56 protein-coding genes are annotated in these 56,078 nt (G+C 67.7%); 6 read left to right on the forward strand and 50 right to left on the reverse strand.

The features are described from left to right. Positions 1-7 precede the first annotated feature (7 nt). The 40 genes from flhB to ACT6SE_RS09825 form a co-directional block, all read right to left on the reverse strand. The gene (gene flhB / locus ACT6SE_RS09630; protein ID WP_046430444.1) at positions 8-1,138 is read right to left on the reverse strand and encodes a flagellar biosynthesis protein FlhB; all 1,131 of its coding nucleotides are present in this window, start codon (positions 1,136-1,138) and stop codon (positions 8-10) included. 206 nt (positions 1,139-1,344) lie between these two features. Continuing rightward, positions 1,345-3,477: a putative bifunctional diguanylate cyclase/phosphodiesterase gene (locus ACT6SE_RS09635; protein ID WP_046430446.1), complete on the reverse strand. Its 2,133-nt coding sequence runs from the start codon at positions 3,475-3,477 to the stop codon at positions 1,345-1,347. Between the two features lie 275 nt (positions 3,478-3,752). Next, the gene (fliR, locus tag ACT6SE_RS09640) at positions 3,753-4,544 is read right to left on the reverse strand and encodes a flagellar biosynthetic protein FliR (protein WP_046430450.1); all 792 of its coding nucleotides are present in this window, start codon (positions 4,542-4,544) and stop codon (positions 3,753-3,755) included. Between the two features lie 13 nt (positions 4,545-4,557). Beyond that, positions 4,558-4,827 carry a flagellar biosynthetic protein FliQ gene (locus tag ACT6SE_RS09645; RefSeq protein WP_005413254.1) on the reverse strand — a complete coding sequence of 90 codons (270 nt, stop codon included), beginning with the start codon at positions 4,825-4,827 and terminating at the stop codon, positions 4,558-4,560. Positions 4,828-4,893: 66 nt separating this feature from the next. Beyond that, positions 4,894-5,673: a flagellar type III secretion system pore protein FliP gene (fliP, locus tag ACT6SE_RS09650; RefSeq protein WP_014647039.1), complete on the reverse strand. Its 780-nt coding sequence runs from the start codon at positions 5,671-5,673 to the stop codon at positions 4,894-4,896. A 1-nt stretch (position 5,674) separates the two neighbouring features. Further along, positions 5,675-6,094 (reverse strand): flagellar biosynthetic protein FliO, encoded by a 420-nt coding sequence (gene fliO, locus ACT6SE_RS09655; protein WP_014037105.1) that lies wholly within the window; start codon positions 6,092-6,094, stop codon positions 5,675-5,677. Further along, complete coding sequence (gene fliN, locus ACT6SE_RS09660) at positions 6,091-6,426, reverse strand: flagellar motor switch protein FliN (RefSeq protein WP_005409543.1); 336 nt, start codon at positions 6,424-6,426, stop codon at positions 6,091-6,093. Before fliN ends, fliO begins: the two co-directional genes overlap by 4 nt. Next, positions 6,423-7,427 (reverse strand): flagellar motor switch protein FliM, encoded by a 1,005-nt coding sequence (gene fliM / locus ACT6SE_RS09665; RefSeq protein WP_014647040.1) that lies wholly within the window; start codon positions 7,425-7,427, stop codon positions 6,423-6,425. The genes fliN and fliM overlap by 4 nt, the downstream gene beginning before the upstream one ends. A 9-nt stretch (positions 7,428-7,436) precedes the next feature. Next, positions 7,437-7,952: a flagellar basal body-associated FliL family protein gene (locus tag ACT6SE_RS09670; protein WP_046430453.1), complete on the reverse strand. Its 516-nt coding sequence runs from the start codon at positions 7,950-7,952 to the stop codon at positions 7,437-7,439. A 192-nt stretch (positions 7,953-8,144) separates the two neighbouring features. After that, positions 8,145-9,311, reverse strand: coding sequence for a flagellar hook-length control protein FliK (locus ACT6SE_RS09675; RefSeq protein WP_046430455.1), 1,167 nt, complete (start codon positions 9,309-9,311; stop codon positions 8,145-8,147). Further along, positions 9,311-9,778 (reverse strand): flagellar export protein FliJ, encoded by a 468-nt coding sequence (gene fliJ / locus ACT6SE_RS09680; RefSeq protein ID WP_046430456.1) that lies wholly within the window; start codon positions 9,776-9,778, stop codon positions 9,311-9,313. The genes ACT6SE_RS09675 and fliJ overlap by 1 nt, the downstream gene beginning before the upstream one ends. Positions 9,779-9,781: 3 nt before the next feature. After that, entirely contained in the window at positions 9,782-11,167 is a 1,386-nt protein-coding gene (locus ACT6SE_RS09685) for a FliI/YscN family ATPase (RefSeq protein WP_014647044.1), read from the reverse strand. Next, positions 11,164-11,805 carry a FliH/SctL family protein gene (locus ACT6SE_RS09690; RefSeq protein ID WP_014647045.1) on the reverse strand — a complete coding sequence of 214 codons (642 nt, stop codon included), beginning with the start codon at positions 11,803-11,805 and terminating at the stop codon, positions 11,164-11,166. Before ACT6SE_RS09690 ends, ACT6SE_RS09685 begins: the two co-directional genes overlap by 4 nt. Beyond that, entirely contained in the window at positions 11,802-12,788 is a 987-nt protein-coding gene (fliG, locus tag ACT6SE_RS09695; RefSeq protein WP_024958226.1) for a flagellar motor switch protein FliG, read from the reverse strand. The genes ACT6SE_RS09690 and fliG overlap by 4 nt, the downstream gene beginning before the upstream one ends. A gap of 7 nt (positions 12,789-12,795) precedes the next feature. Continuing rightward, on the reverse strand, positions 12,796-14,442 hold the full coding sequence (gene fliF / locus ACT6SE_RS09700) for a flagellar basal-body MS-ring/collar protein FliF (RefSeq protein ID WP_014647047.1): 1,647 nt from the start codon (positions 14,440-14,442) through the stop codon (positions 12,796-12,798). Between the two features lie 13 nt (positions 14,443-14,455). Beyond that, entirely contained in the window at positions 14,456-14,821 is a 366-nt protein-coding gene (gene fliE / locus ACT6SE_RS09705; protein WP_014037113.1) for a flagellar hook-basal body complex protein FliE, read from the reverse strand. A 461-nt stretch (positions 14,822-15,282) separates the two neighbouring features. Beyond that, positions 15,283-15,699 (reverse strand): hypothetical protein, encoded by a 417-nt coding sequence (locus tag ACT6SE_RS09710; protein ID WP_046430457.1) that lies wholly within the window; start codon positions 15,697-15,699, stop codon positions 15,283-15,285. 185 nt (positions 15,700-15,884) lie between these two features. Then, positions 15,885-17,390 (reverse strand): sigma-54 dependent transcriptional regulator, encoded by a 1,506-nt coding sequence (locus ACT6SE_RS09715; RefSeq protein WP_046430458.1) that lies wholly within the window; start codon positions 17,388-17,390, stop codon positions 15,885-15,887. After that, entirely contained in the window at positions 17,387-17,764 is a 378-nt protein-coding gene (locus ACT6SE_RS09720) for a response regulator (RefSeq protein WP_010485922.1), read from the reverse strand. The genes ACT6SE_RS09715 and ACT6SE_RS09720 overlap by 4 nt, the downstream gene beginning before the upstream one ends. 14 nt (positions 17,765-17,778) lie before the next feature. After that, positions 17,779-19,188, reverse strand: coding sequence for an RNA polymerase factor sigma-54 (gene rpoN, locus ACT6SE_RS09725; protein WP_046430459.1), 1,410 nt, complete (start codon positions 19,186-19,188; stop codon positions 17,779-17,781). Positions 19,189-19,509: 321 nt separating this feature from the next. Then, positions 19,510-20,142 carry a response regulator gene (locus ACT6SE_RS09730; protein WP_032959406.1) on the reverse strand — a complete coding sequence of 211 codons (633 nt, stop codon included), beginning with the start codon at positions 20,140-20,142 and terminating at the stop codon, positions 19,510-19,512. A gap of 92 nt (positions 20,143-20,234) precedes the next feature. After that, entirely contained in the window at positions 20,235-20,813 is a 579-nt protein-coding gene (locus tag ACT6SE_RS09735; protein WP_014647052.1) for a PilZ domain-containing protein, read from the reverse strand. Beyond that, a complete protein-coding gene (locus ACT6SE_RS09740) occupies positions 20,810-21,103 on the reverse strand; it encodes a hypothetical protein (RefSeq protein WP_046430460.1) in 294 nt (97 codons plus the stop codon). Before ACT6SE_RS09740 ends, ACT6SE_RS09735 begins: the two co-directional genes overlap by 4 nt. After that, the gene (gene fliS / locus ACT6SE_RS09745; RefSeq protein WP_005416447.1) at positions 21,100-21,516 is read right to left on the reverse strand and encodes a flagellar export chaperone FliS; all 417 of its coding nucleotides are present in this window, start codon (positions 21,514-21,516) and stop codon (positions 21,100-21,102) included. Before fliS ends, ACT6SE_RS09740 begins: the two co-directional genes overlap by 4 nt. Positions 21,517-21,644: 128 nt before the next feature. After that, positions 21,645-23,060 carry a flagellar filament capping protein FliD gene (gene fliD / locus ACT6SE_RS09750; RefSeq protein WP_046430461.1) on the reverse strand — a complete coding sequence of 472 codons (1,416 nt, stop codon included), beginning with the start codon at positions 23,058-23,060 and terminating at the stop codon, positions 21,645-21,647. Positions 23,061-23,501: 441 nt separating this feature from the next. Further along, the gene (locus ACT6SE_RS09755; RefSeq protein ID WP_014647055.1) at positions 23,502-24,680 is read right to left on the reverse strand and encodes a flagellin; all 1,179 of its coding nucleotides are present in this window, start codon (positions 24,678-24,680) and stop codon (positions 23,502-23,504) included. Between the two features lie 86 nt (positions 24,681-24,766). Continuing rightward, positions 24,767-25,951: a flagellin gene (locus tag ACT6SE_RS09760; RefSeq protein WP_005413266.1), complete on the reverse strand. Its 1,185-nt coding sequence runs from the start codon at positions 25,949-25,951 to the stop codon at positions 24,767-24,769. 72 nt (positions 25,952-26,023) lie between these two features. Continuing rightward, positions 26,024-27,241 (reverse strand): flagellin, encoded by a 1,218-nt coding sequence (locus tag ACT6SE_RS09765; protein WP_032961916.1) that lies wholly within the window; start codon positions 27,239-27,241, stop codon positions 26,024-26,026. Between the two features lie 399 nt (positions 27,242-27,640). Then, positions 27,641-28,843, reverse strand: coding sequence for a flagellar hook-associated protein FlgL (gene flgL / locus ACT6SE_RS09770; RefSeq protein WP_014647057.1), 1,203 nt, complete (start codon positions 28,841-28,843; stop codon positions 27,641-27,643). After that, a complete protein-coding gene (gene flgK, locus ACT6SE_RS09775; RefSeq protein WP_032961912.1) occupies positions 28,840-30,720 on the reverse strand; it encodes a flagellar hook-associated protein FlgK in 1,881 nt (626 codons plus the stop codon). Before flgK ends, flgL begins: the two co-directional genes overlap by 4 nt. An 8-nt stretch (positions 30,721-30,728) precedes the next feature. Then, on the reverse strand, positions 30,729-31,928 hold the full coding sequence (gene flgJ, locus ACT6SE_RS09780) for a flagellar assembly peptidoglycan hydrolase FlgJ (protein WP_046430468.1): 1,200 nt from the start codon (positions 31,926-31,928) through the stop codon (positions 30,729-30,731). Between the two features lies 1 nt (position 31,929). Further along, positions 31,930-33,066: a flagellar basal body P-ring protein FlgI gene (locus ACT6SE_RS09785; RefSeq protein ID WP_041863393.1), complete on the reverse strand. Its 1,137-nt coding sequence runs from the start codon at positions 33,064-33,066 to the stop codon at positions 31,930-31,932. Between the two features lie 2 nt (positions 33,067-33,068). After that, on the reverse strand, positions 33,069-33,761 hold the full coding sequence (gene flgH / locus ACT6SE_RS09790) for a flagellar basal body L-ring protein FlgH (protein ID WP_014647061.1): 693 nt from the start codon (positions 33,759-33,761) through the stop codon (positions 33,069-33,071). Between the two features lie 22 nt (positions 33,762-33,783). Next, positions 33,784-34,569, reverse strand: a complete 786-nt coding sequence (gene flgG, locus ACT6SE_RS09795; RefSeq protein ID WP_005409571.1) for a flagellar basal-body rod protein FlgG — start codon at positions 34,567-34,569, stop codon at positions 33,784-33,786. A 103-nt stretch (positions 34,570-34,672) separates the two neighbouring features. After that, the gene (locus tag ACT6SE_RS09800; protein ID WP_032961905.1) at positions 34,673-35,422 is read right to left on the reverse strand and encodes a flagellar basal body rod protein FlgF; all 750 of its coding nucleotides are present in this window, start codon (positions 35,420-35,422) and stop codon (positions 34,673-34,675) included. Positions 35,423-35,454: 32 nt separating this feature from the next. Then, on the reverse strand, positions 35,455-36,678 hold the full coding sequence (flgE, locus tag ACT6SE_RS09805) for a flagellar hook protein FlgE (RefSeq protein ID WP_014647063.1): 1,224 nt from the start codon (positions 36,676-36,678) through the stop codon (positions 35,455-35,457). Positions 36,679-36,710: 32 nt separating this feature from the next. Next, complete coding sequence (locus tag ACT6SE_RS09810) at positions 36,711-37,394, reverse strand: flagellar hook assembly protein FlgD (protein WP_014647064.1); 684 nt, start codon at positions 37,392-37,394, stop codon at positions 36,711-36,713. A 23-nt stretch (positions 37,395-37,417) separates the two neighbouring features. Then, positions 37,418-37,825 carry a flagellar basal body rod protein FlgC gene (flgC, locus tag ACT6SE_RS09815; protein ID WP_005416461.1) on the reverse strand — a complete coding sequence of 136 codons (408 nt, stop codon included), beginning with the start codon at positions 37,823-37,825 and terminating at the stop codon, positions 37,418-37,420. Positions 37,826-37,828: 3 nt separating this feature from the next. After that, positions 37,829-38,224, reverse strand: coding sequence for a flagellar basal body rod protein FlgB (flgB, locus tag ACT6SE_RS09820; RefSeq protein WP_005409576.1), 396 nt, complete (start codon positions 38,222-38,224; stop codon positions 37,829-37,831). Between the two features lie 151 nt (positions 38,225-38,375). After that, a complete protein-coding gene (locus ACT6SE_RS09825) occupies positions 38,376-39,320 on the reverse strand; it encodes a chemotaxis protein (protein ID WP_014037130.1) in 945 nt (314 codons plus the stop codon). A 259-nt stretch (positions 39,321-39,579) separates the two neighbouring features. On the opposite strand from ACT6SE_RS09825, the gene flgA reads away from it, so the two are divergent. The 4 genes from flgA (at position 39,580) to ACT6SE_RS09845 (ending at position 42,264) form a co-directional block, all read left to right on the forward strand. Then, on the forward strand, positions 39,580-40,236 hold the full coding sequence (flgA, locus tag ACT6SE_RS09830; RefSeq protein ID WP_032961903.1) for a flagellar basal body P-ring formation chaperone FlgA: 657 nt from the start codon (positions 39,580-39,582) through the stop codon (positions 40,234-40,236). A gap of 75 nt (positions 40,237-40,311) precedes the next feature. Continuing rightward, positions 40,312-40,617 carry a flagellar biosynthesis anti-sigma factor FlgM gene (flgM, locus tag ACT6SE_RS09835; protein WP_014647067.1) on the forward strand — a complete coding sequence of 102 codons (306 nt, stop codon included), beginning with the start codon at positions 40,312-40,314 and terminating at the stop codon, positions 40,615-40,617. After that, positions 40,614-40,952 (forward strand): FlgN family protein, encoded by a 339-nt coding sequence (locus ACT6SE_RS09840; RefSeq protein ID WP_014037132.1) that lies wholly within the window; start codon positions 40,614-40,616, stop codon positions 40,950-40,952. The genes flgM and ACT6SE_RS09840 overlap by 4 nt, the downstream gene beginning before the upstream one ends. A 91-nt stretch (positions 40,953-41,043) precedes the next feature. After that, positions 41,044-42,264: an ATP-binding protein gene (locus tag ACT6SE_RS09845; RefSeq protein WP_014647069.1), complete on the forward strand. Its 1,221-nt coding sequence runs from the start codon at positions 41,044-41,046 to the stop codon at positions 42,262-42,264. A gap of 414 nt (positions 42,265-42,678) precedes the next feature. On the opposite strand, the gene ACT6SE_RS09850 is transcribed toward ACT6SE_RS09845, so the two are convergent. Together ACT6SE_RS09850 and ACT6SE_RS09855 are read right to left on the reverse strand one after the other, a co-directional pair. Continuing rightward, positions 42,679-44,451 (reverse strand): EAL domain-containing protein, encoded by a 1,773-nt coding sequence (locus ACT6SE_RS09850; RefSeq protein ID WP_014647070.1) that lies wholly within the window; start codon positions 44,449-44,451, stop codon positions 42,679-42,681. A gap of 4 nt (positions 44,452-44,455) precedes the next feature. Beyond that, entirely contained in the window at positions 44,456-46,558 is a 2,103-nt protein-coding gene (locus ACT6SE_RS09855; RefSeq protein WP_032961901.1) for a sensor histidine kinase, read from the reverse strand. 130 nt (positions 46,559-46,688) lie between these two features. Here ACT6SE_RS09855 and ACT6SE_RS09860 point away from each other — a divergent pair, with 130 nt between their 5' ends. Beyond that, positions 46,689-49,448 carry a bifunctional diguanylate cyclase/phosphodiesterase gene (locus ACT6SE_RS09860; protein ID WP_014647072.1) on the forward strand — a complete coding sequence of 920 codons (2,760 nt, stop codon included), beginning with the start codon at positions 46,689-46,691 and terminating at the stop codon, positions 49,446-49,448. Between the two features lie 124 nt (positions 49,449-49,572). Here ACT6SE_RS09860 and ACT6SE_RS09865 read toward each other — a convergent pair whose 3' ends face one another. The 7 genes from ACT6SE_RS09865 to ACT6SE_RS09895 all read right to left on the reverse strand — a co-directional run bounded on the left by ACT6SE_RS09865 (position 49,573) and on the right by ACT6SE_RS09895 (position 54,556). Then, positions 49,573-50,079, reverse strand: a complete 507-nt coding sequence (locus tag ACT6SE_RS09865) for a hypothetical protein (protein WP_032961898.1) — start codon at positions 50,077-50,079, stop codon at positions 49,573-49,575. Between the two features lie 67 nt (positions 50,080-50,146). Beyond that, positions 50,147-50,362, reverse strand: a complete 216-nt coding sequence (locus ACT6SE_RS09870) for a hypothetical protein (RefSeq protein ID WP_014647074.1) — start codon at positions 50,360-50,362, stop codon at positions 50,147-50,149. Between the two features lie 98 nt (positions 50,363-50,460). Then, positions 50,461-51,651, reverse strand: a complete 1,191-nt coding sequence (locus ACT6SE_RS09875) for a methyl-accepting chemotaxis protein (protein WP_005416472.1) — start codon at positions 51,649-51,651, stop codon at positions 50,461-50,463. 218 nt (positions 51,652-51,869) lie between these two features. Continuing rightward, positions 51,870-52,484: a high frequency lysogenization protein HflD gene (gene hflD / locus ACT6SE_RS09880; RefSeq protein WP_032961893.1), complete on the reverse strand. Its 615-nt coding sequence runs from the start codon at positions 52,482-52,484 to the stop codon at positions 51,870-51,872. Continuing rightward, entirely contained in the window at positions 52,481-53,623 is a 1,143-nt protein-coding gene (gene mnmA, locus ACT6SE_RS09885; protein WP_046430472.1) for a tRNA 2-thiouridine(34) synthase MnmA, read from the reverse strand. Before mnmA ends, hflD begins: the two co-directional genes overlap by 4 nt. Beyond that, positions 53,620-54,081 (reverse strand): NUDIX hydrolase, encoded by a 462-nt coding sequence (locus tag ACT6SE_RS09890; RefSeq protein ID WP_014647078.1) that lies wholly within the window; start codon positions 54,079-54,081, stop codon positions 53,620-53,622. The genes mnmA and ACT6SE_RS09890 overlap by 4 nt, the downstream gene beginning before the upstream one ends. Position 54,082: 1 nt before the next feature. Further along, entirely contained in the window at positions 54,083-54,556 is a 474-nt protein-coding gene (locus ACT6SE_RS09895; protein ID WP_444811149.1) for a hypothetical protein, read from the reverse strand. Between the two features lie 112 nt (positions 54,557-54,668). Here ACT6SE_RS09895 and clpS point away from each other — a divergent pair, with 112 nt between their 5' ends. Then, positions 54,669-54,995, forward strand: a complete 327-nt coding sequence (gene clpS, locus ACT6SE_RS09900; RefSeq protein WP_005416477.1) for an ATP-dependent Clp protease adapter ClpS — start codon at positions 54,669-54,671, stop codon at positions 54,993-54,995. 161 nt (positions 54,996-55,156) lie between these two features. On the opposite strand, the gene ACT6SE_RS09905 is transcribed toward clpS, so the two are convergent. After that, complete coding sequence (locus ACT6SE_RS09905) at positions 55,157-55,969, reverse strand: APH(6) family putative aminoglycoside O-phosphotransferase (RefSeq protein ID WP_046430475.1); 813 nt, start codon at positions 55,967-55,969, stop codon at positions 55,157-55,159. Positions 55,970-56,078: the final 109 nt, after the last annotated feature.

The following is a 56,078-nucleotide window of genomic DNA, read 5'->3' on the forward strand; positions in this document are numbered from 1 at the left end:
TGGGCGCTCACGGGCGGCCTCCCTTGCCGAATTCATCCACCTGGATGTGCGGGGCGTCCGGCATCGGGCCAGTGCGCCAGGCGCGCAGCTGGTAGACGTAGGACAGGACCTGGGCGACGGCCGAATACAGTCTCACGGGGATTTCCTTTCCGAGTTGGCCTTCCCGATACAAGGCGCGTGCCAAAGGCGGGGCGGAGACGATCGCCACCTTGTTGCCGTCGGCCACTTCACGGATGCGCAGGGCGGTTTCGTCCACGCCCAGCGCGACCACGGTGGGGGCGTTCATGGCGCCGCCCTCGTACTTCAGGGCCACCGCGTAGTGGGTGGGGTTGACCACCACCACGTCGGCAGTGGGCACCGCCTCCATCATCCGGCGGTTGGCCATCTGCTGCTGCAGCTGGCGGATGCGGCCCTTCACCTCGGGGCTGCCCTCGCTTTCCTTCATTTCCCGGCGCAGTTCCTCGCGGGTCATCTTCAGCTTGCGCGTCCAGTTCCAGCGCTGGTACGGCGCATCGATGGCGGCCAGCACCAGCATCGCGCCGGCGGTGGCCAGCAGCAGGCGCAGGGTGAAGCCCAGGCCATCGGTGATGGCGGTTTCCAGCGGGTGGTGGATCAGCCCGCGCAGGGTGTCGAAGCCGGTCCAGACCACCAGCCCGGCGGCGACGCCGACGAAGGCCACGCGCAGCAGCGATTTGGTGAATTCGGCAATCGCCTCCGGGCCATACAGGCGCTTGAGCCCGCTCATCGGGTTCATGCGGTTGATGTCGGGCAGCAACGCCTTCTGCGACCAGCGCAGGCCGCCCATCACCAGCGGGGCGACGAAGCTGGCCAGCAGGCAGACCAGCACCAGCGGTGCGATCACCAGCATGAACTGCAGCAGCAGGTCGCCGAAGTGGCCGAACAGTTCCTTCGGGTTCTGCCGCAGGCTCTGTTCGGGGCTGAGCGCGTGCTTCATCCAGGCCGTGGCGCCACGGCCGATCGAGCCGCTCATGGCCATCACCGCCAGCACGCCGGCGCCGAACACGGCGGCGGTGCCAAGTTCGCGCGAGCGCGGCAGGTTGCCCTGTTCACGGGCATCGCGCAGGCGTTTTTCGGTCGGTTGTTCGGTCTTTTCGCCGGCGGATTCGTTCTCGGACATCACGGGCACTGCGGCAGGGGGTGCCGGGGTGCGTGCAAGAACCGTTCCACGCCTGGCGTGGATCTACCGACGGCCCGTTCTGTAGAGCCGAGCCCACGCTCGGCTACGGTTGGGGCCAGGCGCGAAGCACAGCCGGGCATGAGCTCGGCTCTACAGGAGAGTGCCGCAGGAATCGTTCCGTGATGGCGGGCGCGCGTGGCCCGGTGTCAGCCGGGCGGGTATTGCGGCGGTGGGCTCTGCGCCAGTTCCACCCGCGGCCGGGGCAGGTCGTGCAGCTGCATGAAGCGCGCCGCATCCACCGGGCGGCCCAGCAGGTATCCCTGCAGGAAGTCGCAGCCCAGGCGCTCCAGGTAGGCGCGCTGCGCGGCGGTCTCCACGCCCTCGGCGACGATGTCCATGTCCAGCGCATGGCCCAGCGCCACGATCGCCGAGACGATCACCACGTCTTCGGCACTGTGTTCCAGGTCGCGCACGAACGCATGGTCGATCTTGATCTCGGTGGCCGGCAGCCGCTTCAGGTACAGCAGGCTGGAATAGCCGGTTCCGAAATCATCGATGGAGATGCCCACGCCCAGCGCCGACAGCGCCTGCAGCAGGCGAAGGCTGGTATCGGTATCGCGCATGACGGTGCTTTCGGTGATCTCCAGCACCAGGTGGCGCGGGGCAATGCCATGGCGCTCGATCACCTCGCGCACATCCTGCAGCAGGTGCGGCGAACTGAACTGCACCGGCGACAGGTTCACCGACATCGACCAGCTTTCATGCCCGGCGTCGTGCCAGCGCCGCAGCTGCTGGCAGGCCTGGTCCAGCGCCCAGCGCCCGATCTCGTTGATCGCACCGCTGCGCTCGGCCAGGCGGATGAAGCGGTCGGGGGGAATCAGGCCGTGTTCCGGATGGCGCCAGCGGATCAGCGCTTCGGCGCCGGCCACCTTCTGCGTGGCCACGCGGATCTTCGGCTGATAGTGCAGGAACAGCTGCTCGCTGCCGATGGCGCGGCGCAGGTCGGCCAGCAGCCGGAACTGCTGCTCGGCACTGTCGTTCATCCAGTCGGAGAACAGCACGAAGGCGTTGCGACCGGACTCCTTGGCCTGGTACATCGCCGCGTCGGCGAAGGCCATCAACTGGCGCTCGCTGGCGGCGTGGTCCGGGCAGATCGCCACGCCGATGCTGGCGGTCACCTGCAGTTCGTTGTCCGGCAGCAACGGGCCGCTGCCCACCGCCTGCAGGATGCGCCGGGCCAGGGTCGGCAGGTCCTCGTCGTGCTCGATGCGCACCACCAGCACGAACTCGTCGCCGCCCAGCCGTGCCAGCATATCGTGCGGGCGCAGCAGCTGGCGGGTGCGTTCGGCCACCGCCACCAGCAGCGCATCACCGGCCTGATGGCCATAGGCATCATTGACCTGCTTGAAGCCGTCCAGGTCCATGAACATCACCGCGAAGCGGTTGCCGCCCTGTTCGGCCTCGGCCAGTGCCTGCACGATGCGCCGCTGCAGCAGCAGGCGGTTGGGCAGGCGGGTGAGAGGATCGTGCAGCGCGGCCTGGGTCAGTTCCTGCTGCGCGTCGGTCAACGAGGTGCTCAGCATCGAATTGCGCAGCCGCAGCAGTTGCGCTTCCACGCGCTGGTCCAGCCATGAGACCACCAGCACCACGGCCAGGATCGCCACGGTCAGCACTACCACCAGCATCGCCAGCCACTCGTTCTGCAGGCCATCGCCGACCGCCGCGCCGCAGACGCTGCCTTCCGGGAAGCGCGCAGCGGCCATGCCGGTGTAATGCATGCCGACGATGGCCAGGCCGAGCAGGCCCGCCGCCGCCAGTCGATCACCGATGCGGGTGCGCTGGGCGCGCAGCCGGAACGCCACGTACAGCGCGGTCCAGGAGGCAGCCACCGCCACCATCAGCGAGAACAGCAACCAACCCGGGTCGTAGTCGATGCCCGGCTGCATGCGCATTGCAGCCATGCCAACGTAATGCATGCCGGCGATGCCGGTGCCCATCAGCAGGGCGCCGACCGCCAATCGCGGGTGGGGCAGGGTGCGCAGCGAGACCAGCCACAGCGCGAACACCGATGAGGCGATGGCAAGCGCAAGCGAGAGCAGGGTGATGGGAAGGTCGTAGCCCAATGGAATGGGCAGGTCGAAAGCCAGCATGCCGATGAAATGCATCGACCAGATGCCCAGGCCCATGGCGAAGCCGCCGCCCAGCCGCCACCACCAGGCCGCGCCCCTGCCCGGGGCGGTCACCGTGCGCCCGGCCATCGCCAGCGCGGTGTATGAAGCCATCACGGCGACCAGCAGCGAGATCGCCACCAGCCACGGGTTGTACGTGCCTACCAGCATTCGTCAGTCTCCCGGACCTGCCTGTCGACGGAAACCACGGTGGGGCATGCATGAGGCAGGCCGACGCACGACGCCGGCCATGTGCGGCATCCCCCCGGTTGCCGCGCATTCACTCTAACGCGCAGACCGGGGGGGACTTCAAGCGGCAATACGTGAAATTGCGCCTCTGTAGAGCCGAGCCCATGCTCGGCTGCCTTCGGCAGGAACGGCAGCCGAGCATGGGCTCGGCTCTACAGAAACAAATGCATGGCAAGCAGTAGAACGTGATGATCGGGTCAGTGTGTGACCGCGTCCGCAGCCTGGAAGGCGGCGTCGAACAGGCGCTGTACCGGCGGCCCCATTTCCCCGGCCAGCAGGGCCAGCAGGAACAGGCCCAGCAGCAGCGAGACCGGCAGGCCCAGCTGGATCGGATTCAGCGCAGGGGCGGCACGCGCCAGCACGCCGAAGGCCAGGTTCACCGCCAGCATCGCCACGGTGAGCGGAATGGCCAGGCTCAGCGCGCCGCGCAGCACGGTCAGCAGGAAGGTCGGGGCGATGCTGAAGAAGGCGTGCGGATCGGGCAGTGGAGCACCGATCGGCAGTGCGCGGTAGCTGTCGACCAGCAAAGAGATCAACGCCAGGTGGCCGTTGGCGGTGAAGAACAGCAGGCCGAACAGCAGGTAGAACCACTGGCCGATCACACCTGAAGTGCCACCGCGCAGCGGGTCGCTCATCTGCGCGAAGGCCAGGCCGGTGCCCTGCGCGATCAGTTCGCCGGCCATCGCACCGGCTTCGAATACCAGCCGCAGCATGAAACCGATGGAAACGCCGATGGCCAGTTCGCGCGCGATGGTCAGCACCGTAGCCGCGTCGAAGCCGGTCCAGTCCGGTACCGGTGGCAGCAACGGCGCCAGTGCAATGGCCAGGGTGCCGGCCAGTACCACGCGCACCCGCGACGGCACCGCACGCGTGCCGACCATGGGCATGGCCATCGCCACTGCGCCGATGCGCAGCATGGTCCACAGCACCGTGCCGATCATGCCGAAGGCCTGCAGGCCGTCGGCCGCCATCTGTGTCGCGGCGTCCATCGAAGCGCGTGCCCTAGCCGATCAGGTGTGGGATGCGCTGGAACAGCAGCGTGGTGAATTCAACCAGGTGGCCGATCAGCAGGCTGCCCAGCGCGAACAGCACCGCGGTCAGCGCTGCCGCCTTGGCGACGAAGGCGATGGTCGGTTCATTGAGCTGGGTCGCGGCCTGCACCACGCCCACCACCACGCCCACCACCAGCACGGTGAGCAGCAACGGGCCGGCCACCCACAGCACGGTGATCAGGCCGCCACGCAGTTCGGTCAAGGCAAGTTCGGGAGACATTCGGGTTCCACCTTCTTATATAGAGTCGAGCCATGCTCGACTGTCTTTCAATCGCGCCGGATCGCGTCACGCGGGATTGAAGCTGGCCGCCAGCGTGCCCACGGTCAGCACCCAGCCATCCACCAGCACGAACAGCAGGATCTTGAACGGCGCCGACACCAGCATCGGCGACAGCATCATCATGCCCATGGACATCAGCACGCTGGCGACGACCAGATCGATGATCACGAACGGAATGAAGATCAGGAAGCCGATCTCGAAAGCGGTTTTCAGTTCGCTGGTGACGAACGAGGCGACCAGCACCGGGAACGGGATCGCATCGGGGCTGGCGTAGGTGCCGTGCCCGGCGATGCCGGCGAAGGTCATCAGGTCGGTCTCGCGGATCTGCGCCAGCATGAACCCGCGCAGCGGCTGCGTGGTCAATGTCCAGGCGGTCTGGAAGTCAATGTCGCCGTTGAGATAGGGCGCCATGCCCGTGCTCCACGCCTTGTCCCAGGTCGGCATCATCACCATCGCGGTGAGGAACAGGGCCAGGCCCAGCAGTACCTGGTTGGACGGCGTCTGGCCGGTACCCAGTGCCTGGCGCAGCAGGCCCAGCACGATGATGATGCGGGTGAACGAGGTCAGCACCAGCAGCATCGACGGGATCAGGGTGATCGCGGTCATCAGCAGCAGGGTCTGCAGCGGCAGGCTGACCGGCTGGCCGCCGATCTTGCCGACGTTGACGTCCGGCAGCGGGGTGGCCGGGGCGCCGGGCGCGGCGAACGCCAGCACCGGCAACAGGCACAGGGCAAGCAACAGCAGCCACGGCATCAGGGTGGCAACACGGGTACGGGTGACACGCATGTCAGGGGTCCTTGCGCAGCCGCTGCTGCAGCAGCTGGGCGAAATTCGGCAGGTTCTTGAAATCCGGCACGCGCACCGGCGCCGGTGGCGGCAACGGTTCGGGCAGGGTATGCAGGGTGTTGATGCCGCCGGCAGTGACGCCCAGCAGCAATTGCTGGCCGTTGACCTCCACCACCACCACGCGCTCCTTGGCGCCGACGCTGAGGCTGGCCACCAGCTTCATGCCTTCGGCCGGGCGGAAGCCGCTGCCGGGCATGCGCTTGAGCAGCCAGCCCAGGCCGATCACCAGCGCCAGCACCGCCAGCAGCGCCAGCACCGCACCGAACAGGCTGGGTGCGGCGGCCGCGTGCTGGCCGACCTGCGGGCCGATCGGCGCTGCGGTCTTGCCGACCGCCAGCAGGGTGGAGGCCAGCAGGCTCAACGCAGTCTCCGGATCCGCTCGCTCGGGCTGACCACGTCGGTCAGGCGCACGCCGAAGCGGTCATTGATCACCACCACTTCGCCGTGGGCGATCAGGGTGCCGTTGACGAACACGTCCAGCGATTCGCCGGCACCGCGCTCCAGTTCCACCACTGAACCCTGGTTGAGCTGCAGCAGGTTGCGGATCGGCAGGCGGGCACGACCGACTTCCAGCGACAGGGTCACCGGCACATCGAGGATCACGTCCAGGTTCAGGTCCGGACCGTTGGCCTCGTCGGCCTGCAGGCTGCTGAACTGGGCCGGGGTCGGTTCGAGGGCGTCGATATCGTTCATTGCGGGTCTTCCTGGATGACGGGTACGCGCGGGCGGGTGCCCGGCGGATGGGTAGCGGTGATCTTCACGGCGTTCATGCCGTTGGCGATGCCGAACTCGCCGGTGAACACCGGAATGTTCTCCACGCACAGCGGCACCTGCGGGCTCAGCTCGATCGGCAGGATGTCGCCGACCTTCAGCTGGGTCAGGTCGCGCAGGGTCATGCGCTTGCTGGCCAGTACGCTGGACAGGGTGACTTCGGCGATGTTGAGCTGCTCGCGCAGGGTCTTGCCCCAGCTCTCGTCGCGGTCGTTGCGGTCGCTCTGGATGCCGGCGTCGAGCAGTTCGCGGATCGGTTCCAGCATCGAGTAGGGCAGGGTGACGTGGATGTCACCGCCGCCGCCGTCGAGCTCGACGTGCAGGCGGCACACCACCACGTACTCGCGCGGGGTCACGATGTTGGCGAAATGCGGGTTGATCTCCGAGTTGATGTACTCGAAGTCGACGTCCATCACCGGTGCCCACGCTTCGCGCAGGTCGGCGAAGGTCTGCTTCAGCAGCAGGTGGATCACCCGCATTTCGGTGGCCGTGAATTCGCGGCCCTCGATGCGGGTCGGGTAGCGCCCGTCGCCGCCGAAGAAGTTGTCGACGATGGCGAACACCAGGGTCGGCTCGAACACGATCAGGCCGGTACCGCGCAGCGGCTTGAAGCGGATCAGGTTCAGGTTGGTCGGCACATACAGCGAGTGCATGTAGTCGTTGAACTTGATCAGTTCGATGCCGCGCACCGACAGCTCGGCCGAGCGCCGGATCAGATTGAACAGGCCGATCCGCCACAGGCGCGCGAAGCGCTCGTGGACCATTTCCAGGGTCGGCATGCGACCACGGATGATGCGGTCCTGGCTGGCGAAGTCGTACGAGCGCGCTTCGCCTGACGGGGGTTCCGCATCGGTCTCGACCGCGCCGCTGTCCACGCCGTGGAGCAGGGCATCGATCTCGTCCTGGGACAGCAGATCATTCATCGGGGGGCCTTACTGGGTCACGAAGCTGGTGAACAGCAGATCGTCGGCGCCGTTGCTGCCGGTCTCGGCCTTGAGCACCTTCTGCACCTCGACCAGCGAACTGGCCTGCAGCTTCTGCTTGCCGGCGACATCGGCGATCTGGTCCGGGCTGACCTGCGAGAACAGCATCAGCAGGCGCGCGCGGATGGCCGGGGCATGGGTCTTGATCGCTTCCAGCGCGGCCGGGTCGCGGGTCATCAGCTGGACCTCCAGCTGCAGGTAGCGCGGGCCGTCGACCGGGCCATTGAGGTTGACCACGAACGCCGGGTCCAGCGCGAAGTACTGTGCCGGGGCCGGGGTCGCGCTCTTCTTCGGCGCCTGCGCGGTCTTCTCTTCGTGCTTGGACTGGGTGAAGAACCACACGCCGCCACCAGCGGCAGCGGCGGCCAGTACGGCCACCAGTGCGGTGATCAGGATCGGACTACGCGGCTTGGCGGCCTTGTCCTTCTCGGCGGTCTTCTTGGTTTTGTCAGCGGCTGCGGCCACGGGGTGAAGCTCCTGAGGGTTGCTTCACCGGGATATGCAAGGGGTGTGCCGAAGGCTGGGCCCGCAGGGTGCGACGGAATTCCGTCGGGGTGCAGGTAGGGCCGTGCGGAGCAAGCTCAGCACCCACCAACGCAATACGGGGAGGTGCCGACCGCCTGCCCTGGTGGGTGCCAACCTTGGTTGGCACACCTGTCAGGCGTAGGCGTCCAGCAAGCCGCGCTGGCGGATCAACTGCGCGGACGACACGCTGGCATCGCCCGGCGTCGGTTCTCCGTCGCCGGTCATGCCGCCGCCACCGGGTTGTCCCGACGCATTGCCGTCACCACCAGACGCGTGGTGGCCGACATCGGCGTGAGCCAGCTGGAAGCCCTGTTCGCCCAGCAGCTCGCGCAGGCGCGGCAGGCTGCTTTCCAGTGCCTGGCGCACGTCCACGTGCGGGCTGCTGAAGCTGGCATGCACCTTGTCGCCGTTCAACTGCAGGCGCACGTCGACCGGCCCCATGTCGTCCGGGCTCAGGCGGATGTGGGCATGGCCGATCTTCTGGTCGGCCAGCCAGCCCAGGCGTGCGCCGATGGCCTGGTCGAAGCCATCGTCACCCAGAACGGGCTTGGGCGTGGGTTCGCCATTGAAGATCGCGTTGCCGGTGGCGAGCGCCGCCTTCAGGTCCTGCACGGCGGCCGCTGCCGGTGCGTGCAGCAACGGTGTACCTGCGCGGTCGCCAACGGCGGCCACGTCACTGCCTTCGCCGCGCTCGCTGCGCTTGCCGGGCAGGCTCATCTCCGGCAATGGCAGCGCGGTGGCATCCTCCGCGCTGGTCGCCGCCGGTTTGCCGTCGGCCGCCACGGGGGCTGCGGTTGCCGCTGCCGGCGCGGCTGCAGGCAGTGTCGGGGTCGCGGCGGGGGCAGTGGTGGGTAGCGCCGTACCGCTGGCCAGTGACGGTGCAGCGCTGCCCGCCAGAGCGACGGCCGGATCGGCAGGCGTCGGCATCGCCAGCACCAGGCCGGCCAGGCCGATCGGTGGCCACGGGGCGTCCTCGGTCGCGGCGGGCTTGTCCTTGTCGGTGCCGGGTCCAGCCGGGGGCAGGGCAACGGGCGGTAGCGGCGGCGTTTCGGCAGTTGCCGCTTCCGCGTCCGCGCTGCGTTCGCCCGGTGCCTGGCCATTGCTGTCGGCGGTCGATGGCTGGCTGGGCGGGGACGGCGTCGGTGCGGTAGCGCTGCCGGCAGGCGCGGGCGCGGAGGGCGCACCGCCCTGCAGCAGCTGGCTGAAGTCCTTTGCGCCTTCGCTGCGCGCGGCGCGTGCGGCACTGTTGCTGGTGGCGGGCGTGGCCGGGTTGGCGCTGCTGGCGAGCGGGGCGGGCATCACGGGCGGCCTCCCTGCTCGGCGCCGTCCTGGTCTTCGGCCTGCACTAGGCGCGCGCGCCGCACGCCAATGTCGTCCATCTCGCGCTGGTCGCGGCGGTCGGTCACCACCTTTTCCTGCGCGCGGTAGCTGGCGGCCAGCTGCTCCAGCACCGCCTTGTCACGGCTGGCCAGGATCAGCCGCGCGCGCTCGGCCTCCACTTTTTCGCGGTTGCCGTTGACCGTGGCCTGCTGCTGCTCGACCGCACTGTCCAGGCGATCAAGGAAGGCGCGGCGGTTCAGCAGCTGTGCCGGGCTGGTCGCTGCCATTTGGGCGTTGGCGTACTCCTCGGCATAGCGGCGCAGTTCGTCCAGGCGCGACAGATGGGTGTCGAGCACGCGCTGGCGTTCGGCCAGGTCGCGGGCGACCGCGTCCTCGTGTTCCTGGGCCCGCTTGAGCAGGGGATCGATGCGCTTGGACTGGTTCATGGCTTAACTCTCTTGTTCCACCAGGCGCTGCAGCGCCGCCTGGCTGTGCGGGAGATCTGCGGCCTTGGCAACGTCCTGGCCGAGGAACTCCATGATTTCCGGCCAGCGTTCCAGGGCTTCGTCGGTGGCCGCGTCGTTACCACGCTGGTAGGCACCGATCGCGATCAGGTCACGGTTGGCCGAGTAGGCCGAGACCAGTCGCTTCAACTTGCGGATGCGCAGGCGCCACGGCTCGTCGGCGATTTCCGTGACCACGCGGCTGACCGACGATTCGACGTCGATGGCCGGGTACAGGCCGCTGTCGGCCACCCGGCGCGAGAGCAGGATGTGGCCGTCGAGGATCGCGCGCGCGGCGTCGGCGATCGGATCCTGCGGATCATCGCCTTCGGTCAGTACGGTGTAGAACGCGGTGATCGAGCCGCGGCCCTTTGCGCCGTTGCCAGCGCGTTCGACCAGCGCCGGCAGCTTGGCGAACACCGAGGGCGGGTAACCGCGGGTGGTCGGTGGTTCACCGACCGACAAGCCGATCTCGCGCTGCGCCTGGGCGAAGCGGGTCAGCGAGTCCATCAGCAGCAGCACGTTCAGGCCCTGGTCGCGGAACCACTCGGCGATGGCGGTGGCACGGTAGGCACCGTGCAGGCGCGCCAAGGGTGGCCGGTCGGCGGGGCTGGCCACCACCACGGCGCGGCGCAGGCCTTCCTCGCCCAGCGTGGTCTCGACGAAATCGCGTACTTCGCGGCCTCGTTCACCAATCAGGCCGACCACGATCACGTCGGCAGCGGTGTAGCGGGTCATCATGCCCAGCAGCGTCGACTTGCCGACGCCGGAACCGGCGAACAGGCCGACACGCTGGCCGCGGCCGATCGGCAACAGCGCGTTGATCGCGCGCACGCCCACGTCCAGCGGCTGGGTGATCGGTTCACGCGCCAACGGATTGATCGACACGCCGGCCATGCCGACATGCCCTTCTGCGCGGATCGGGCCCTTGCCATCCAGCGGCACGCCGTCGCTGTCGATGACGCGGCCGAGCAGGCCTTCACCCACTTCCACGCCGCCACGCCGCGCCGACGGTACCACGCGGGCGTTGGGCAGCAGGCCGTGCAGTTCGGCGCTGGGCATCAGGTAGGTGCGCTCACCGGCAAAGCCGACCACTTCGGCATCGACCCAGCCACCATCGACCACTTCCACCTTGCAGCTGGCGCCCAGCGGCGCCTCGCAGCCGACCGCTTCCAGGGTGAGCCCGACCGCGCGGCGCAGCACGCCCTCGCGGATCAGCCCACGGCCATGCGCGGTATCCACGCGCAGGCCGTCCAGGCGCCGGGCCAGGCGCAGGTTGCGGGCCACGGCCCAGTCGGCCGGCGGCGGCGTCGTTTGCGGTGCGGCGCTCATGCCGTCGCCCCGGTCTGGCGGATCACCGCATCCAGCGCACCGCGCAGGCGGGCCTCCAGGGTGCCGTCGATGCGTACGGCTTCGGCGTGCACGCGCAGGTCGCCACGGCTGAGGCTGGTATCCGGTACCAGGCGCTGCGCCGGCGACAGGTTCAGCAGCGGGGCAAGCGCGGCGATGTCATCCGGGTGCAGCCGCACTTCCACCTCGCGGGTGCTGCCGCCCACGGCGTCAATCGCTTCGCCGACCAGCTGCGCCAGCAGTGCCGGCTCGGCCTCGTAGGCGCGGCCGACCAGCGCGCCGGCGATGCGCACCGCCAGTTCACCAAGGGCGCCGACCACTTCGTTCTCCAGCCGCACCAGCGGCCGGCTGAAGTTGTCGAGGATGCCTTCGATCTGCGCGGCGAGGCGACGCACCTCCGCCTGGCCCTGGCCGTACCCTTCGGCATGGCCCTGATCGAATCCTTCCTTCTCCGCGCTGTCCTGGATCGCCTGGATTTCCTCCAGGGTCGGCAGCTGCAGCGGCGGCTCCGGTTCGTGTTCCGGGTCCGGCTCGGTGAGTTCGAACGCGTCCTCCTGCTCCAGCGCCGGTTCGGGCTGGGCCAGCAGGTCCGGGGCAAGCCAGCGCACGACGTTGCTCACAGCATGGCCTCCGCGCTGCCGCCGATGGTGACGGTGCCTTCATCGGCCATGCGCTTGACGATGGCCAGGATCTCGCGCTGCGCGCCTTCCACGTCGGACAGGCGCACCGGCCCGCGGGCTTCCATGTCTTCCAGCAGGATCTCGGCCGCGCGCTGCGACATGTTGCGGGTGATCTTGTCGCGCACCTTGATGTCGGCGCCGCGCAGGGCCAGGCCCAGGCGCTCGCCGCTCACCTCGCGCAGCACCAGCTGCATCTCGCGGTCGTCCAGGTCGACCAGATCGTCGAACACGAACATCAGGTCCTGGATGCGGTTGCTCAACGGCGCGTCGATGCGGGCGATTTCGCCCAGGATCGCCTGGTCCTGGCCGCTGTCCATGAAGTTCAGGATGTTGGCCGCGCACTGCACGCCACCGATGTTCGACGACTTCAGGTTCTGGTTGCCGGCGAACTGGCGCTCCATGATCTCGTTGAGTTCATTGAGCGCGTTCGGCGGAATGCCGTCGAGGGTAGCGATGCGCAGCAGCACGTCCACGCGGGTACGGTCCGGCAGCAGTTTCAGCGCGTCGGCGGCCTGGTCGGTTTCCAGGTGCGCCATCACGATGGCGATGATCTGCGGGTGCTCGTTGCGCACCAGGTCGGCCACCGCACGCGGGTCCATCCACTTCAGCGCGTCCAGGCCGGTGGTGTTGCGGCCGAGCAGGATGCGGTCGATCAGGTTGCCGGCCTTCTCGCTGCCCAGCGCCTGCACCAGCATGTTGCGGATGTAGTCGTCCGAGCCAACGCCGAGTGAGGTCTTCGAGCCCAGCTCCTGGCCGAACTGGTCCATCACCCGTTCCACCTGCTCGCGGGTGATGTCGGTCATGGTGGCCATGGCGATGCCGATCTTCTGCACCTCCTTGGGTTCCATGTGGCGCAGCACTTCGGCCGCATCCAGCTCACCCAGCGAAAGCAGCAGTACGGCGGCGCGCTGCACGCCAGTCAGTGCGGCCTCAGTCATTTGCCACCCAACCCTTGACCACCTGGGCCACGCGCTTGGAGTCGGTCTTCACGGCTTCACGCGCCATCCGCAATCGTTCCTCATATGAATCCACCGGCAGGGCCAGTGCTTCCGGCCCGCCCAGGCTGGCCCGGTCAGCGCCCAGCGCCGGCAGCGGCATGCCATCGTCATCGACCAGCTGCACGTCCGCGGTATGCGGCTCGAGTGCCTGTTCGTCGTTCTTCCTGCTCTGGCCGGTGATCGCGCGCAGCGCCGGACGCAGCACGCCGAACAGCAGCGCCAGCACCACCACCGCGCCAAGCAGCATGCGGCCGGCATCGTGCACCCACGGCAGCTCCCACCACGACGGGCCTTCGACCGGCGTGGTGTCACGCACGAACGGGGCATTCATCACCGACACGGTGTCGCCACGCTCGGCGTTGAAGCCGACGGCCTGCTTGACCAGCGCTTCGACGCGGGTCAGTTCGGCAGCCGACAGCGGCTGCGGGCTCATCTTGCCGTTGGCGCCGGCGCGCGGCACGTTGTCCACCAGCACCGCCACCGAGACGCGCTTGATGCGGCCGGCCGGCTGGCGGGTGTGCTGCAGGGTGCGGTCCAGCTCGTAGTTGCGGGTCGCATTCTTGCTGCTTTCGGTCGGGGCCTGCGCGGTGGCCGGTGCGGCCTGCTGGCCCGGCGGGCTGTTGCTGGTCGCACCCGGCACGCCCTGCGGGCCCGGCGTGCTGGTGGTGTTCTCGCTCATCTGCTCGCTGCGCAGCTTCTGCGGCTCGCCGTTGTAGAGCTCGCGGGCTTCCTCGGTCACCGAGAAATCCATGTCCACGCTCACTTCCGGGTTGACGCGGCCGGGGCCAGTCATCGGTTCCAGCAGTTCGCGGATGCGCTGGTTGAACGAAGTTTCCTGGCGGCGCACCTGCTCGAACTGGGCCGCGTTGACCGCCGCCTCGCTGTTCGGGTCGGTGATGCTGAGCATGCGCCCGCTCTGGTCGACCACGGTCACCCGTTCCGGCGCGAGGTCCGGAATGCTGGCGGCGACCATGTGTACGATGGCATCGACCTGGCTGCGTTCCAGCTGCTGGCCGCCACGCAGTTCCAGGGTGACCGAGGCGCTGGCCACGTCACGCTGGCGGGTGAACGCGCTGGGCTTGGGAATGGCCAGGTGCACGCGCGAATCGCGCACCGGGCGCAGCGTGTTGATGGTGCGCGACAGCTCGGTTTCCAGCGCGTGCTGGTAGCGCGCGCTTTCCACGAACTGGCTGACACCAAAGCCCGGGTCGCGTTCCATCAGCTCGAAGCCCAGCTTGCCGCTGTCGGTCAGGCCGGAGCCGGCGAGCTTCAGGCGGGCATCATGCAGGTTCTTTTCCGGCACGGTGATGCCACCGGTGGCCGGGTCGAGCGCGAACGGAATCTGCGCGGCGCGCAGCAGGTCGGTCGCTTCAGCGGTAGCCTTCTGGTCCAGGCCGGTGTACAGCGGGACCATGCCCGGCTTCTGTGACCAGAAGAACACGGACAGGCCTGCCGCCACCGCCACCGCGATCATCGCCATCAGGCCCAGCCGACGGGTGATCTGCAGACTCTGCAGGCGGTCGAACCATTGCCCGGCCTTCTCGGCGTTCAGGCTGTCCTTGGAGAGCGTCAGTGCCATGCGTCAACGTTCCTTACAGCGGCATGTTCATCACGTCCTGGTAGGCCTGGACGAGACGGTTGCGGACTTCCACGGTGGCGCGGAAGGCGATCTGGGACTGCTGCGAGGCGACCATCACCTTGGCCAGGTCGGCGCTGGGGTCGCCCATCTCGAAGGCCTTGGCGAGGGCGCCGGATTTCTGTTGCGCATCGTTGACGCCGGCAATCGCACCACGCAGGGTTTCGGTGAAGCTGGCCGGCTGCACCTGCGGCGCATCCAGCACCGTGCCCGGCAGGGCATTGCTGCGCGGCGTTTCGCCCAGCGGGTTGAGCGCCGGCTGTCCCATCTGGGTCTGATAGGAGCGGATCTGCGAAAGGATCGAAGTGACGGAGTGGGACATCTGCAACGGTTCCAGAAACAGGGATGGGGTTGTCTGCTGGAGCCAGTGCAAGTGCCGTGCCGAAACCGGTTTTCGATTCAGTGAAGTGAGGAGGTTGGGTGTGCGTGCGGGGTTGCACCCCGCGCCTCGCGGTAGTGCCGGCCGCTGGCCGGCAACCTCAACGGCAACGGCCGAAGCCGGAGCCGGAGCAACAGCAGAAGCGGGTCTACTGAGGGATGGCGGGGTGGGTCCGGTTACGGGGGACGCCGTAAATCCGTCCATGGAGGCTCGGTCGCGCCATCCATGGCGCTCACGCCCCCGCAACCGGACCCACCCCGCCTTCGACAGGTGGCCGCGATCTGTTGGAACTTGCTGCTGATGGTGGGTGCCGACCGTTGGTCGGCACGGGGTCGGATCCCGTTGCAACGCAACGGGCTCTGACCCCATTGGCGGCGCCATTTAACCGGCGTCGGTTTTCTGGCCTATGGCTGCAGGGTCCATCGGCCGGAATTCTGGCGCTGGCGCGGTGCGATGGGGCCGTCATGCTGGGTGTAGATGAAACGGCCCTGGCGGTCGCTCTGGCAGGTCAGCAGCAGGGTGTAGTGGGCGAGGCCGGCCGGATGGGCCTCGGTCATCTGGATTTCCGCGATATGCGGGGCCAGGCGCTGGTAGCGGTAGCTGCCGGCGATGCGGAGGTCGGTGCCGAGGATGTCCAGCACGTACTGGCTGCCAGCAAAGCCGAGCTGCACCATGCGTCCGGCGTTGGGGTTGTCCGGCGCGTACAACGGGTCGCTGAGGTTGGTGAACTGGCGTTGGTCGAGCGTGGCGGGCAGGGTGCAGTTGGCCGCGGTGGCCAGGGCCGGGCAGAGCAGGACGGCGAGCAGGATCAGGTGATGCATGGTGGGACCTCCTTGGGATGTCCCTGCCATGCTCCGCACTGCGATTCCGTTGTCTCTAGGAAAACGTGCAAATGCAATGGGGTCAGATCCCTTTCCGCAGGAAAGGGATCTGACCCCGGGCACCAGAAACACCAACGCCCGGGCAAGCCCAGGCGTTCGTGCCCCCTTCATGCGGGTCGCGCGCTTCAGCCGGCCAGTTCGGCCTGCTCGCGCTCGATGCCGTACTTGCGCAGCTTTTCCACCAGGGTGGTGCGGCGCAGGCCAAGCAGCTGGGCGGCGTGGGCGACCACGCCCTGGGTGCGTTCCAGTGCTTCGTTGATCAGCCCCAGTTCGATGTTGGCCATGTGGTTGCGCAGGTCCAGACCGTCGTCGGGCAGTGCCGCCGGGGCGGCTGCGCGATTGACGGCGATGCCGTGCTCCAGCGCCGGCTGGTTGCCGCTGCCGGGCGTGTGGAACGAGAAGCTGCGCAGGTCCAGGCGTTCTTCGCTGGCAACCGGCGCTGCAGGTACCGCTGCGGCCACCGCTGCCAGCGCGGCATCGCCACGATAGCGGGCCGGCAGGTCCTGCACGCGCACCGAGCCGCCCGGATGCAGCACCGCCAGGCGCTCGACCAGGTTGGTCAGCTCGCGCACGTTGCCCGGCCACTCGTAGCCGGCCAGGGCCTGCAGGGCTTCCGGGGTGAAGCGCACTTCGCCACGGCCGGTGCGGGCCAGCTGCGCGGCGATGGTTTCCACCAGCGCCGGCAGGTCTTCGCGCCGTTCGCGCAGCGCGGGCACGTCGATCGGGAACACGTTGAGGCGGTAGAACAGGTCCTCGCGGAACTTGCCCTCGGCGATGCGGGTCTCCAGGTCGCGGTGGGTCGCGGCCACCACGCGCACGTTGCAGCGGATGGTCTGGTTGCCGCCAACGCGCTCGAAACTGCGTTCCTGCAGCACGCGCAGCAGCTTCACCTGCATCGGCAGGCTCATGTCGCCGATTTCGTCGAGCAGCAGGGTGCCGCCCTCGGCCATTTCAAACCGGCCCTTGCGCGCGGTCAGTGCGCCGGTGAAGGCGCCCTTCTCGTGGCCGAACAGTTCGCTTTCCAGCAGGTCGGCCGGAATGGCGCCACAGTTGATTGCCACGAACGGGCCATCACGGCGCGGCGAGCGCTGGTGGATGGCGCGCGATACCACTTCCTTGCCGGTGCCGGATTCGCCCAGCACCAGCACGGTGGTGTCGAACGCGGCCACCTGCTCGATCATGGTGCGCAGCGCGGTGACCGCCGGGCCGTTGCCGGTCGGGCCTTGATCCTGCGCGGCGCCGGCCTGGTGCTCGGCATCCAGGCGCTTGAGGCTGGCGCGGCGCAGCAGGGCTTCCATCTGCGCGTGGCGCAGCGGCGTTTCCAGCGGCCAGATGTTGGCCTCGTGCAGACCGTGCTGCTGGGCAAACGCTGCAGCATCACCATCGGCCAGCAGCACCGGCGGCGGCAGGCTGCTGCCGCCCAGCCAGTGGTACAGCGCGGTACTGGCGGCGCTGTCATCCAGGCTGCCGACGATCACTGCCATCCAGTCGTTCTGGCGCTGGCGGCCCAGGTCGAAGTCGGCCGCGTCGGACACCCAGCGCGGGTTGAAGTCCATGAATTCCAGCAGGGCAACGGTGCGCTCTGCGCGCACGGCGTCGTTGTCCAGCACCAGGATGCGCGATTCGCTCACGATCGATCCTCCCTGAGGCCTTCCAGGATCGGCATGACTTCCTGGATGTAGGACAGCTTGCTGACAAAGTTGTCGGCGCCGGCGCGCAGCGCGTGTTCGCGGTGCTCGGCGTCGTCGAAGTGGCTGGCGATCACGATGTACGGTGCATCGTCCTGCGACTTGATCAGGCGGGTGGCCTGCAGGCCGCCCATTTCCGGCATCGCCAGGTCCATCAGCACCACCTGCGGGCGCAGCGTTTCCGAGCGCTCGATCGCTTCCAGGCCGTTGCCGGCACTGCCGACGATCTGCAGCCAGTCGATCTTGCGGAAATGGCGCATCGCCGCGTTGATGAAGCCCTCGTGGTCATCGACCAGCAGGACCGTGAGCTTGTTCATGTCCAACATCCTTTTCAGCCCACCCGGGCCAGCTGGGGTTGCCTGGCGCTGAGCCGGCGCCGTTCGCGGGCCGGGGCGATATCCAGTTGTTCTCGGTATTTTGCGACGGTTCGGCGGGCAATGTTCACCCCCTGGCGTGACAGCAGGCCGGCAATGGCCTCATCGGCCAGCGGGCGGCCGGCCGGTTCGGCGTCGATCAGGCGGCGGACCATGGCCTTCACCGCCTGGCCGGAGACGCTAGCGCCTTCCAGGCGCACGGCGAAGAAGTGCTTCAGTTCGAAGGTGCCGCGCGGGGTCTGCAGGAACTTGCCGGTGGTGATGCGCGAGACGGTGGACTCGTGCATGCCGATCTCCTCGGCCACTTCCTTCAGGGTCAACGGCGCCATGGCCTCTTCGCCACGGACCAGGAAGGCGGCCTGGCGCTCGACGATCACCCGCGCGGTGCGCAGCAGGGTGTCGTAGCGCATCGACAGGCCGCGGCTGAACCAGCGCGCCTCCTGCAGCATTTCGCGCAGTGCCGGGGCGGCTTCGCTGGTCTCGGCCAGGGCCTGTTCGTACTGGCTGTTGATCGACACGCGGCGGCTGGTGGCCGGGTTCAGTGCGACCTTCCACTGCCCATCAGCGTGCCAGGCGACCACGTCCGGCACCACCACGGCGTTGCGTTCGGGCAGCAGGCTGTCGCCGGGGCGCGGCTGCAGCGAGAGGATCAGGCGCACCGCCTCGCGCACGTCGTCGATCTCGGCGTCGTGCTGGCGGGCGAGGGCGGGGTAGTCGTGGGCCGCGAGCGCGTCGAGTGCGCCATCGAGAATGCGTGCCGCCAGGTGGCGGGCCGGCACCACGCCATGCAGGCTGCGCAGCTGCGCCTGCAGGCCTTCGCGCAGGTCCTGCGCGGCCATGCCGGCGGGCTCGCCATGCAGCAGCTGCTGGCGGATGGCTTCCACGCCGTCGGCGGTGATGTCGAACTGGGCACTGGCCAGCAGCTGCAGCTGGGCCAGCGGCGCCTGCAGGTAGCCGGCTTCATCGCAGTGGTCCAGCCAGAACGCGGCCACCGCCAGCTGGCGGTCGTCCATGTCCAGCGCCAGGCGCTGCAGCACGCGCAGCTGCGGGTCGGTCGACTCGCCGGCGGCGATGCGCGCCATGCGATCGTCGTCGCCGTCCTGCCAACTGGCGCCGGCCACGTCCCACATCGACGGCTCGGGCAGTTCGTCAAAGGCGGCGGTATCGAGGGTGGTGGCACTCGCTTCGGTGGCGTCGGCAGCGGGCGCTTCGGCCTCCTCGATCTCCAGCAGCGGGTTGGAGTCCAGCAGGCGCTGGATTTCCTGCTCCAGGTGCAGGCCATCGAGCTGCAGCAGCCGGATCGACTGCAGCAGTTGCGGGGTGAGGTGGAGTTGCTGGCCCAGCTGGGTCGAGAGTGCAGCCTTCATCGTGGTTCCCCGGCACCGCTCCCCGGCGCCTTGTGGAACGCATCTTGCTTTTGATCCGGCGGGGGCGGAATCGGGGGGTTCCTGATGCATTTCGTGGAACTCCCGACAGGGTGTAGGGGAATTCCCTACACCGACGCGGGAAATTGACGAAATGCGCCGCCAAGTCATTGATTTGTGGTGGAGAAGCCGCTGGGCGCGCGGCGGTCGGGGCACGGATTCCTGTCAGGGAATGTCGGGGTGACGGGATGTCGTCGCCAACGCAGGGTGTCGCGGGGTCAGATCCGTTTCCACGGGAAAGGGATCTGACCCCGATACCGGCGCCTACTCGAGCTCGTGCTGATGGCGCGCGGCCAGCAGCAGCAGGTCATTGGCGCGGCGGCAGCCCAGCGATTCCATCATCCGTGCGCGGTGGGTCTCCACCGTCTTGACGCTGATGCCGAGATCGGCGGCGATTTCCTTGTTGCTCTCGCCCTTGCCGATGCGGCGCAGGATCTCGCGCTGCCGTGGTGAGAGTGCGGCGATGCCGGTGGGTTTCTCGCGGCCCAGCATCGGCGCCAGCATCTTGGCCGAGATCTGCGGGCTCAGGAACACCTGGCCGGCGTGCGCGGCCCGCAGTGCCAGTTCCAGTTCCTGCGGTGCGGCGTCCTTCACCACGAACCCGACCGCGCCACGATCCAGTGCATCGCGCACGTGGGCGGCATCGTCGTGCATGGTCATCATCACCACCCGGGTACCGGGGGCACGCAGGCGGATGTCGCTGAGCGCTTCCAGGCCGGTGCGGCCCGGCAGCGAGAGGTCCATCAGCACCACATCCGGTGCGTGCTGCAGGGACAGTTGCAGTGCCTGTTCGGCGTTGCTGGCCTCGGCCACGAGCTGCACGTCGGCAAACCCCTGCAGCAGCCGCGCCAGGCCGGCGCGGACAAGGGTGTGATCGTCGACGATGAGAACTCGCACAGGCACGCAGCAGATCCGTGTAGGGGCATCCACCTTAACTTAGCTGAACGGGCGCGCCAAGGGTCGGCCGTACAGCGCCAAGGGGGCGGGTTTCAGCGTGCGCGGCGTGCCTCGGCCACCTGGCGGCGGTGCAGGCGGAACAGGTGCCGCTCCATCGCCATCTCCAGGCCATCACCCAAACGCTGGAAGCGCAGCCACAGGAAGTGCCCGCCGCTACCGTCGGCGGCTTCTGCGACGACCTCCACCGGCAGGTCGATGTGGTCGGGCAGCCAGTCGCTGGGCTGCAGGCGCACCACGCCGGCCTGGCCGGGGCTTGCGCCACTGCGCGGGCCCAGCTGCAGGCGGATGCCACGGCGCGACCAGCGCACCGGTCGCAGGGTCAGCTCCTGGCCCTGCTGGCGCACCAGCCGGCCGAGCAGCACCATCGCCAGGTCCAGCTTGGCTTCCAGGCGCTGCAGCTGCAGGCTGGCTTCGTTGCGTTCGTCGTGCTCGTCGCCGCGGCTGTCCTCGACCAGTGCCAGGCTGCGCAGCAGGCCTTCGGCGCTGCTGGTGCGGCCGGCCGCGCTGCCCGCCTGGAACTCGGCCGGCAGGGCCAGTTCGCAGCTGAGCGTCTCGTCGAACAGCTCGCTTTCGGCCGGGTGATGCAGCGAGGTGGTCGGCAGCGAGGTCATGCCAGCGATTCTGCCTGCAGATAGGCATGCGCCGCGCGAAGGGAGCGCTGGCCGTCGTTCATCAGTGCGGCCACGGCATCACGGCGCTGGCGCAGCAGGCCGAGCAGACTCTGATGGCGCTCGAACAGGGCGCTCAGCGGCGCGTGGTCCGCAGCGGTCAGCGGCTGGCTGAGCAGGGCGTGCAGGGTGCTGTCGTGGCCGTCGAGCAGGCTGTCGGCCTGGTCGAGGGAGTCTTCGCCCAAGGCTCTCTCGAAGGCATCCAGCTGCGCATGCAGTTCCTGCAGGCTCATGGCGCCACCGCGGCCGGGCGGCGCTGTTCGTGCGGGATCGCGTTCCAGGCGCTGTCGATCTCGCCCAGCAGCTGCAGCGATTCATCCAGCGCGGCACGGTCGTTGTGCAGGTTGGCCTCGGTCAGGCGCTGCAGCACGTAGTCGTACAGCGCCGACAGATTTCCGGCGATCTCGCCACCGGCCTCATGGTCCAGCGAGCCGTTGAGGTGGCCGACGATCGCGCAGACTTCGCCGATCGCCTTGCCCTTGCCGGCCTGGTCACCGCGTTCAAGGCTGGCCAGGGCGCGGCGCACGCGCTCCAGCGCGCCGGCCAGCAGCATCGCCACCAGCTTGTGTGGATCGGCATCGGCGACCGCACTGGTCACCCCCACCTGGCGGTACTGCTCGGCATATTGACGGCTGGAACCGTACATTCGTGATTCTCCTTGCGCGGGGTGCCGTCGGGTGATCGCGGGGACCGGTGCCGACGGCGCGGCGATGATTGCTGTTGCGTCCGTTATCGGTGCATTGCGCGGCAAACTTGAGTGCCGTGCATGTTCCGTCAGCGGTTCAACTGGGCCAGCTGCTGCTGCAGCGCGGTGTTGCTCTGCTGCAGCTTGCCCATCAGGCTGTCCAGCGCCAGGAACTGCTTCTTGTAGCGCTCTTCCACGCTCTTCATGCGCGTGTCGAGGTCCTTGCGGCGCTTGTCGATGTTGTCCAGCGTGTTGTTCAGGCCCTTGGTGCGGGCAACGAAGGCGCCTTCCTTGCCGACCGTGGTGCTGACATAGCCGTCGACCAGCGTGTACAGCTTGCCGGCACCGCCGGTATCACCGGTGATCGCCTGGCGCATCTTCTCCGGCTGGCTGGCCAGTGCGGCGGCGAACTTGGTGGTGTCCAGGATCAGCGTGCCGTCGGCATTGGGATAGCCACGGGTATCCAGGCCGATCGCCTTGGCATCGAGCTTGTCACCGGCCAGGTCCTTGAGCACGCTCGACATCACCGAGCGCAGCTGGCTGGTGGCGCCGCGCATCTGCGCATCGCCGGTCAGCGTGGAGGCTTCCTTGGTCTTGGCGTCGTACTTGGTTTCGGTGTTGATCGCCGCCAGTGCAGCGTTGTAGGCGGTGACGAACTCCTGCATCACCTTGGTGGCTGCCGCAGTGTCCGTGCTGATGGTCACCGTGCTGGTGCCCGGCATCTTCAGGTTCAGGGTCAGGCCCGGAACCGCATCGGCCACGGTGTTGCTGGCGCTGACGACCTTCACACCATCGATGGTCAGCTCGGCGTCGGCGGCGGCGGTGTTCTGCTTGAGGCTGTTGACCAGGCCGCCCAGTTTGGCGTCGCTGCCGGCGTATTCGAGCTTGATCGCGTTGGCGGCACCGGTCTTCTCCTGGGCGATCGACAGGTACTGGTTGTCGCCGGAGCTGATCAGGGTGGCCTGCACGCCTTCCTTGCGGCCGGCCGCATCGATCTTGTTGCGGATGGTGGTCAGCGTGTCGCCGTCCTCCACCTCCACGTTCATGGTCTTGGCCTTGTCGCCCACGCCAACGGTCAGCGTCAAGGTTCCGGCAGCAAACGTGTCGGTCTTGGGTACCGAGGTATCGGCGATCAGTTTGTGCGCTGTCGCCAGCGAGGTGACATTGACCACGTGCGTGCCGTTGGAGGCCGCAGCCTTGGTGGTGCCAACGTCATACAGCGCGACCGACGCCGTCAGGATCTCGTCGGTGCCCTTGTCGCCGCCCTTGCTGGCGGTCACCGTGCGCGTGTCGAACGCCGTGGTGGCCTTCAGTGCGGTCAGCGCCGTCTTCAGCTTGTCGAAGGCAGAGGTGATGGTGCCGATCGACGACAACTGCATCTTGGCCTTGGACTGCTGCAGGTTCAGCGCATTGTCGGCGGGCTTGCGGTCAGCTGCGACCAGCTGGTTGACGATGCTGGAAATATCCAGTCCCGAGCCAATGCCACCGTATCCAAAGTCTGCCACGTCGTTTCTCCTGGTATCCGGGCCCGGCCGTCGTGCGGTGGCCCGTCGTCAACGAAAATAGCGGCCTGCGCCGCTGGGTCTTGAGGACTTCGTCGATGCACGTGCCGTGCCAATCGCCTGGCGCGGGTTCTGGCACGCGGGTTGCAGGAGGGCTGGGGCAGGGTGCGGGTAGGTTCACCGCGGGCTGCCGGGAGTCTGCAAAAAGCCCTCCCCCAATGCAGGGGAGGGATCAGGCTACTGACAATCGGGGGGAGACGAAGCCGCCCGGTACGTACAGTCAAAGGTACAGCGCTGAAAGAGAGGTCCGCAGGAGCGGGCGATGCCAAGCCGGTTCGGGAGTGATCCCGGGCCGGGCATGGCCCGCGCCTTCGTGCATCGTGGCTTCCCGGTTGCCGCTACCGTCGGTTCGATCCGACGGTAGCGGCGCCTTCTTGCCGTGGATCAGCGCAGCAGGCTGAGCACGCCCTGCGGCACCTGGTTGGCCTGGGCCAGCATGGCCGTACCGGCCTGCTGCAGGATCTGGGTGCGGGTCAGTTCGGCGGTTTCCTTGGCGAAGTCGGTGTCCTTGATGCGGCTGCGCGACGCCGACAGGTTTTCCGACGAGGTCTGCAGGTTGGCCACGACCGAGGTGAAGCGGTTCTGGATCGCACCGAGGTCGGCGCGGGTGCTGTTGATCGCACCCAGGGCCTTGTCGACCACTTCCAGCGCCTGCTGGGCGCCGAGCACGGTGCTCACGTCCAGCTTCTGCACGTTGGCCGAGGTATCGGTGCCGGCAGTGTAGGCGCCCGCAGCTGCCGCGGTGCCCCAGGTCTTGGCGGTCGCGTCGTAGTCGCTGCGCATCAGGGCGATATCGGCGGCGGCGACAGCCTTGCCTTCCTTCACCGAGCTCAGCTTCAGGGTGCCGTCGGCATTGGCTTCGGCGTAGATGCCGGCCTCGCCGATCTTGGCGTTGATGGCGGTGGCGACGGCCTTGGAGGCATCGGCCGTGGTGGCGCCGGCCTTCACTTCAACCGTGCCGATGTCCACGCCCATCACGGTGCCGGAGAAACGGGCGCCGTCGGTGCTGGCAGCCAGGGCAGCGGTCGCGCCGGTGGCGAAGGTCGAGGTGCCCAGCGAGCCGGCCTTGGCATCGATGGTCTTGTCGATGGCGATGGCCTGGCCGGCATTGGCGCCGACCTGGAACAGCTGGCTGGAGAAGGTGCCGTCCAGCAGCTTGGTGCCGTTGAAGTCCGACTGCTTGGCGACGCGGTCGATTTCCGAGACCAGCTGGGTCACTTCGGCCTGCAGCGCCTTGCGGTCGCTGGCCGAGTTGGTGGCGTTGGAGGCCTGCACCGACAGCTCGCGGACGCGCTGCAGGTTGTTGCCGATTTCGGTCAGCGAACCTTCGGCGACCTGGGCCAGCGAGATGCCGTCGTTGGCATTGCGGATGGCGACGTCGGTACCGCGGATCTGGGTGCCGAAGCGCTCGGAGATCGCCAGGCCGGCGGCGTCGTCCTTGGCGCTGTTGATCCGCGAACCGGAGGACAGGCGCTGGATGGTGGTAGCCAGCGAGCTGCCGCTGGTGCTCAGGTTGCGCTGAGCATTCAGGGACATCGTATTGGTGTTGATGACTTGTGCCATGGTGCTTTTCCTTTGGCGAAGGTGGAACGTGTTTCAGGATCCGGGCGCCGCGTCATGCGGCGCCCGGAGGTCGATCAGCGAGCGGATCAGCGCAGCAGGCTGAGCACGCCCTGCGGCACCTGGTTGGCCTGGGCCAGCATGGCCGTACCGGCCTGCTGCAGGATCTGGGTGCGGGTCAGTTCGGCGGTTTCCTTGGCGAAGTCGGTGTCCTTGATGCGGCTGCGGGACGCCGACAGGTTTTCCGACGAGGTCTGCAGGTTGGCCACGACCGAGGTGAAGCGGTTCTGGATCGCACCGAGGTCGGCGCGGGTGCTGTTGATCGCACCCAGGGCCTTGTCGACGATTTCCATCGCCTGCTGGGCACCCTTCACGGTGCTGACGTCCAGGTCGCTGGCGTACTTGGCGGCCGGCGCGGCCGTCGAGGCGGTGAAGGTCGGCGCGGTGGCGCCGGTCCAGGTGCCCGGGGTCGCGGTGATGGCCTTGAACGAGCCATCGGCGTTGACGCTGTCCTTGACCGAGGTCAGGGTCACGCCAGCGGTGCCGTTCACTTCCGCGAACACGCCGGTCTCGCCGATCTTGGCGTTGATCGCGGTCACCAGTGCTTCACGCGAGGCCTTGCCGGTGGCAGCGGCGTCGGCGCCCTGCTTGACCGAGACATCGGCAATGGCAACGCCATTGATCTGCAGGCCGCTGGTGCTGAAATCAGCGTTGGTGCCCGGGTCGGCCAGGGCCAGCGCGTTGGTGTCGAACTTGGCGCCGCCCAGGGCGTTGGCCTTGGCATCGATGGTCTTGTCGATGGCGATGGCCTGGCCGGCGTTGGCACCGACCTGGAACAGCTGGCTGGAGAACGAACCGTCCAGCAGCTTGGTGCCATTGAAGTCCGACTGCTTGGCGACGCGGTCGATTTCCGAGACCAGCTGGGTCACTTCGGCCTGCAGCGCCTTGCGGTCGCTGGCCGAGTTGGTGGCGTTGGAGGCCTGCACCGACAGCTCGCGGACGCGCTGCAGGTTGTTGCCGATTTCGGTCAGCGAACCTTCGGCGACCTGGGCCAGCGAGATACCGTCGTTGGCATTGCGGATGGCGACGTCGGTACCGCGGATCTGGGTGCCGAAGCGCTCGGAGATCGCCAGGCCGGCGGCGTCGTCCTTGGCGCTGTTGATGCGCGAACCGGAGGACAGGCGCTGGATGGTGGTAGCCAGCGAGCTGCCGCTGGTGCTCAGGTTACGCTGAGCATTCAACGACATCGTATTGGTGTTGATGACTTGTGCCATGAGGAGAGGTCCTTGAGCGGTTGCACGTGAGTTGGGTTAGACGCCCCCGACGTGCCCCGGGGGCGGCTCATGTCAGCGCTGCAACAGGCTGAGCACGTTCTGCGGTACCTGGTTGGCTTGGGCCAGCATGGCCGTACCGGCCTGCTGCAGGATCTGGGTGCGGGTCAGTTCGGCGGTTTCCTTGGCGAAGTCGGTATCGCGGATGCGGCTGCGCGACGCGGACAGGTTCTCCGAGGAGGTCTGCAGGTTGGCCACCACCGAGGTGAAGCGGTTCTGGATCGCGCCGAGGTCGGCGCGGACGCTGTTGACCGATTCCAGGGCCTTGTCGACGATCGACATCGCCTTCTGTGCGCCTTCGGCGGTAGTGACGTTCAGGTCCTTGACGAAGCTGGCCGCTGCACCGGTCAGGGTGCCGCCGTTGGTGCTGGTCTCGGTCAGGCCCAGGCCGGCGAGGGTCGCGGCGGTGGCGCCGGCCGGCGGAGTCGCCGCGCTGACACCCAGCGCGAAGGTCTGGCCATCCTTGACCGAGGCCAGGCTGACGACGCCGGCATTGACCGAGGCAACCACGCCGGTTTCGCCCAGCTTGTTGTTGATCGCCGCGGCGGTGGCCGAGGTGATCGATTCGCCGGCCTTCACCGTGAAGTCGCTGATGGTGACCGTGGTGGCGGTGCCGCCCGGCGGGGTGACCGAGACCTGCAGGCCGGAGTAGGTGGTGTCGGCCGTCGCCTTGTCCACCGCCAGTGCGGTGCCGGTATAACCGTTGGCGAAGGTGGCCGCGCCCAGCGAATCGGCCTTGGCGTTGACCACGCTGTTGATGGCGATGGCCTGGCCGGCGTTGGCGCCCACCTGGAACAGCTGGCTGGTGAAGCTGCCGTCCAGCAGCTTGGTGCCGTTGAAGTCGGCCTGCTTGGCGACGCGGTCGATCTCGCTGACCAGCTGGGTCACTTCAGCCTGCAGGGCCTTGCGGTCGCTGGCCGAATTGGTGGCATTGGAAGCCTGCACACCCAGTTCGCGGATGCGCTGCAGGTTGTTGCCGACTTCGTTCAGCGAACCTTCGGCGACCTGGGCCAGCGAGATGCCGTCGTTGGCGTTGCGGATGGCCACGTCCAGACCGCGGATCTGGGTGGTGAAGCGCTCGCTGATGGCCAGGCCGGCCGCGTCGTCCTTCGCGCTGTTGATGCGCAGGCCGGACGAGAGGCGCTGGATGGTGGTGGCGAGCGAGCTGCCGCTGGTGCTCAGGTTGCGCTGAGCGTTGAGCGACATCGTATTGGTGTTGATTACCTGTGCCATGGGGTCGTCTCCTCTTATATGGAACCCGTTGGTGAATGAAACGAAGCGCCGCCTGTTTTTTTGTGTGGCTGTGTGCTTCGCCGTTGCCAAATGAATAACGGCGCTTTGTCAACAACCTTTAGCCGTGAATTCCATTGAAGCCAGAATTCGTTGCCTGAAGCTGTTTTCCCGGGGTTTTCAGCCCTGTTGCCAGGGTGGAAGCGGCCCCGGGAGGGGCGGTCGGGCAGGGCCTGACCAGCGCTGATGAAGGTATCGGCGGGGTCGGGCCGGGCTTGATGGAGAATCACGGAAAATCGGTCGGCGACGGCCAGGTGGCCGCGCAGCGGCGGGCAGGCGCGCAAACGAAAAAGGCCGCGATGCAGGGCATCGCGGCCTTTCGGGACTGACTCGGGCGGCGCGTCAGCGCAGCTTGTTGAACAGCGACATCGACTGCATCTGCGAGAAGATCGTCTGCGCCGCCTGCAGCGCGGTGCTCTGCAGCTGGTACTGGCTCAGCGCATCGGCGTAATCCAGGTCGCGCATCTGCGACAGCGTGGTCTTCAGGGTCACGCCATTGGCCTCGCGCATGTCGGCGGCATTGTCCAGCGCCTTCAACTGCGCACCGCCTGCGGCACGCGAATCGATCATCCGCTCGGAAGCGCGCGCCACGTCGCGCAGTGCGCTCTGCAGCTGGTTCTGCTGCGCAGTCATCTGCGCGGTGGTACCGGTGTCGGCACCCAGCGCCGCCACCAGGTTGTCCATGGTGGAGAAGATGTCGCGGCTGCTGGCGGCCTGTACGCTGAAGCTGTCACCCGCCGCCGGTGCGCCGGTGATGCGCAGGCGCACACCGTTCACTTCCAGATCGTCGCCGGCCTTGTAGGTGCCGGTTCCGGTCACGTTGCCCGCACCATCCACCACCTCGTACTGGTTGCCAGTGGTGAAGCGCACGCTGAAGCCCTGGCCGTTCCAGCTGTCGCTGCCGTCGCGGGTGATGTTGGTCAGCACGCCGTTGCCGGTGTTGCCGGCCGCGGCGCTGCCGTCGACGAAGCCATCGCCGGTGGGAATGCGCATGAAGATCTCGCTGCCGGGCAGCGCGTCCTTCACGTAGGTATCCGGACCGACTTCAACCTGGCGCTGGGTCTGGTCGCCACGGTAGACCACTTTGCCGTTGATCTTGGCAAACGGCGGGTCGCCGTCGTTGGTGCCACCGAACACGTAGCGGCCGGTGCCATCATCGGCATTGGCCAGCGACAGCAGGCCGTCGCGGATCTGGTTGACCTCGGTGATCAGCGTCTTCTTGTCCGCCGCGCTCAGCGCCGGGTTGCTGGCCTGGATGGTCAGATCGTTGACGCGTGCCATCAGGTCGTTGACCTGTGCCAGGGTGTTTTCCTGCACGCCCAGGCGGTTCTGCACGTTGCCGGCATTGAGCTTCATGCGGTCCAGTGCAGCCAGGCTGCGGTCAAGGCCGACCGCAGTGCCGGCGGCAACCGGATCGTCCTTGGCGCTGACGATCTTGCTGCCGGTGGCAATCTGCTGCTCCAGATGGCTGAGCTTGGCCTGCTTGGCCATCATCAGCGACACCGACTGGTTGAACATCATGCTGGTGGAGATGCGGCTGCTCATCGGCGGACGGCTCCCAGGATGGTCTGGAACATGCTGTCGGCGGTCGAGATCAGCTGCGAGGCGGCCTGGTAGGCCTGCTGCAGGCGCAGCATGTCCGCCGCTTCCTCGTCCAGGTTCACGCCGGAGACTTCGTCGCGGGCTTCCTGCGCCTTGTCATTGATCACCAGCTGCGCGTCGAGCGAGTACTCGGCCGAGCGGGCGGCGGCGCCGACCTGGGTGGTCAGGCCACCCAGTGCACCGTTCAGTGTCACCGTTCCGGCGTTGAACGCCTTCGCGCTTTCCACCTTGGCCAGCTTCGACGCGTTGCTGTTGTCCGACGAACCGGCCGGGGTCGGGGTGATGTTGAAGGTATCGCCCACCTTCGGTGCACCGTCCAGCACGAAGCTCCAGCCGTTGGCGCTGATGGTCTGGCCGGGCGTGTAGGTCTGCGGCGGCCCACCGTCGATGGTGTAGGTGGTGGCCGAGGTGAACACGATCGCCGACGGATTGCGCAGGTTGGCGTTGGTCGAATCGGTGACGGTGACACCGCTCAGCTTGCCGGTACCGGTGTTGGCGGTGGCGGCCGCGCCCTTCACCGCTGCAGCGGCGGCGATGCGCGACGGATCGGTGATTGCCACTTCCATGCTGCCGGCCACGCCCGCGGTCGGCTGCAGCAGGAAGCGGTCATTTGCAGCCGGCGTACCGCCGACGACCAGCTTGACGCCGTTGATCACCAGCGGATCGGCGGCGGTGCCGGTGCCAGTCAGCGGGATGCTGGCGCCGGTGTCGGCGCGGCTGGCCTTCCAGTTGGTGCCATCGAACTGCAGCACCACGTTCTGCGCGTCCAGCTTGCCCAGGTCGCCGTAGGTTGCGCTGAGGCTGGCGGTGCCGGTATTGCTGTTGTTGCCGGTGACGCGCGGGTTGCCGATGGTGAAGAAGTCCCCGCCCAGCTGGCCATACAGGTCCACGCCCTGGTGGTGCGCCTGGTTGAAGCTCTCGGCCAGGCCCACCGCCAGCTTGCCCAGTTCAGCCTGGGCCGGGGTCAGCACGGTGTCGCGGAATTCCAGCAGGCCACCGATCTGGCCGCCGACCGCCTTCGGGTCGAGGCGGATGGTGTTGCCCTGGGTCTCCAGCGCCAACTGCAGGCGCTCGGGCTGGTACGGGTCGGCCACGGTGGTGACCTTGGTCGCCGTGGTACCCACCACCAGCGCGTTGCCGCCGGCGGTGTAGACATTCATGATGCCGCCGTCCTGGATCACCGCCGTGCCACCGGTGTAGCCGATCAGCTGGGTGATCAGCTGGTCGCGGCGGTCGAGCAGATCGGGTGCGGCAGAGGCGATGTTGGTGCCGATGGCGCCGTTGATCTGCGCGATTTCCTGCGCCAGGCGGTTGACCTCGGTGGCACCGGCCAGCAGGCCGTTGTTGACCTCGCTGTTGAGGTTGTTCAAGTGCGTGTTGAGCTGCACGAAGCGGTTGGCCAAGGCCTTGCCGCCGTCGAGCATGTTCTGGCGGTCGGCGGTGCCGGCCGCGTTGGACGACAGGCCACTGACCGAATCGAAGAAGTTCGACCAGACGCCGGCCACATTGGTGGCCGCATCGGAGAACAGCGCGTTGACCCGGTCGGCCATGCCCGAAAGCTGTTTCAGGCGCGCCAGTTCACCGCTGCTGTCGAGCAGGCGCGAGATCGCCAGCTGGTCGGCCGTGCGGCGGATGTCAGTGATCCGGGTGCCGTTGCCGACCGTGCCATAGCCGTAGTTCTGCGGGTCGGCCGTGGCGAAGTTGACCTTCTGCCGGCTGTAGCCGGGCGTATTGAGGTTGGCCACGTTGTGGCTGGTGGTCGCCAACGCACGCTGGAAGGCGAGCAGGGCACCGGTACCGGTGGAAAGTACGCTGGACATGGGGTTCCTCAACGACGGGTGATACCCAGCGCCGCGGTCGCGGTGCTGGCGAAGGTCTGGCCAAGGCGCGCGCCGGCGTCGGTCACGGCCGCTACGGCACGCTCGATGGTCGGGCCACCGGCGATCGCGGCGATCTTGGCCGCATAGCGCGGGTCGGTGGCATAGCCGGCGCGCTGAAGTCCACGGGCGAAGCCCTGCACGTCGGTGCCGGCCTGCAGGGCCTGCTGGTAGCGCGGGCTGGTCTTCAGCAGGCGCACGTAGTCGGCGAAGCTTTCGGCCGGCGAGCTGTAGGCGCGGAAGCTGGCGGTTTCGTTGCGGCGCACGCCATCCACGTATTCGTGGGTGCCGGCTGCAACGCGCTGGCCGCTCCAGCCGGTGGCCTTGATGCCGAACAGATTGTGCGAGGTACTGCCGTCGGACTGGCGGATGTGGCGCTTGCCCCAGCCGGTTTCCAACGCGGCCTGGGCGACCAGCGCACGGGCATCCACGCCCAGTTCCCTGGCCGCGCTCTGCGCGTGCTGCCAGATGCTGGCGACGAAACCTTCCGGCGTGTGCGGCCCCAGCTGGGCCACCGCGGTGCGGGTAGCCATCGCATCGGCCTGGCTCATGGCCGTACCGCGGTTGCTGGCCGTCGCCGACCACTGGTCGTTGTTGGCGGACCAGTCCTCGCCCTGCAGGTTGCCGATGTACGGATCCTCGGTGCCCAGCGAGCGGTGCAGACTGCTGCTTTCGCGACCGGCGATCAGGTCCAGTGCCTGTTCCATCGGTGCCAGCGCGGCCTGCGCGCCGTGCTGTGCGCCGGTCGCCATCTGCTGCAGCATGCGCACGGCCTGGCTGCCATCTTCCAACGGCAGCGACGGTGCCGGCTTGTCCGGCGCGTTGAGCTGGTAGGCGCGGCTGGCCTTGGCCGGATCCACACGGGTATCCAGCGCCGGGCCGTCGGCGGCCTGGCCGGACAGCTGGCGGCTGATCATGCCGGACAGGCCCAGCCCCTTGCCGCGGGTCATCGCCTCGGCGATCTTCTGGTCGTACATGTCGCGGAACATCTTGTTCTCGCCGGGAAACAGCGAGTCGCCGAAACTGGCATCACGCATGCTCTTGACCAGCATCTGTGCGAACTGGCCTTCCAGCTGGCGCGCGACCTTGTCGATCTTGGCCGGGTCGTTCTGCTGCGCCGGGTGCAGGTCGAATGCGGGATTGATGCGCATGTCAGATCACCTCGAGCTCGGCACTCAATGCGCCGGCCTGCTTCAGGGCTTCCAGGATCGCGATCAGGTCGCCCGGCGCCGCGCCCACGGCGTTCACCGCGTGCACGATCTCGTCCAGGGTGGTGCCGCCGCTGAACTTGAACATGCGGCTGCCGTCGTTGGTGGCGGTGATGGTCGACTGTGGGCTGGCCACGGTACGGCCACCGGACAGGGCATTGGGTTGGCTGACGTTGGTGTTCTCCTGGATCGTCACCGTCAGCGAACCATGCGAGATCGCGGCAGGGCCGACCCGCACCTGCTGGCCGATGACCACGGTGCCGGTGCGGGAATTGACCACGACCTTGGCCGGGGCGCTGCCCGGGGTCAGCTCCAGGTTCTCGATGCGGGCCAGCAGGCCGATGCGTGCGCCCGGATCGGTCGGCGCAGTCACGGCCACGGTCACGCCGTCGACCGCACGCGCGGCGCCTTCGCCGAACGCGTTGTTGAGTGCGGCGACCATGCGCGAAACGGTGGTGAAATCGTTGTTGTGCAGGTTCAGCGTGATGTCGCCGCCATTGGCCAGCGGGTCGGGCAGGGCACGCTCGACCGTGGCGCCATTGGGAATGCGGCCCACGCTCGGTACGTTCACCGAAACCCGCGAACCATCCTTGCCCTGCGCACCAAAGCCGCCGACGATCAGGTTGCCCTGCGCGATCGCATAGATCTGGCCGTCGGCGCCGCGCAGCGGTGCCATCAGCAGCGAGCCGCCGCGCAGCGAGACGGCGTTGCCGATCGACGACACGGTGATGTCGATCGGCTGGCCCGGCTTGGCGAACGGCGGCAGCTCGGCATGGATCGCGACGGCCGCAACATTCTTCAGCTGCGGATTGACGTTGGCCGGTACGTTCACGCCCAGCTCGCCGAGCAGGTTCTTCAGGCTCTGCACGGTGAAGGGCGCCTGGCTGGTGCGGTCGCCGCTGCCATCCAGGCCGACCACCAGGCCGTAGCCCACCAGGGCGTTACCACGCACGCCGCCGACCTGGGCCAGGTCCTTGATGCGCTCGGCGCTGGCCGGGGCTGCCACGACGAGCAGCATCAGCGCGACGAACGACGCCACGCGGCGCTGCCAGGAAGAAGAGGGGAGGAGTTTCATGGCCATACTCAGAACGGCGTCAGGCCGGAATTGAAGAAGCGGCTCAGCCAGCCCATCGCGTTGGACTGCGCGACCGGGCCGCGGCCGCCGTAGACGATGCGGGCTTCGGCCACGCGGCTGGAAGGAATGGTGTTGTCCTGGCTGATGTCGCCCGGGCGCACGATGCCCTGCACCTGCACCAGTTCATCACCCTGGTTCAGCCGCAGGTTCTTCTGCCCCTGTACCACCAGGTTGCCATTGGGCAGGCGCTGGATCACCGTGACGGTGACACTGCCCTGCAGGCGGTTGCTCTGCGCGCTGTTGCCCTTGCCGGTGAAGTCACGCGCGCCCTTGGCCGTCGCACTGAGGATGTCCTTGCCGCCCAGGGTGACCGGCGCACCGAGGATGGACGGCGTGCCCAGGCTCAGGTTGGATTCCTTGTTGGTGGCCGTGTTGGCGCTGGTCTGCGCGGTGGTGTTTTCCAGCAGGGTGATGGTCAGCAGGTCGCCGACATCGCGTGCGCGGCGGTCCGAGTACAGCTGCAGGGTCGGGCCGGCAGCGTAGATCGCACCGGCGGTCGGCGCGGCCTGCGGCGGCATGATCGGCTGGATCGGTGCCATCGCCGCGTAGGGGCGCACGTCGCCGGCGATCACGCAGCCACCGAGCAGGGCGACCACGGCGCAGGCGAGGGCAGTGCGGGTGAATCTGGAAATGGGCGACATGGCGGTTTCCCGGTTGGGCCGGTCAGAGCTTGTTGTTGAGATAGCCGAGCATCGAATCGGTGGTGGAGATCGCCTTGGCGTTCATTTCGTAGGCGCGCTGGGTTTCGATCATCGACACCAGCTCTTCGACCACATTGACGTTGCTGCCTTCCAGCGCGCCCTGCACCACGGTGCCGAGGCCGTTGAGCCCGGGATTGCCGTTCTGTGCCGGACCGGAAGCGGTGGTTTCCAGGAACAGGTTCTCGCCGCGCGCCTGCAGGCCGGCCGGATTGACGAAGTCGGTCAGGGTCAGCGCACCCACTTCCACTGACGCCGCGCCGTCGGCCATCTTCACGCTGATGGTGCCGTCGGTACCGATGGTCACCGACTGTGCGCCCTCGGGAATCTGGATGCCCGGCTGCACCGGGTAGCCGCTGTTGGTGACCAGCTCGCTGTCCTGGTTGATCTTGAACGAGCCATCACGGGTGTAGGCCGAGCTGCCGTCGGGCATCTGCACTTCGAAGAAGCCGCGGCCGTTGACCATCACGTCCAGCGCACGGCCGGTCTGCTGCTGGCCACCCTGCTCGAAATTCTTGGCGGTGGCGACCACGCGTACACCGGTACCCAGCTGCAGGCCGGTCGGCAGCTGGGTCTGCGCCGACGAAGAGCCGCCGGGCTGGCGCACCTGCTGGTACAGCAGGTCCTCGAAGCTGGCACGGTCCTGCTTGAAGCCGGTGGTGTTGGTGTTGGCGAGGTTGTTGGAAACCACCGACATGCGCATCTGCTGCGCATCCAGTCCGGTTTTCGCGATCCACAATGCCTGGTTCATCTTCGGTGTCCTGTCTGGGTAAAGCCGGCCGCGCGATGCGGCCCCTGGTAACGGGTGTGCAAGGGGTGTGCCAGCGCCGCGCCCGGGCGGCGCCGGAATTCCGTCAGCTGCCCAGGCGCAGCAGGCTGTTGGCACTGCGCGCGTTGTCGTCGCCGTGCTTGATCACCTGCACCTGCATTTCGTACTGGCGCTGCAGCTGGATCATCTGCACCAGTGCACCGGCGGCATCGACGTTGCTGCCTTCCAGCTGGCCGCTGTGCACGGCCGTGCCCTGTGCCGGTGCGAACGGCTGCAGTGGGTCGGTGTTGCGGAACAGGCCATCCAGGCCACGCTCGAGGCGCTCGTCCGGCGCCTGTACCACCTTGATCCGGCCGATCTGCGCCATGGTCTGCGGGCCTTCGCCCTGCGGGATGATCGAGAGCGTGCCGTCGGCACCGATTTCCATCGCCTGGTAGGGCGGAATGGCGATCGGGTTGTTGTTGTCATCCAGTACCGGACGGCCGCTGGAGGTCACCAGCTGGCCGTTCGGGGTGACCGACAATGCGGCGCCGCGCGTGTACGCCTCACTGCCGTCGCTGGACTGCACGGCCAGCCAGGTGCCGGTCTGCAGGGACAGATCCAGCGGCTTGCCGGTGATGTGCTGCGAGCCGGGCGTACGGTTGAAGCCGGCGTCGACGTGCAGCGCATCCACCCGCGAGGCAAAGCCCGGGCCCTTGATCGGGAACGCTTCGGTGTTGGCCAGCGCTTCCTTGAAGCCAGGGGTGTCCGAGTTGGCGAGGTTGTGGCTGAGCGTTCCCTGCGCCTGCAGGGAGGCGCGGGCACCGGTCATCGCCACGTAAAGAGCTTTATCCATGCGGGGAGTTCCGTGACAGGGTCAGCAGCTCATCAACGGATGTTGATGACGGTCTGGGTGATCTGGTCCTGTGTGGTGATCATCTGCGCGTTGGCCTGGAAGTTGCGCTGCGCGGTGATCATGTTGACCAGTTGCTCGGTGAGATCGACGGTGGACGCTTCCAGCGAGCCGGCCTGGATCTTGCCGAGGTTGGAGGTGTCCGGCATGCCGGTGCGCGGCGTGCCCGATTCGAAGGTCTCCACCCACAGGTTGTTGCCCTTCGATTCCAGGCCCTGCGTGTTGTTGAAGGTGGTCAGGGCGACCTGGCCCAGCGGCTTGTCGTCGCCGTTGGAATAGCGGGCGTAGACCACGCCGGATTCGGACACGGTCACTTCGTTGAGCTTGCCGGCGGCATAGCCGTCCTGCTGGGTATTGCGCAGGGCGAACTTCTCGCCGTACTGGGTGGAGCCGCTGATGTCCAGCGTCATGTTCAACTGGCCGGCACCGGTGGTCGGGGTGAAGGTGCCGAGGCTGACCTTGCCGTTGGCAGGTGCGACCAGCTTGCCGCTGTTGTCGAAGGTGACCGGGGTCGGTGCGCCGGCCGGCTGGCCATCGACGTAATTGCGCACGGTCCATTCGTTGGGGTTGGCGCCCTTGACGAAGTACGAGACCTGGATGTGGCTCACGCCCAGCGAGTCGTACACGGTGATGCCACCGCTGGAGTGGTTGTAGCTGTTCGAATCGGCCGGGTCGAAGGTCGCCACCGTCGGTTGCTTGGCGTTGGCCGGCAGGGTGAAGCCAACCTTCACTTCGCTGGTCTGCTTCGGCGGGCTGTCGGTGGTCAGCAGCTGCAGGTCGACCAGGCGGCCGGCATCGAAGTTGGTGCCATCGGCATTCGGCGCGAACACCTGCAGGCGCGCACCCTGCGGGTTGACCACGTAGCCGGCCGAGTCGGTCTGGAAGTTGCCGGCGCGCGAGTACACGCGCGAACCATTCATGTTCATGGTGAAGAAGCCTTCACCGGAAATGGCCATGTCCAGGCTGCGCCCGGTCTGCTCGTTGTGGCCCTGGATGAACTGCTGGGCGACGTTGGAAACGCGCACGCCCGAGCCGGTCTGGTTCTTCGACAGGCCGTAGCTGGTCGAAGCGAACAGGTCGGCGAACTCCGCGCGTGACTGCTTGAAGCCGGTAGTGTTGACGTTGGCGACGTTGTTGGCGGTGACGCTCAGGTCGGTGTTGGCGGCGTTGATGCCGGACAGCGAGACATTGAAGCCCATGGGATGCTCCTGGTTGATGCGGAAGGTGCGGCTCAGCTGACGCGGAGCACGTAGTCGATCGGGGCCGTGCCCAGGCCCTTGAGGTTCAGGTACAGGCCGTCGGAACCAACGGTCACGCTCTCCACCGGCGCCTGTACGTAGGTGGACAGCTTGGTGCTCTTGCCGGCGGTGTCGACATGGTTGGCGACGATGGAGTACTTGCCCGGCTCCATGCGCTTGCCGTTGGCATCCTTGCCGTCCCACTGGAAGGCGGTTTCGCCGGCAGCCTTGGCTTCCACGCTCAGCGAGGTGACCTTGGCGCCGTTGGCATCGGTGATGTCCACGGTGATGATGCCGGCCGACGGTGCAGCCACCGTGCCTTCGACATTGCCTTCCTTCTCCAGCACCAGCTTTTCCGACGGCACCAGCACCTGGTGGCCGACCAGCGCAGCGCCACGCAGCACCTGGTCGCTGGCCATCGACTCCTGGAAGCCCTTCACCGTCTTGTTCAGATCGGTGATGCCCTGCACGGTGGACATCTGCGCCATCTGCGCGACCATCTGCGTGTTGTCCATCGGCTTCAGCGGATCCTGGTGCTGCAGCTGCTCGGTCATCAGGCGCAGGAAGTCGGCCTGGTCCAGCGTGTTCTTCTTTTTCGTGGCGTTGCTGTTGGGGGCGTTCAGGCCCAGCGCGGAATAGACGTCCTGGCTGGTCTGGTTGTTGACGGCGGTGGTCATGGCGGTATCCGGTGCTGCGGGCCTCAGCGGCCCATGGTCAGGGTGGCCAGGGCCAGTTCCTTGGCGGTGGTCAACATCTCCACGCCGGCCTGGTAATTGCGCGAGGTCGAGATCAGGTTGACCATCTGCGCCACCGGATCGACATCGGGCTGGTAGATGTAGCCATCGGCGTCGGCCAGCGGGTGGCCCGGCTCGTAGCGCTTGATCGGCGCGGCCTCGCTCTGGGTGATCTCCTTCACCTTCACCGAGGTGATGTTGGGATCGTTCTTGCTGGTGACGGCCTGGAAGATCGGTTCCAGCGGCTTGTACACGGCGTCGGCGGAACCGGCGACGGTGTCGGCATTGGAGAGGTTGGAGGCGATGGTGCTCATGCGCACCGACTGCGCCTGCAGCGCGGAGCCGGCGATGTCGAAGATCGGCAGGTTGCTCATGGCTTATTGCCCCGTGATCGCGGTCAGCATGGAACGCACCTTGCTCTCGACGAAGCTGAGCGAGGCGCGGTATTCCAGTGCGGCGCGGCCATAGGCGGCACGCTCGGCATCGGGGTCGACGGTGTTGCCGTCCAGGCTGGGCTGCACGCCTTCGCGCGCGATCTGGAACGGGTTCAGGCCACTACTGATCTCGTAGTGCTGCTCATGGGTGGTGGCCATCAGGCCATTGGCATCCTGCCCCTGGGCGTGGCGCAGGGCGGCATCGAAGTCCAGGTCCTGGGCCTTGTAGCCGGGAGTGTCGGCATTGCCGAGGTTGCTGGCGATCAGCTTCATCCGCTGTTCGCGCAACGGCATGGCCTGGGCGTGGACGCCCAGGTAGTCGGTAATCAGGTTGCGCACGGTGCACTCCCACGGGAACGTTGCCCGGGAAGCTGCAAGGGGTGTGCCAAATGGATAGGGGGTTAGATCCCCGCAGGGGCTCTGACCCCGTGGTTGACGCGTTGCGATGCGGGGTCGGAGCCCGTTCCGGGATCCGACCCCTCGGCGGGCCTTACGCCGCCAGCGCCACCTTGCGCAGGCGGTCCAGCACGAAGTCGGCCAGCTCGTGCGGCGAGTACTTGGCGACGAACGCATTGGCGCCGACGCGCTCGACCATGGCGTTGTTGAAGACGCCCGACAGTGAGGTGTGCAGCAGCACGTACAGGCCGGCCAGGCCCGGGTGGCGCCGGATTTCCGTCGTCAGCGTGTAGCCATCCATGGCCGGCATCTCGATGTCCGAGATGACCATGGCATAGCGCTCGGCCGGGTTTTCCCCCGAGGCGTGGACCTGCAGCAGGTGGTCCAGCGCCTGCTTGCCGTCGGAAAGCAGGGTGGCACCCACGCCCAGCTGGTCCAGCACGCTGCGGATCTGCTGGCGGGCCACGCGCGAGTCGTCCACCACCAGCACCTGCAGCTGCGGGCCGTCGGCGGGCATGGCCATTGCCGGGTCGAGTACCGCTTCTCCGCGCACCTGGGCGATATCGGCCAGCACGCTCTCAACGTCGATCACCTGGATCAGCTCGCCCTGGAAGCGGGTCACCGCGGTCAGGTAGCTCGACTCGGCGCCCAGCTCCGGTGGCGGGTGGATGTCTTCCACCGCGATGTTGACGATGCGTTCGACGCCACTGACCAGGAAGCCCTGGATCGAGCGGTTGAATTCGGTGACGACCAGGTAGCCGGGCGAGGTGTCCGCGTCCGGTTCGCGCTCGGGGTGGCCGATCGCCAGGCCCAGGTCCAGTACCGGCACCGAGCGGCCGCGCACGTCGGCCACGCCGGAGAACTGGCTGGGCAGGCCGGGCACCTGGAACAGCTCCGGGCGGCGCAGGACTTCCTGCACCTTGAAGACATTGACGCCAAAAAGCTGACGTCCGCCGAGGCGGAACAGCAGCAGCGCCAGGCGGTTGTGGCCGGCCAGTCGGGTCCGCTGGTCGATCCGGTTGAGCAGGTCATGGGACATGGCTGCTGTATCGGCGTGGTGGGGGCGGAACTTGAGGGCGCTCTGCCGCCCGCGCGGCCCGCACCGCGTTTGTAGAGTCGACTGTCAGTCGACTGCTCTTCGATCCGATCACGGGAAACCCCGCGCTTCGCGCGAAAGTCGACTGGCAGTCGACTCTACCCATCCGGTCGAATCCCCATCCCGGATCCGATCAACGGGACCCGGTCTCTGGCACACCCCTTGCACGCTGCCGGGCCAGATCCCATCGACAGGAGGCGCCATGCGCCGGGTCACATCGCTGTTCGCCATCGCGCTCGCCCTGGCCGCGCCGTGGGCGGGCGCCACGGACTGGCAGCCGGTGGCCAGCATCCGCACTGCGGCGCTGTCGACGCTGCCTGCCGGCAGTGAAGGCGAGGCGCAGGTGGCCGATGCGCTGCGCCTGCCGAAATGCGGCAGCGCGTTGCAGGTGCAGCCCACCGCCAACACTACGGTGGAGGTGAGCTGTCCCGATGCGGGCGGCTGGCGCCTGTTCGTGCCGGTGAAGGTGCGGCGCAACCAGACCGTGCTGGTGCTCAACCGCGGAATCGGCACTGGAGAAACCCTCACGGCCGCCGATATCACCACTGCCCAGCGTGACGCTGCCCGGATTGCCGGCGCGGTGCTGTCCGATCCCAATGCAGCGATCGGCCGCATCGCCCGCCGTCCGTTGCAGGCCGGAGCCCTGCTGTCGAACAACGATCTGGTGGTCCAGCGTCTCATCAAGCGAGGAGACAATGTAGCCCTGGTGTCGCGTCGCGGCTCGGTCGAGGTGCGCATTGCCGGCCGTGCGATGGGTGATGCCGGTGAGAACGAGCGGGTCTCGGTCGAGAACCTGTCCTCGCGGCGGATCGTGCAGGGCACGGTCGACGCCGCAGGTGACGTAATCGTGGCGCGTTGATTTACCGCAAAATATCCCTAAAGATCACGGCCCTGCGGCCGTTATCCCTTGTGAACGGCAACTCCAGGACACCCCATGAGCCAGAAAATCGACGGCAACCTGCAGGTCCCCCAGGCACTGCGCAGCGTGACGACCCCGGCCAGCAAGCCCGGCGTCAGCACCGATGCGGCGGCGCGCCCGGTCGAGGCGGCCGACAGCCTGCGCCTGACCGGCGAGGCCACCAATCTGCAGGCCATCGAGCGTGAGCTGACCACCGCCCCGGCGATCGACGCCCAGCGCGTGGCGGCCGTGCGCGAGTCACTGCAGAACGGCACCTACAAGATCAATCCGGACGCGATCGCATCGCGCATGCTCGATCTGGACCAGCAGCTGCACGGATGACTGCGGCGATGAGCGAGCCGCTGCAGCGCCTCGCCCAGGCCCTGGACGTTGAGCGCCAGGCCCTGGTCGAGCACGACGTGCACGCCCTGATCCGGGCCACCGGCGCCAAGCTGGAAGCGCTGCGTGCGCTGGAAGGCGCGCCGCCGGTGGGCGAGGGCGAACAGCTGCAGGAACTGGCCGAGCGCAACCGCGCCAACGGCGTGCTGCTGTCGCGCCGTCGCCGCGAGGTGAACTGGGCGCTGCGCCAGCTCGGCCGTACCGAAGATGCCTCGGCCTACGATGCCAAGGGCCAGTCGCACACGGTCAGCATCGGCCGGCCACTCGCCGTCGCCTGACGCGACGGCGGTCGCACACCCCCTCCCGGTGGGCTGAAGCCCGCTGCATGACCGCGTATATTGGGCGCCTGTTCGAACGCCCCGAGTCGCCGTGTCCGCTGCCAACGCCCTGGTTACCGCCCCCCTTCCGCCGCAGCCGGTGCTGCAGGCCCTGCTTGAGCGCCTGCGCGAAGGCCTGCTGCTGTTCACTGAAGACGGGCAGGTGGCCCTGGCCAACCCGGCCGCGCAGAACCTGCTGGCCAGTGGCTCGGACGGCGGATTGCCGCCGCCGCAGCGGCTGCGCGAGCTGCTCCCCCCTGATGCACTGGAGCAGGCCCGCCAGCATGGCCACTGGAATGGCAGCCTGCCGCTGGGCGAGGGCGTGGTCATCGCCCACCTGTACCACCATGGTCCGGTCGGCGAAGGGCATTTCCTTGCGTTGTTCCGCCACATCGAAGGGCAGGAAGACTACGAGCGCGAACTGCAGCAGCGCCACGCCGAGCTGCGCCAGGCCTACCTGCGCCTCAATGGCACCCAGGAAAAGCTGCTGCAGTCGGAGAAGATGGCCTCGATCGGCCAGCTCGCCGCCGGCGTCGCGCACGAGATCAACAACCCGATCGGTTACGTGCACTCCAACCTGGGCAGCCTGCAGGAGTACCTGCGCAGCCTGTTCACCGTGATCGAAGCCTACGAGCGCGCCCTGCGCGCGCCGGACCCGAAGGCACTGATTCCGGAAATCGATGACATCCGTGACCGCCTGGACATCGACTTCATCAGCCGCGACCTGCCGCAGCTGATGGCGGAATCGCGCGAAGGCATCGAGCGCGTTACCCGCATCGTGCGCGACCTGAAGGACTTCTCGTATTCCGGTCGCGACGAATCGTGGAAGCTGGTCGACCTGCACGCGGGCCTGGAATCGACCATCAACATCATCTGGAACGAACTCAAGTACAAGGTCACCCTGGTACGCGAATTCGGCCAGTTGCCGCTGGTGGAGTGCCTGCCGTCGGAGTTGAACCAGGTCTACATGAACCTGCTGCTCAACGCTGGCCATGCCATCGCCGAGCGCGGCACGATCACCGTGCGCACCGGCGTTGATGGCGATCACGTGTGGGTTGAATTCGAAGACACCGGCGGCGGCATCTCGCCGGAACTGCGCCAGCGCATTTTCGATCCGTTCTTCACCACCAAGCCGGTCGGCAGTGGCACCGGTCTGGGCCTGTCGATCTCCTACAGCATCATCAACAAGCATCACGGCCGCATCGACCTGGACAGCACCCCGGGCGTGGGCTCGCGCTTCCGCGTGGTGCTGCCGGTGAAGCAGCCGCGCTGACCGCTTCCGAAGTGGAACCGGACACCCAGAGCAGCCGGCCAGCGGCCGGCTCTACCGGGGCCTATCGATGGTAGTGCCGGCCGCTGGCCGGCAACCTCATTGAAACCGGACACCCAGAGCAGCCGGCCAGCGGCCGGCTCTACCGGGGCCTATCGATGGTAGTGCCGGCCGCTGGCCGGCAACCTCATTGAACCCGGCCACCCAGAGCAGCCGGCCAGCGGCCGGCTCTACCGGGGCCAATCGACGGTAGTGCCGGCCGCTGGCCGGCAACCTCATTGAACCCGGCCACCCAGAGCAGCCGGCCAGCGGCCGGCTCTACCGGGGCCAATCGACGGTAGTGCCGGCCGCTGGCCGGCAACCTCATTGAAGCCGGGCACCCAAGGCAGCCGGCCAGCGGCCGGCTCTACCCGATCGTCACCGCAGCGGCCGATCCTCGCCACCATCCCCGGTTTCCACCGGTGCCGGACCGGCATTGCTGCGGCGCTGTTCTTCGTACGTGCGGAATGCCTGGTGGATGTGCTTGCGCAGCTCGTCGTCGTTCCACGGCTTGGTCAGGAAGCGATAGATCGCGCCACGGTTGATCGCATCGGTCACCGTGTTCAGATCGGTGTAGCCCGACAGCACCAGGCGGATCGTATCCGGGTACAGCATCTTCACCCGGCCCAGGAACTCGGTGCCGCTCATGTCGCTCATGCGCTGGTCGGACAGGATCACCTGCACGTCGTTGATCGCCAGCAGATCAAAGGCGTCACGCACGTTGCCAGCGGCCAGGATGCGGTAGCCGTCGCGGCGGAACAGGCGCACCAGCGAGCGCAGCACGTTCTCCTCGTCATCCAGCAGCAGCAGCGTCCGGTCCGGGCGCGTTTCGGCGAAGGCTTCCGGGCGCAGGTAGCGGCGGCGCAGGGTCATGCCGGCGGCATCGGCCGACATCGGCTCGCCGAACAGGTAGCCCTGGAACACATCGCAGTCGTTGCGGCGCAGGAAGCCCAGTTGGGCCTGCGATTCCACGCCGTTGGCAATCACGGTCATGCCCAGCTGGTGGCCCATGGCAATGATCGCGCGGGCAATGGCTGCTTCGCGATTGCCAGCCGGTGCGCTCTTGATGAAGCTGCGGTCGATCTTCAGCTTGTCCACCGGGTAGCGCACCAGCGCGCTGAGGCTGGAATCGCCGGTGCCGAAGTTGTCCAGGCTCAGGCTGATGCCTTCGTTGCGCAGGTTGGCCAGCGTTTCATGGACGAAATTGACGTTGTTGGTCAGCGCGCTCTCGTTGATCTCCAGCGTCAGCATGTGCGCCGGCACGCCCGCGGCCTGCAGCAGGGACATCACCTCGGCGAAGAAGTTCGGCCGCAGCAGCTGCAGGGTGGAGACGTTCACCGCGATGGTGAAGTCATCAAAGCCCTGGTCGCGCCACAACCGCGCCTGCTTCAATGCGCCTTCCAGCACCCAGGTGCCGATCTGCACGATGATGCCCAGGCGCTCGGCGGTGCGCATGAAGCGCTCCGGCACCAGCATGCCCAGGGTCGGCGACTGCCAGCGCAGCAGCGCTTCCATGCCGACCACGTGGCCGTCGCGGGCGCTCACCAGCGGCTGGTAACGCAGCTTCAGCTCGCCATTGGGAATGGCATCGACGATCTGGCGCGCGATGATGCTCTCGCTGTGCGCGCTCGGCGGGGTATCCACGGCATGGATGCGCACGGCATTGCCGCCTTCGCGGGCGGCCTGGTACAGCGCATCTTCGGCATGGTCGAGCAGGCGCGAGGCGCTGCTGGCATGTTCCGGGCACAGGCTCACGCCCAGCTTGCCGGTCATGAACAGCGTGTATGGAAGCACCGACAGCGGCAGTTCCATCTGCTGGCGGATCTCTTCAGCGAAGTCCTCCGGCAGCGGCAGGTCCGCGGTGCGGGGCACCGCGATCAGGAACTCGTCGCTGCCATGCCGCCACAGCTTGCCACGCCCGCGCAGGTAGGACTGCAGGCGCTGCGCCACCAGTACCAGCGCCTGATCGCCCACTTCGGCACTCATGTTCTCGTTGACCGATGCGAAGTGGTCGATGTCCACGTGCATCAGCATCAGCGCGATGCCGCCCGAGGCCGCCTCGGCAACCATCGCCTGCAGCTCGGGGTTGCCGGCGCCAAGGCGGTCGGGGGCATCATCGATGCTGACCGGGGGCAGGTTGGGATTCCACATAGGCTCAGTATTCCGGTGAATCGACGGCGGCCATGCTGGTCGCCTGGTAGGGGAGGTGGACGTCGATCAGGGTGCCCTCGCCATGCGCGGATTCGATCCGCACGTGGCCACCGACGCTCTGCGCGCGCTCGCGCATCACGATCAGGCCGAGGCCGCGCGGGCCGTCCGGATCGAAGCCTTCACCATCATCGCGGATCTGCAGGTGCAGGCCACGCTGGCTGACGTCGCGCAGCTGCAGCAGGACCTGGCTGGCGCGCGCATGGCGCAGCGCATTGGTCAGGCTTTCCTGTGCGATGCGGAAGCAGGCCTGTTCGATGCTGTTGTCGGGGCGGTGCGGCAGCGGCTCGATCTCGGCCAGCAGCTCCACCGGCGAAGAGCGGAACAGCACCCGCGCCTGCCAGCTCAGCGCCGCCTCCAGGCCCAGTGCATCCAGCTGCGGCGGGCGCAGCAGGGTGGAGATGTCGCGCAGCTTGGCCACGGTGGTGTCAGCCAGGCTGACGATCTGCGCCAGGTCCTCGCCACGACGCTTCGGATCGTCCTCATCCTGCGCCGCATGCGCCGACAGCTTGATCGCGGTAATGGCCTGGCCGATGTCATCGTGCAGGTCGCGCGAGATCGCGCGACGCTCGTCCTCCTGCAGCGAGAACAGCCGCCCGGCCATCGCCTGCAGCTCGCGATTGCTGGTTTCCAGCGCCCTGCGGGTGCGTTCGGAATCGCTCAGGTCGCGTACGATCAGCAGCTTGCAGTCACGACCGCCGTAGCGCACTTCGCCCACCGCCAGGCCGGCATGGAAGCTGCGGCCGTCGGCACGCTGCATGGCCACCACGCTGCTGTGGCCCGGCCCCAGGTGGGGCTGGCCGGCGCGCAGCTGGCTGCGCACCCGTGGCAGGTCGGCGGCAGCGACCAGTGCCGACAGCGGCTCGCCCAGCAGGGTGTGGCTGCCGTAGCCGAACAGGCCGGCGGCCCAGGCGTTGGCGTACAGCACGTGCTCGTCGGAGAGGATCACCACGCCGTCGGGCAGCACCCGCACCAGCTCGCGGAACTGTTCCTCGCGCTCGCGCAGCAGGCGCCGCGACTGCTCGCGCTCGGTCACGTCCTGCAGCGTGCCCAGCACGCGGCTGCGGCCGGCTTCGTCGATACCGCTGGCCGCCCGCAGGTGCACCATCAATGCACGGCCGTCCATCGACAGCAGCGGCAGCAGCACGTCCACCTGTACCGGCTCGCCGGAGCACAGTTCGGCCAGCAGCTGTTCGGTCTGGGTGGCGGTGGCCGGGTCGGCCGGCACCAGCAGCTCATCGAAGCGGTGCCAGCGCCGGGCCTCGGGCGGGCGGCGGCCGAGCAGGCGATAGACCTGGTTGGAATAGCGGCCCAGCCCGGTGGACGGGTCCAGTTCCCAGGCGCCGATGCGGGCCAGCTCATGGGCTTCCTCCACCCGGGCCAACGCCTGGTCGCGGCGCAGCTGGGCCAGATCCTCGGCGGTGCGGTCGATGGCGATCAGCAGGCGGGCGTTGTGGCCGTCGTAGCTGATGGCGTTGGAGCGCAGCTCCATCTGCCGCAGCGCGCCATCGCGCAGCTGCAGCTGAGCGCGCAGGATGCACAGCTCCTCGGGCGCCTCGCGGATCGCCTCCAGCTTGGTCTGCAGGGCCTGGTCCTGGCCCGGCGGCCACAAGGCGTCGATGGTCTGTTCCAGCAGCTCGTCGCGGTCCCAGCCGAAGGCGCTGCAGGCGGCGGGGTTGGCATCGAGGATCGCCAGCGTGTCCAGGTCGTAGACGAGGATCGGCCCGGGGTTGCCCTCGAACATCTGCCGCAGGCGCAGCTCGGAGGCCTGCTGGCGCGCATGGGTATGCAGCACGTGTTCGGCCAGCGGGCGCAGCAGCAGATAGAGCAGGCCCGCGCTGGCCAGCGCGAAGAACGAGCCCTTCAGGCCCTGCCACAGGGCCGCCTGCTGCGGATCGGGCACCAGCGCCTGCACCACGCTGTCGGTGGAGATCATCCAGGCCAGCGCCATCACCAGGTAGCTCAGCACCACCCGGCGCCGGTCACGGCTCAGCGCCTGCGCCATCCGCGGGTCGGGAACTGGGGCGTTGCCGGTCGGTTCTGCGGGCATGGACGGGGCGGGTGACAGGGGCGCCGGTCATCTTACCCCGCAGCGTGCCGTGACCACTCAATTATCCGCCGCAGGCGCCGTTAACCACTGCGTGCCCCGCTGACGGGCGTGTCATCCGGAGCAAGATCGCGTGGACCAAGGGATCATCGCCAGCCTGCTGCAGCACCCGCTTGCGTCGGCGCTGGTCATCGTCGACCGTGCCGGGCGCCCGCTGGCGGCCAATCCGGCCGCGCGCGAGCATGGCCTGCCGGCCACCGTGGCGGCCTATGCGCCGATGCTGGAAGATCTGCGCCTGATGGCCGCCGATGGTGGCATCGTTGCCTGCACGCTGCCGGGCGGCCCGCGGGGGCACTACGACGGTCACCTGCGTGCGGTGCACGACGGTGCCGGCAACCTGCTGGCGTTCACCCTGAGCATTCCCGAGCCGGTGCCGGTCGATGCGGGCGGGCGCTGGGAGCTGGCACTGGACAGCGCCGGCCACAGCCTGTGGGACTGGGACATCCCCAGTGACCGGGTGGCGCGCACGCCGGCGCTGGGCGACGAGACCGCCACTGAATTGCTGTCTCGCGTGCACGGCGAGGACATCGCCCAGGTGCGCGCCGCGCTCGACGAGCACCTGCGCGGGCACAGCGAGCAGTACAGCGCACAGTTCCGTTTCCGCCAGGCCGATGGCCAGTGGCGTTGGGTGCTCGATCGCGGCCGCGTGGTCGCTCGCACCGCCGATGGCCAGCCCCTGCGCATGGTCGGCACGCATACCGATATCGAGCAGCAGAAGCAGCTCGAATCGCTGCTGCAGGAACAGCAGCTGCACCTGAGCGAGGCCCAGCGCATCGCCAGCATGGGCAGCTGGTCGTTTGATCCCAACAGCGGGCATTTCTGGTGGTCGCCGGAACTGCGTTCGCTGCTGGCCCTGGAGCAGGGCGCCGTTCCGGGCCAGCGGCGTTGGCTGAAGCAGCTGCATCCACGCTCCCGCGGCGCGCTGCGCGCGGCATGGCGGCGGTTGTGGCGCGATGGCCGCGCTGCCAACCTCGAGCTGGAGCTGACCCGCGGCCATGAGCCTTCGCAGCACCTGCGGCTATGGATGCAGCCGCTGCTGGACATGGACGGGCAACCCAAGCGCCTGCTCGGCCAGGTACAGAACATCACCGAACAGCACCAGACCGATGCGTTGATCCGCTGGCGCACCGAACTGCTGAACCGGGTCTCCGCGCTGGGCCGCATCGGCGGCTGCGAGATCGAAGTGCAGACCCGCAGCATGCAATGGACCGAGGAGTGCTACCGCATCCATGGCCTGCGCAAGGAACCGATCACCCTCGACCAGGCGCTGGCGCTGTACACGGAGGACTCGCGCAACGCGTTCGAGGCGGCGCTCGCCCGTATCGCCAACGGCGGCCTGCCCGAGCAGCTGGACCTGTGCTTCTACCGCCAGTCCGGCCTGCGCGTCTGGGTGCAGGTGCTGATCGAACTGGACCGCCGTGACGGCCTGCCGCCGCGGTTCGTTGTCCTGTTCCGTGACATCACCCGCGAGCGCGAAGCCAACGAGCGCATCGAACTGCTGGCCCACTACGACCTGCTGACCGGCCTGCCCAACCGCGTACTGCTCGGCGAACAGACCGCCGAAGCCATCGAGGAAGCACGCGACCGCGGTTCCTCGCTGGCCATGCTGTTCATCGACCTGGACGGCTTCAAGACCATCAACGACAGCTTCGGCCACGCCACCGGCGATGCGCTGCTGAAGGCCGCAGCCACCCGCCTGCACCAGAACCTGCGCAACAACGACCTGTTCGGCCGCTTCAGTGGCGATGAGTTCATCGTGGTGCTGCGCGACCTGGCCGAGCCGGAAGATGCCGGTCATGTCGCCCGCAAGCTGATTGCCTCGCTGGCTGAGCCGCTGCGCCGTGGCGAGACCACGTTGAAAGTCGGCGCCAGCGTCGGCATCGCGATGCTGGGCGATGCGCAGACCGATTTCGACTCACTGCTGCGCGCGGCCGACGCCGCGATGTATGCGGCCAAGGAAGCCGGGCGCAACACCTACCAGTACTACAGCCAGGACGCCCTGGCCCGCATCCAGCGCCGGCTGGACGTCGAGCATGCCCTGCATGGGGCGATCGAGCGCGACGAGTTCAGCCTGGCCTACCAGCCGCTGCTGCACGCCCACCACGGCGAGCCACCGGCGATCGAGGCACTGTTGCGCTGGCACCGCCCCGGCATCGGCTACTGCAGCCCGGCCGAGTTCATTCCCATTGCCGAAAAGTGCGGCGAGATCGTGCGCATCGGCGACTGGGTGCTGAACGAGGCCTGCCGCCAGGCGACCGCCTGGGACCGTGCCGGACTGCACTTTGATCGCATCGCGGTCAACGTGTCGGCGGTGCAGCTGCGTGATCGCGGCTTCGCCGAGCGCGTGATCGAGATCTGCCATGCCCATGGCTGGCCGCCGCAACGGCTGGAACTGGAGCTGACCGAGTCGGCGCTGATCCGTGATACCGACATCCTGCGCCATTGCTTCGACGTGCTGGAACGGCATGGCGTGCCGCTGGCGGTGGATGACTTCGGCACCGGCTTCTCCAACCTCAATTACCTCAATCGCTTCCCGGTGGGGCGCCTGAAGATCGACCGCAGTTTCGTGCAGGGCATGCTGCATGATTCGGGCACGGCCGAAGTCACCCAGGCCATCGTCCACCTGGGCCACGCGCTGGGCATGAAGGTGGTGGCCGAAGGCGTGGAAACCCACCAGGAAGAGGACATGCTGCGCCGCCAGGGCTGCGACGAGATCCAGGGCTACCTGTACTCGCGCCCGCTCAGCCCGCGTGATCTGGCGCAGTGGCTGCGCCAGCAGCGCCCGGCGCCGATGCGCACCGACGCCAGCGGCGAAGCGGTGCTGGTGCGCTGAGGGTCTGCGCTGGCGGATGCCGGCGCGGTGTGGCCTGACTCTGGTGCGCCCAGCTCTGGTGGGTGCCGACCGTTGGCCGGCACGGATGCCCTGGCGCTCGCGATCATCCACGCATGGCGTGGAACTACCTGGGAAACTCCGCCTTCAACTGCATGCGCAGGGCCTCGACGATGGCCGCATAGCGCCGCTTCTGGACCAGATAGCTGGCCAGGAACAGCGGCAGCACCAGCAGCATCGGTGCCACCATCGGGCGCATCGCCACCAGTGGCAACAGCAGCAGCGACAGGATTGCCACGAACCAGCTGCACAGGCCGATCACCCGCACCTCGTGCCGTCGCGCGTTGAGAACGATGCGTCCACGCATCACCGGGAAGTAGCGCAGGCCGAAGCTCGGTGCGAAGCTCTCGCGGAACGCCATGCTGCCATCGGGCAGCGCATGGAAGGCCAGTTGCAGCCATCTGTCCTGCGGCAGGTCACGTTCCAGGCTGCCCAGCGAGAGCCGGGCCTGCATGGCCGGTGACGCCGCGATGCGTTCGTTGAACAGGGTGATGCCCCAGCTGAAATAGCCGGCCACCCAGGCCATCAGAAGGACGGCTTCGATGAGGAGCACTGCGATGAGGGCGATGGCCATCGGTCTTCCATGAACGGGACCGGTGGATCATGCCATGCGGGACGGCCCATCCACGCAGGACGTGGATCTACTTCAGGGCTTCGCCATCCAGGCCCAGGTCCCATGCCAGGCCCAGCAGTTCATCGTCGGCTCGGGAGGGGGTGGGGCGCGCATCGGCCAGCTGCTGCAGTTCGAGCAGTTCCTCGCGGGCCACGTCTTCCAGCCGCTGCAGCTGCTCACGCACGCTCGCATTGCGCGGGCGCTCGGTGTCGGTGAGGGCGGGCAGGGCGCGGATCAGGGTCATGGTGCGCGTACAGGATGCATCCAATGGCGGGTTACAGGCAAAGGCCCCGGGCGAACCGGGGCCTTGCGGGCTGCCGGCGAGGGCAGCGGACATCAGGATCAGAACAGCTCGACGGTGCCGGCGCCCATGCTCTGCTGGGCAACCGGCTTGTGCGGCGGGCGTTCCCATTCGCTGCGCAGCTCGCGCAGGCGGTTGCCGGTGCGCTGCAGCGCGGTGGCAATCTCTTCGTCGAACACGCCGCCATTGCGGTGCAGCAGTTCCTGCAGGGCCACCGCTTCGCGGTTGATCGCGGTCAGGCGGTCCAGGTGGGTGTGCACGCCGCCCAGCGCCTGGGTGGCGATGTCTTCGAACTGCAGGGCACGCACGGCTTCGGCCACGCTGCCATCGATCGCACGGGCGCACTCGGACACTTCGCGCATGCCGTCGCCGAGCGAGGCGTTGATCTGCGCGACGTTGTCGAGCATCGCTGCTGCTTCCTGGCGGGCTTCGCGGGAGCGGTCCATGTCGCGCGAGGCCATGTGCGAAACCGTCTCGCGCACCTTGGCGATGGCGTCCTTGGAGCTGTGCGCCAGCTTGCGGATCTGCTCGTTGAAGGTGGTCGAGCGCTCGGACAGGTTGCGCACTTCGTCGGCGACCACGGCGAAGCCACGACCGGCTTCACCGGCACGCGCCGCTTCGATGGCCGCATTCAGCGCCAGCAGGTTGGTCTGGTCGGCGATCGACTTGACGTCTTCCAGCAGCGCGAAGATGCCATCCAGGTGCTGCGCCATCTGGTCGATGTGCTGCACGGTGGTGCTGCTCTGGCCGCTCACCTGTTCCAGCGCTTCCACCAGCTGTTCCATGCGATGGCTGGCGTGCTGGGCGAAACGGGCGACGTCGAGGCCGGCATTGCCTTCATCACCGGCGCGATCGACGATGCGCGACAGGGCCTGGCTCTGCTGGCGCGACTTGCGGTTCATGGCATCGAAGCTGCCGCCCAGGCTGGAGACGGCCTGGCGGATCAGGTCACGGGCGCGTTCCACTTCGCCACGCGAACCGTCGATCTCGTTGCCGACGAAGTTGCGCAGCTCGGTCAGCAGCTGGTCCTGTTCGCGCAGGACACGGGCGTGCTCGGGGGAACGATGTGCCTGGGCGCGGGTGGTCCACCACGCAAAGCCGAGCCAGCTCAGCGTCATCGTGGTCAGGATCGCCCAGCGCAGGGCGGCCGGCCATTCGAAACCGATGGCGAAGGGGAGCAGCAGGGTCAGAGCCAGGGGGGCGGCCAGACGGATGAAAATGCGTGAGTACATGGACGTTCTCGGGAGGTGCACGGAGGATGTATCGGCCGTACCCCCTTTCTCTTTAACGTCGATGTGCCTCGAAGTGCATTCTGAATGCGCCGGTTTTCCGGCGCCTTGGCGGCCTCGGGGTCAGAGCCCTTTCCGTGCCGGAAAGGGATCCGACCCCTTGGGCAGGCGCAACGGGGTCGGATCCCTTTTCCATGGAAAAGGGCTCTGACCCCACACCCTCAGGCCAGCAGGCGGTCCACGGCCTCGATCATCGCCTTGCGGCTGAACAGGAAGTCCCAGTAGCTGCCGCCCAGCTGGCGCCACAACACCGCCGAACGCACCGCGGCCAGCAGCAGGGCACGGATCTCCGCCACCACGCCGGCCTGGCCCAGGTAGTGCGGGTTGCCCTGCACCATCACCCGCGGTTTCAGGTGGCTGATGGTGTCGGCATACAGGCCGCCGAGGTTGGCCAGTACGTCCGGGTGGCCACTGTCGCCCAGTTCGGTGGCCTGGCGCTGGGCGCGCTCGATGCCCGAGGCGACCTTGTTCACGGTCGCCCCATCCTGCACGAAGCGGCGCTCCAGCTGCAGCACCGACAGGGCCAGCTTGGGCAGGATCGGGTCCTGGCCCTGGCTGCGGAAGTAGTTGTGCAGCAGGCGCAGGCCGGACTTCAGTGCATGACGGTCACCGAACACCGCCTGCGGCGAGGACGCATCGACGCGGAACACGCTGTCCACGGCGGTGCGCACGGCGGCGGCGTCGGAATGGCCGGTATCGGCGATGCGGCGCACCTGCTGCAGGGCCTGGGCAATGCCGGCCAAGGCCAGGACGCGGTCGTCGACAGTGAAACTCATGCAGCGATTACCTCAAAAGGGGAGGGGGTGGTGCGCAGGCGTTGTTCCAGCGGCGCATCGGTGGCGGCGATCACCGCGCCGCCCAGGCACACAGCACCGTCATACAGCACCAGCGATTGACCGGGGGTAACGGCACGCTGCGGGCGCGCAAAGGTGACCAGCACGCTGCCATCGTCCAGCACCTGGACCGTACACGGCTCGTCGGGCTGGCGGTAGCGGGTCTGGGCGGTGCATTCGAAGCGCCGTGCCGGCGGTGAGCCGGCGATCCAGTGCGCGGTTTCCGAACGCAGGCGGTCGGACAGCATCCACTTGCTGTCGCGGTCCTGGTCCACGTACAGCACGTTGCTGGCCACATCCTTGCCAACCACGTACCACGGCGCGGCCGGGCGGCCACGCACGCCGCCGATGTTCAGACCCTCGCGCTGGCCCAGGGTGAAATAGAACACGCCCGGGTGTTCGGCAATCACGCTGCCGTCGGCCGGGTCGAGGATCTGGCCGGGCTTGGCCGGCAGGTAGCGGCCGAGGAATTCGCGGAAGTCGCGCTCGCCGATGAAACAGATGCCGGTGGAGTCCTTCTTGGCGTGGGTCGGCAGGCCGACGTCGCGCGCGATCCGGCGCAGGTCGCTCTTTTCCAGGTCGCCGATCGGGAACAGGGTGGCTGCCAGCTGTTCCTGGCCCAGTTGATGCAGGAAGTAGCTCTGGTCCTTGGATCGATCGGCGCCGCGCAGCAGCAGCCACTGGTGGCCGCGCTGGGCCACCCGTGCGTAATGGCCGGTGGCGATGCGCTCGGCGCCCAGCTCGCGGGCGGCGTCCAGGAAATGCTTGAACTTCACTTCACGGTTGCACAGCACGTCCGGGTTCGGGGTGCGGCCGGCCGCGTACTCGGCCAGGAAGTGCTCGAACACGCCCTGCCAGTACTCGCTGGAGAAGTCCCGGAAGTGGAACGGGATGCCCAGCAGGCCGCACACGGCCACCGCGTCGCGACGGTCATCCTCGGCACGGCAATCACCGCTGCCATCGTCGGCCCAGTTCTGCATGAACAGGCCGGCCACGGCCTCGCCCTGCTGTACCAGGCGCCAGGCGGCGACCGAGGAATCGACGCCGCCGGAGACGCCCACCATCACACGCGGAGTGCTCATGCGACCTCCCGGACCAGCGAAAGCGGGTGGCGCTGGCCACCCAGGTAATCCGCCACCACCTGCCACACCAGCGGGCTGCGCTGGCGCTCGCCGGCGGCCTGCAGCTCGGCCGGGGTCAGCCACAGCGCGCGGTCGATGCCGGTGTCCAGCGGCTGCGCCGGATCGTGCGAAACCGGGCGCGCCGCGTAGCAGAAGCGCAGGAAGGCCGTGCCGTCGCCGGCAGTCCACTGGTAGCAGCCAATGAAGTGGGTCAGCTGCACCGTCCAGCCGGTTTCCTCGCGGGTCTCGCGCAGGGCGGCCTCGGCCAGGCTTTCGCCCGGCTCGAGGTGGCCGGCCGGCTGGTTCAGCACCTGGCGGCCGTCAATGGTCTCCTCGACCAGCAGCACGCGGCCGCCGTCGATCACCACGGTGGCAACGGTGGCGTGCGGTGCCCAGCGCGGGTCCGGCGTGGCGTTCAACTCAGAACTCGTCCTTCTTGGTCAGTTCCAGCTCCATCGCGTCGGCGGTGCGGATGGCCGCATCGATGGCGTCGCTGAGCTGGTCGGCGGTGGCATCGGCGTCGATCTTCACCACGAACATGGCGGTGGTGTCCTGCTTTACCCAGCCGCCCATCTTGGCGTCCTGCGAATCTTCCAGTAGGCGGTTGGCCACGGCCACCGGGAACTGCTTGGTCTTGGCGCTGTAGGCCGGCGACCAGATCTCGCGGATGTTGTGGCTGCCGAAGTCTTCCACCGCCGAGCGCACGTAGACCATCTGGGTGCGGTCGCCCTCGACGTCGAAGACCATGCGGTAGTCGCCATCCTCGTCGACTTCGCAGGTATAGCCCAGCTTGTCCAGGTGGCGGGCCACGGACTTGTCGGCGCTGGTCGCCGCGGCGGCAGAACCGGCAGCAGCCAGGGTGATCAGCAGGGCGGGCAGAAGGGTCCTTTTCATGAAGATCCTGTGAAGCAACGTTGAAAGAAGGTGCAATTGTGACGGGGGGCGTGCGTGCCGTCCAATCCGCGGCGGGCCGACGCAGGCGCGGTGCAACCTCTATAATGGATGGATGCCCCATGAGTCCTCCCCCGATTCCCAGCACGAGCACGGCGTTGCCGTGGAGCCCGCGCGCCCGGAAGTGGCGCCGCCGCCGTTCTACCAGGTGATGCTGCTCAACGACGACTACACCCCGATGGATTTCGTGGTGGATGTGCTGCAGCAGTTCTTCAGCATGGACCTGGACAAGGCCACGCAGGTGATGCTGCACGTCCATACCCGCGGCCGCGGCGTGTGCGGGGTGTTCACCCGCGAAGTGGCCGAGACCAAGGTTGCCCAGGTCAACGAGTACTCGCGGATGAACCAGCACCCGCTGCTGTGCACGATGGAAAAGGCCTGACCGGCTGCCGATCCTCGTCCGGGTACATCGACTCCGGACACGGCGTGCCCACCAAGGTGGGCACCTACCAAGGCAGAAACCTGTAGAGCCGAGCCCATGCTCGGCTGCTTTTCGTCCCGGCGCAATGATCCCGGATGGAGTGCGCCCACCACGCGCGGAGGTCACGCCTCCGCCAACCCCTCCAGCGCCATCCGCGCCACCGTCTCGTCGACGTCGGCGGGGTCGCCGTCATCCCTGAACCACACCGCCGACAGCGCAGTGCTGGCCGCGATCCAGCGCAGCAGGCGCGCCCGTTCCAGCCCAGCCAGCGCGCTGACCTGTTCCAGCCGGGCGGCAAACCGCTCGGGCCGGGTGGCCACATGGATGCCCGGGCCACAGAGGTCCGGGTTGCTGAACATTGTCGTGTAGTCGAACGCGCGGTCGCCCAGCAGCCGCTTCGGGTCGATCGCCAGCCAGCCACGCGCGCCGAAATCCAGCACGTTGTCGTGGTGCAGGTCGCCGTGCAGCGGCCGGATCTCGCGTTCTTCCTGCAACACTCGCTCCGCCAGTGATCTGCACTGTTCCAGCAGTGGCGGCAGCGCGGCCCTTGGCTGCAGCAGGTCGGCGAACCATGTACGCAGGCAGACCAGTTCCGCTGGCGGCGCGCTCCGTGGCCGGTGCAGCTGCCGCAGGACCTGGCACAGGATCGTGGTACACGCATCATCGTCGCCCTCGATCGAACGTTGCCGCAGCGAATCGCCGCCGGCACGCTCGATCAGGATCGCCGGCCCCTCGTGGGCCAGCAGGCGGGCGGCACCATCGCCGTCCCACCAGCGCAGCAGGCGATGGCCGTTCTGCTCCTCGGTTTCGCTGCTGACCTTCAGCATCGCCGGTTCGCCGTCGGCGGTCAGCACCGGCCAGAGCTGGGCGTGGGGCGTCTCGATGGCCGCGCCATCACGCCGCAATCGCCAGCGGCTCAGGTAGGGTTCGCTCATGCTGGGTGGGCTGTCCTGGAGTGAATGAAGATCAAGCGATCTGCACTGCTAACGCCATCTGAACGCAGCAATCCGCTAGGGTGATGGAAATCGCGTAGTCAGGCCGCAT

This window comes from Stenotrophomonas sp. LC732, assembly GCF_052446685.1.
Lineage (GTDB): Bacteria > Pseudomonadota > Gammaproteobacteria > Xanthomonadales > Xanthomonadaceae > Stenotrophomonas > Stenotrophomonas muris.

Coding starts and splice junctions, on each gene's coding strand:
- flhB (WP_046430444.1), bottom strand. CDS start 1,138: ATGTCCGAGAACGAATCCGCCGGCGAAAAGACCGAACAACCGACCGAA.
- ACT6SE_RS09635 (WP_046430446.1), bottom strand. CDS start 3,477: ATGCTGGTAGGCACGTACAACCCGTGGCTGGTGGCGATCTCGCTGCTG.
- fliR (WP_046430450.1), bottom strand. CDS start 4,544: ATGGACGCCGCGACACAGATGGCGGCCGACGGCCTGCAGGCCTTCGGC.
- ACT6SE_RS09645 (WP_005413254.1), bottom strand. CDS start 4,827: ATGTCTCCCGAACTTGCCTTGACCGAACTGCGTGGCGGCCTGATCACC.
- fliP (WP_014647039.1), bottom strand. CDS start 5,673: ATGCGTGTCACCCGTACCCGTGTTGCCACCCTGATGCCGTGGCTGCTG.
- fliN (WP_005409543.1), bottom strand. CDS start 6,426: ATGAACGATATCGACGCCCTCGAACCGACCCCGGCCCAGTTCAGCAGC.
- fliM (WP_014647040.1), bottom strand. CDS start 7,427: ATGAATGATCTGCTGTCCCAGGACGAGATCGATGCCCTGCTCCACGGC.
- ACT6SE_RS09675 (WP_046430455.1), bottom strand. CDS start 9,311: ATGCCCGCCCCGCTCGCCAGCAGCGCCAACCCGGCCACGCCCGCCACC.
- fliJ (WP_046430456.1), bottom strand. CDS start 9,778: ATGAACCAGTCCAAGCGCATCGATCCCCTGCTCAAGCGGGCCCAGGAA.
- ACT6SE_RS09685 (WP_014647044.1), bottom strand. CDS start 11,167: ATGAGCGCCGCACCGCAAACGACGCCGCCGCCGGCCGACTGGGCCGTG.
- fliF (WP_014647047.1), bottom strand. CDS start 14,442: ATGGCACTGACGCTCTCCAAGGACAGCCTGAACGCCGAGAAGGCCGGG.
- fliE (WP_014037113.1), bottom strand. CDS start 14,821: ATGTCCCACTCCGTCACTTCGATCCTTTCGCAGATCCGCTCCTATCAG.
- ACT6SE_RS09710 (WP_046430457.1), bottom strand. CDS start 15,699: ATGCATCACCTGATCCTGCTCGCCGTCCTGCTCTGCCCGGCCCTGGCC.
- ACT6SE_RS09720 (WP_010485922.1), bottom strand. CDS start 17,764: ATGAACAAGCTCACGGTCCTGCTGGTCGATGACCACGAGGGCTTCATC.
- rpoN (WP_046430459.1), bottom strand. CDS start 19,188: ATGAAGGCTGCACTCTCGACCCAGCTGGGCCAGCAACTCCACCTCACC.
- ACT6SE_RS09735 (WP_014647052.1), bottom strand. CDS start 20,813: ATGACCTCGCTGCCGACCACCTCGCTGCATCACCCGGCCGAAAGCGAG.
- ACT6SE_RS09740 (WP_046430460.1), bottom strand. CDS start 21,103: ATGAGCCTGCAGGAACTGCATGCGCAGCTGGATGCCTTCGAGAGAGCC.
- fliS (WP_005416447.1), bottom strand. CDS start 21,516: ATGTACGGTTCCAGCCGTCAATATGCCGAGCAGTACCGCCAGGTGGGG.
- ACT6SE_RS09755 (WP_014647055.1), bottom strand. CDS start 24,680: ATGGCACAAGTCATCAACACCAATACGATGTCCCTGAATGCTCAGCGC.
- ACT6SE_RS09760 (WP_005413266.1), bottom strand. CDS start 25,951: ATGGCACAAGTCATCAACACCAATACGATGTCGTTGAATGCTCAGCGT.
- ACT6SE_RS09765 (WP_032961916.1), bottom strand. CDS start 27,241: ATGGCACAGGTAATCAACACCAATACGATGTCGCTCAACGCTCAGCGC.
- flgL (WP_014647057.1), bottom strand. CDS start 28,843: ATGAGCAGCCGCATCTCCACCAGCATGATGTTCAACCAGTCGGTGTCG.
- flgK (WP_032961912.1), bottom strand. CDS start 30,720: ATGTCCAGCGTACTTTCCACCGGTACCGGTGCCCTGCTCGCCTTCCAG.
- flgJ (WP_046430468.1), bottom strand. CDS start 31,928: ATGCGCATCAATCCCGCATTCGACCTGCACCCGGCGCAGCAGAACGAC.
- ACT6SE_RS09785 (WP_041863393.1), bottom strand. CDS start 33,066: ATGGCCATGAAACTCCTCCCCTCTTCTTCCTGGCAGCGCCGCGTGGCG.
- flgH (WP_014647061.1), bottom strand. CDS start 33,761: ATGTCGCCCATTTCCAGATTCACCCGCACTGCCCTCGCCTGCGCCGTG.
- flgG (WP_005409571.1), bottom strand. CDS start 34,569: ATGAACCAGGCATTGTGGATCGCGAAAACCGGACTGGATGCGCAGCAG.
- ACT6SE_RS09800 (WP_032961905.1), bottom strand. CDS start 35,422: ATGGATAAAGCTCTTTACGTGGCGATGACCGGTGCCCGCGCCTCCCTG.
- flgE (WP_014647063.1), bottom strand. CDS start 36,678: ATGGGCTTCAATGTCTCGCTGTCCGGCATCAACGCCGCCAACACCGAC.
- ACT6SE_RS09810 (WP_014647064.1), bottom strand. CDS start 37,394: ATGACCACCGCCGTCAACAACCAGACCAGCCAGGACGTCTATTCCGCG.
- flgC (WP_005416461.1), bottom strand. CDS start 37,825: ATGAGCAACCTGCCGATCTTCGACATCGCCGGCTCCGCGCTGCAGGCG.
- ACT6SE_RS09825 (WP_014037130.1), bottom strand. CDS start 39,320: ATGTCCCATGACCTGCTCAACCGGATCGACCAGCGGACCCGACTGGCC.
- flgA (WP_032961903.1), top strand. CDS start 39,580: ATGCGCCGGGTCACATCGCTGTTCGCCATCGCGCTCGCCCTGGCCGCG.
- flgM (WP_014647067.1), top strand. CDS start 40,312: ATGAGCCAGAAAATCGACGGCAACCTGCAGGTCCCCCAGGCACTGCGC.
- ACT6SE_RS09840 (WP_014037132.1), top strand. CDS start 40,614: ATGACTGCGGCGATGAGCGAGCCGCTGCAGCGCCTCGCCCAGGCCCTG.
- ACT6SE_RS09850 (WP_014647070.1), bottom strand. CDS start 44,451: ATGTGGAATCCCAACCTGCCCCCGGTCAGCATCGATGATGCCCCCGAC.
- ACT6SE_RS09855 (WP_032961901.1), bottom strand. CDS start 46,558: ATGCCCGCAGAACCGACCGGCAACGCCCCAGTTCCCGACCCGCGGATG.
- ACT6SE_RS09865 (WP_032961898.1), bottom strand. CDS start 50,079: ATGGCCATCGCCCTCATCGCAGTGCTCCTCATCGAAGCCGTCCTTCTG.
- ACT6SE_RS09870 (WP_014647074.1), bottom strand. CDS start 50,362: ATGACCCTGATCCGCGCCCTGCCCGCCCTCACCGACACCGAGCGCCCG.
- ACT6SE_RS09875 (WP_005416472.1), bottom strand. CDS start 51,651: ATGTACTCACGCATTTTCATCCGTCTGGCCGCCCCCCTGGCTCTGACC.
- hflD (WP_032961893.1), bottom strand. CDS start 52,484: ATGAGTTTCACTGTCGACGACCGCGTCCTGGCCTTGGCCGGCATTGCC.
- mnmA (WP_046430472.1), bottom strand. CDS start 53,623: ATGAGCACTCCGCGTGTGATGGTGGGCGTCTCCGGCGGCGTCGATTCC.
- ACT6SE_RS09895 (WP_444811149.1), bottom strand. CDS start 54,556: ATGAAAAGGACCCTTCTGCCCGCCCTGCTGATCACCCTGGCTGCTGCC.
- clpS (WP_005416477.1), top strand. CDS start 54,669: ATGCCCCATGAGTCCTCCCCCGATTCCCAGCACGAGCACGGCGTTGCC.
- ACT6SE_RS09905 (WP_046430475.1), bottom strand. CDS start 55,969: ATGAGCGAACCCTACCTGAGCCGCTGGCGATTGCGGCGTGATGGCGCG.